The organism is Caballeronia sordidicola (assembly GCF_002220365.1).
Classification (GTDB): Bacteria; Pseudomonadota; Gammaproteobacteria; order Burkholderiales; family Burkholderiaceae; genus Caballeronia; species Caballeronia sordidicola_C.
Genome location: NZ_MTHB01000191.1, coordinates 1 through 57671 on the forward strand (window position 1 = coordinate 1; position 57671 = coordinate 57671).

Here is a 57671-nt window from a genome sequence, read left to right on the forward strand (position 1 = left end):
GCGCGAGGGCTTGCGCGCGGCGGTGGGGCGCCCCCAGGTCCGCGGCGCCCCCCGAGCCGATGCCGAAGAACGCGCCATGACAGAACGCGGTCAAAATGCGCGCGGCCATCAGCATCCAATAGCCCGGCGCGATGGCGCACAGCAGATTGCCGACGATGAACACGCCCATCAGGCTCATCAACGCTTTCTTGCGCGGCATTTTCGCGGTGACGATAGCAAGAATGGGGGCGCCGATAGTCACGCCCAGCGCATAACCCGACACAAGCATGCCGGCTGCGGGGATGGACACCCCGAGGTCCCGCGCGACGTTGGGCAACAGGCCCATGATGACAAATTCGGACGTGCCGATACCGAACGCGGCAATGGCGAGGGCGAGAAGGGGCAGAGGCATGGGGTAAGCGGTGACTGAGTGCTGGCCGGTCGCGCGTTATCGGGGTGAAGAACGCAGGCTTGGGCGAGCTGAAGGGTTCAAATTGTACCGAACGTTGTTACGTTTGCTTGGTGAAAACCCTGAGATTCGTGCAGTTGATTCAACGAGCTGGTTTTTCAGCCTTTTGGGAGGCGCCCGGTGTTGCTTTTTGCCCTCGGGCGGACTAGTTTGCAGGGTTCCTGCTTTTTAACCAAGGACCTTCATGACTGCACTCCGGCATTTTTTTCTGTTGATTGTTGCCGTGCTGCTGGCATTCGCGGACGTGCCGGCGGCGTTTGCTCAGGAAGCCGACGCGAGTGCGGGACCGATTCGCACCACGGGCGGCAGCGTGATGTTCGTTCAGCAAGGCGCCACGTTCGAAGCCCAAATCGATGGCAAACCGTTCGATCATCTGAACGCCCGCCGCATTGCGCATTTCGAGGAGCCGTCGGGGGCGCGGATGATTGTCGAAGCGTTCGATACCGGCTCGCCCGAACTCGTTCTCTACGATTTCACCAAGCGCCCGCCCACGGTTGAGCACATGACAAAGCGCATGAAACTCACCGGTGTGTTCTGGCAGCGCGATGAAGTGGTGTTGAAAAGTGCCGATGGATGGTACAGGTTCCAGCGCGGGATGCTAACGAAACTGACGTCATCGAAGATGACTTATCACTAGGTCCGCACCGCCATCACCCGGTCCCCAGCGACCACGAAAATTCGCTCGCCGCGCGCGCTTTCGTTCACCTCGAAGCCACCGGTAAATCCGCCGAACGCAGGCAGCACGCCAGCATCCGCACCAAAACGAAAACACGGCAATCTCGCGCTGTCGAGCCGGGTCGCGACCCGGTACACCGGATGTTCATGCCCTGCCAACGCATACGCGCCCGTCACGCGCTGCGGGTAGTGGCACAGCGCCCAAGGCCCGAACCTGTACGGTGCTTCGACCATCTCGAGCGCGAGTGCATCGGGCGGTCCGCCTGCATGGCGATCATGGTTGCCTTCCACGAGGATCAGCCGCAAGCCGGCATGCCGCTCGCGCCACTCGGCCAACGCGCCGAGCGTAGTCAACGCATGTGACTCACGTGCATGCAGCAGATCGCCGAGAAACACGATCGTCGCCGGCCGGTGTATCGAGATCAACATGTCGAGCCGCGCAAGCGTTTCACCCGTCGAGCCTTCCGGTACGGGAATGCCGCGAGCGCGAAACACAGCGTCCTTGCCAATATGCGCGTCGGCGATGAACAAGGTTTGCCGCACCGGATCGAATGCCGCCCGCGCCGCCGACAACACCAGCGCATGCCCGCCAATATCCACCGTCAAGGCCTCGAGCATCATGCGCGCGCCGCCTTTTCCAGATCGGCGAGCATACGCGCGACACGATCGGACAACTTTTCGGTGCTTACCTTCTCCCGCAATCGCGCGATGATCAGCGGAAACGCAAACGGCGTCGGCTTCTTCGGGCGCGTCAGCGCGAGCCGGCTCCCGCTCATGCTTTTGAGTGCGGCTCGTATCCTGTCAAGTTCGAGTTCCTGCAACATGACCTCTTCCTCGGCCTGCGCAAGCAGGAGGTTCCCGCTGTCGTGGCGGCGAAAAACTTCATAGAAAAGCCCGCTCGATGCCTGCAATTGCCGCGCACTTTTTTGTTGTCCAGGGTGCCCCTGGAAGATCAACCCGGACACTCGCGCGATCTCGCGAAAACGCCGGGCAGCAAGCTCGGACGAATTGAGGCTGGCGAGAATGTCGTGCTCGAGATTATCGGGCGAAAAAAGCCCGTCCTGTATGAGCGTCTCCCAGTCAAAGGGTCGTGCTGACAACAACTCGAAGCCGTAATCGTTCATCGATATGGAGAACGTACTCGGCTGATCGCGCGCCACGCGCCAGCCGATCAGGGACCCAAGACCGACATGCGCCATCCGTCCCGCAAACGGATAACAGAACAGGTGATGCCCCTCGCGCGAACGAATCAGTTCGACCAGCAACACGCCCGGCTCGGGCAGCGCCGACCACTTCGCCTGCAATTCGAGCAGCGGCCGCACGGCCTGCATCTCGGGTTCGTCGTATACGCCGTTCATGGCACGCGCCAGCATCATCAGCGTGGCATCGGCGAGTTCGGACGACAGCGGCATCTTGCTGCCGGCCCATTGGGGCATCGCGCCGCGTGAGGACGTCGCACGTTTCACGTACGCGGTCATCTCGCGCACACGCACGAGTTCAAGTGCGCGGCCGCCGAATGTGAATACGTCTCCGGGCTTCAGACGCGAGACGAACGACTCTTCCATCGCGCCGATCCGGCCACCCGTCATATACGCGATGTTGATGGTCGCGTTAGCGACGATCGTCCCGACGTTGTTGCGGTGACGCCTGACCAGATCCTCACGCGGCACACGATACACACCTTCAGCATCGAGTATCACGCGATGATAGTCAGGATACGCCGCGAGTGAACTGCCGCCGCGTTCGACAAAGGCCAGCGCCCAGTCGAACTCCTGCTGCGTCAGGTCGCGATACGCGTAGGTCGTGCGCACTTCGTCGAAGAGTTGGCGCGCCTTGAAGCCGCCGCCTATCGCAATGGTCACCAGATGTTGAACCAGTACATCGAGCGGCTTGTTGGGCATCTCGCGGCCTTCTATGCGCCGCTCCTCAACGGCCCAGCGCGCGGCCGCTGCTTCCACGAGTTCGAGCGCGTGCGTTGGCACGATGGTCACCCGCGATGCCCGTCCAGGCGCATGGCCCGAGCGTCCGGCACGCTGCATCAACCGCGCGACGCCTTTGGGCGAGCCGATCTGGAAGACGCGATCGACCGGCAGGAAGTCGACGCCAAGATCGAGGCTGGACGTGCAGACCACCGCTTTCAACTGGCCGCTTTTCAGGCCGAGTTCGACCCACGCGCGGACTTCCTGATCAAGCGACCCGTGATGCAACGCGATCAAACCCGCCCAGTCGGGACGCGCTTCAAGCAGCGCCTGGTACCAGACCTCGGCCTGCGAGCGTGTGTTGGTGAAGACCAGCGAACTGCGCGCGTGTTCGATCTCGGCGGCGACCGGTTTAACCTGCCGCGTGCCGAGGTGGCCGCCCCATGGAAAGCGCTCGATGGTATCCGGAATCAGCGTATCGACGATCAGCGTTTTCGGCTGCGCGCCCCGCACCACTACGCGTGGCGTTTTCACCGGCGCGAGCAACGCGTCGCGGGCGAGATCGAGATTGCCGAGCGTCGCCGATAACCCCCACACCTGCAAATCAGGCCGCCAGTGCGCAAGACGAGCGAGGGCGAGCTGCGTTTGCGTGCCGCGTTTATTGCCAAGCAACTCATGCCATTCATCGACAACGACCAGCCGTACGTGTTTCATCTCGTCTTCGGCATTTGCGCGCGTGAGCATCAGCGTGAGACTTTCAGGCGTGGTGACCAGCGCGCTCGGCATACGCTTGTTTTGCCGCGCGCGTTCGGCGGAAGGGGTATCGCCGGTACGCAAACCGATGCTCCACGGCACCGCGAGTTCCGTCACCGCGGTTTGTAACGCGCGAGCAGTATCGGCGGCGAGGGCACGCATGGGTGTGATCCACAGCACGGTAAGTGGCGCGGGCAAACTGCGGCTTGGGAGTTTGTCAGAGTATGCCGCCAGCGCGCCCAGCCACACCGCCCACGTCTTGCCGGCGCCGGTGGTCGCGTGCAGCAGGCCGCTCGCTGCGCCCAAGATCCCGGTCCACACTTCGCGTTGAAACGGAAACGGTTGCCAGCCGTGCCGTTCGAACCATGCAGCAAGACGTGCGTCGAACGGCGTGTTCGCCACGTCCTGATCAATGACTATCGGCGCGGGCCGAAACAGCTCGGCAACGGCGTCGGCTTTCGCCTGCGCCGCGCGTGTTCTCGGTATCCGACGCGCACGCGGGGCACGGCGTTTTGCATCGCTATTTGGTTGGGTATCCTGATGGTTGTCCATATCATCGTCGTCGGCTGGCGTGCTCATGGCGCCGCTCCGTCGAGGAAACCCTTGAGCATGCCGAGCGTGTCCGCGTCGTCAATATGCTTGTCCGTACGCCATCTCAACATGCGTGGAAACCGCACGGCAATGCCGGACTTATGGCGTGGACTCGCCTGGATCCCTTCGAAACCGATCTCGAACACGAGCGTCGGCGTGACGCTGCGCACCGGTCCGAATTTTTCGATGGTCGTCTTGCGCACGACCGCATCGACCTTGCGCATCTCTTCGTCCGTCAAGCCGGAATACGCCTTCGCGAAGGGCACTAGGGTGCGCACCCCATCGGCTTCGTCCCACACGGCGAAAGTGAAGTCGGTGTACAAACTTGCGCGCCGGCCGTGACCGCGTTGCGCGTAAAGCAAAACAGCATCGATGGCGTAGGGATCGATCTTCCATTTCCACCATGTCCCGGACGCCTTCGTGCGCCCGACGCCGTAAAGCGATTCACGTCCCTTCAGCATCAAGCCTTCAACACCTCGGCCGCGGCTTTCGTCGCGCAACGTGGCGAGGGTCGCCCAATCGGGCGCTTCAACCATCGGCGATACCCGCAGCAGGTCGACCGCCAGCGTTTCACCCAACGCGGTGGCCAATGCATCGAGTTGCACGCGGCGTTCGATCAGCGGCGTGACGCGCAGATCGCGCCCATTGGCTTCCAGCAGGTCGTAGGCGAGAAACGTGGCGGGAGAATCGGCGAGCACTTTCTTCGACAAGGTCTTGCGGGTGATTCGCGGTTGCAGTCGTGCGAATGGCAATGGCGCGTCGCCTCCGGGTTCCCACGCGAGAATTTCGCCGTCTATGACGGTGCCGTCCGCCAGCGCAACGCCGAGCGAGGCGAGTTCGGGAAAGCGGTCCGTGATGAGATCTTCACCGCGCGACCACAGCCACACGCGGCCGCCGCGCTTGACCAGTTGTGCGCGAATCCCGTCCCACTTCCATTCGATCACCCACTCCGACGGTGCGCCGAGCGTCGCCGGATCGGCTTGCAAGGGATGAGCGAGGAAAAATGGATATGGCAATCCGAGGTCGCTCTCATGCGGCGTGGCGGCGTGTTCGTCGTCCGTGCTTTCCGGTGCGATCAGGCGCAGATAACGCGCCGCTCCTGGCGCTTGCTGCGAATCGGTCCAGCCGACCATACGCTGCGCAATGCGTTTGTGATCCACACCCGCGACTTCGGCGAGCGCGCGCACGACGAGTTGGCGCGCGACGCCTACCCGGAACCCTCCGCCTATCAGCTTGGTCAATAAGAAACGTTCGCTCCAGTCGAGCTCGTCCCAGTAGCCGAGCAAACGGGTTCGAAGCTCGCCCGGCTCCCGGCCGCGCAAGGTCAGCACGCGTTCCTCGATCCATTGTGCGAGGCCGAGTTCGGATGTGCGCTGCGCGGGCGGCAGGATATGCGCGATGGTTTCGGCCAGATCGCCGACCGCCTGATATGACTCGTCGAAAAGCCATTCCGGCAAGCCCGCGCGCTCGCGGGCGAACTCGGTGAGGAGGCGGGTGGGCACCGATTGGCGCGGTTTGCCGCCGCTGAGAAAGTACGACGCCCACGCGGCGTCCTCGGGTTCGGCCGCTGAGAAATACGCGATCAGCGCCTCGAGTTTTTCTTTCGTCGACGTGGTGCCGTCCAGAGCGGTGTACAGCGCGGCGAAGCGTTTCATCGCGAGTCGGCCTCGGGCGCAGCAGGGGATTCGACCGCTTGCTGCGCGGACGGGCTCACTTGGACGCTTTCCGCCGCGTCGGCTTCTATTGCGTCATCGCCGTATTCGGTCGTGAATGCGCCCGCTTCCAGACCTTGTTCGCGTAGCCAGCGCACCATCGGTTCGATTTGTCCGTGCGTGACGATCACGCGTTGCGCGCCCGTTGCCCCAATCGCTGTCTGCAAACCCGGCCAGTCGGCGTGATCGGACAGCACGAAGCCGCGGTCCAGGCCGCGTCGTCGCCGCGTACCGCGAAGCCGCATCCAGCCCGACGCAAACGCATCGCTATAGTCGCCAAAGCGACGCATCCACGCGCTGCCTTGAGCGGACGGCGGCGCGATGATCAGCGCGCCTTTGAACGCGCTCTTGTCTTTCGCGGCAATGTCGCTGACTGGCCGCGTCAGCGGCAGGTTCACACCCGCTTGCGCGTACGCCCGATTCAGCGGTTCCACGGCGCCATGGCAAAAGATCGGTCCTATGGCTGGATCGACGCCAGCAAGAATCCGCTGCGCCTTGCCGAACGAATAGCAGAACAGTACGGAAGCCCGGCCTTCGGCCGCGTTATGCCGCCACCAGGAATCGATGCCGTCGAAGACCGCGCGGGACGGTTCCCATCGATAAATCGGCAGGCCGAATGTGGATTCCGTAATGAACGTGTCGCAGCGAACCGGTTCGAAGGGTGCGCAAGTGGGATCAGGCTCGACCTTGTAGTCGCCCGAGGCGACCCAGACCCGGCCCGCCTGTTCCACCCGCACTTGCGCGGAGCCGAGCACGTGGCCCGCCGGATGCAGTGAGATCGAGACGCCGTTGACGACCAGGCGCTCGCCGTAGGGGACACCTTGCAGGGAGATACCCGGCAACCGCGACAGCAACACGCCGGTACCTGCCTCAGCCGCGAGATAACGGGCGTGCCCGAAGCGGGCGTGGTCGGCATGGGCATGAGTAATGATCGCCCGATCGACGGGGCGCCACGGGTCGATATAGAAATCACCCGGCGGGCAATACAGGCCTTCCGGCCTCGCGACGATCAAGTCTTGCGATGCGTCCAACCGGTCCCCGCTCGCGGAAAAAGGATAACGTCAGGTAACGACGGCGCAGGACGGCTGGACGGAATTAGCCGCAGCGGCCGAAGTGGCATTGGCTCTGAGCAAATGGCATGCCGTCCTGAGGTAATGCAATCACAGTTTCGTTGAAGGTATTATTCGTATGAAGAATACTTCGATTATCGGAAAAACTGATTTATCGCGCGAGAAGTATAAAAACAGCCCGTCGATAAACTCCGCATTCGAGTCACGCAATTGAATTTTTCAGGGAAGTACCTGATAGCGCGGAGAGCCGTCAAACCAAGCTTTCACATTCCCGAGCGTGGTATTGGCGATCTCGCTGAGGGCTTCTCGCGTGAAAAACGCCTGATGAGAGGTGACAATAACGTTTGGAAACGACAATAGCCGCGCGAGCACGTCGTCCTGCAGCATGTGATTCGAATGGTCTTCGAAAAAGAGTCCACTCTCTTCCTCGTAGACGTCGAGGCCAAGGTGGCCTAGTTGCCCGCTTTTCAACGCACCAATGAGCGCCCGGCTGTCGATCAAACCGCCGCGGCCCGTATTGATCAGCATGGCGCCGTGTTTCATGCGGGCGAGTGCGGCGGTGTCGATGAGGTGATAGGTGGAGGGTAAAAGAGGGCAATGCAGGCTGACAATGTCCGACTCAGCCAGGAGAGTATCGAGCGGCACATAATGCGCTCCGGCTTGCAGAAGATCGGCTGCTGGCGCTCCGGGATCAAACGCCAGCAGCTTCATGCCGAAACCAGCCATGATGCGGCCGAATACCCGTCCAATGACGCCTGTGCCAATAATGCCAAGCGTCTTGCCGTGCAAGTCGAAACCCAGCAGGCCGTTGAGCGAAAAATCGCCGTCGCGAGTCCGGGCATAAGCGCGATGCAACTTGCGATTCAGCGTCAGGATCAGCCCGGCGGCGTGCTCGGCCACCGCATGTGGAGAATAAGCCGGCACACGCACCACGCCAATTCCGAGCCGGACTGCCGCTTCCAGATCGACGTGATTAAAACCTGCCGAGCGTAGCGCCACGAGTTGCGTGCCGCCCTTGTGGAGGGTTTCCAGGACAGCTTCGTCAAGGATGTCATTTACGAACGGGCATACCACCGTACACCCGTGGGCAAGAATGGCCGTTTGCGCGTCAAGTTGTGATTCCTGGAATTGCAGAGAGTAACCATATGCCGCGTTTGCCTCAGAGAAGACGTCGCGATCATATTGCCGGCTGCTGAAGACGATCACGTTAATCGCCATCGAGTGGTCTCCCTGCCAGCCAGGTAAATCAATCAGTTGGCGACGGCGTTAGCCGGCGGCACCATCGAAAGCCGCGAGAGAAGGGTTTCCGGCTGCGGCAGTCCGACTTCTCCGCCCGGACCCATATGTTCAAGCGTGTAATCAATGAAGGCGCGCGTCTTGGCCGGCAGATACTGCCGTCCCGGATAGACGATAGACACCTTCACGTCCGGATCGTCAATAGCGTAATCACCCAGTACCCGTACCAGCGAGCCGTTCTCCAGATCCGCTGCGACAATGCCTTCCGGAATGATCGAAATGCCCATGTGAGCAAGGGTTCCGAGCCGCACCATCAATGCGCTGTTGAAAGTATAGACAGGGGCGAGCGTGACCTGGTCGGCGCTGCCATTGTTGCGATGGCGGAAGTGCCAGGTGGCGCTACGCATTTCGTTGGGGAGCGCCACGAACGCGTGGTGCAGCAAATCGGCTGGCGTGCTGGGCGAGCCATGTTCTTCCAGATAAGCGGGTGTGGCGACGGGAATCAGCGTGTTGGTGGCGACAGGGCGTTCTACCAACGCCGTGCTTGTCACCATGAATGCCGTGACAATACCGACATCAAATCCGTCTTCCACAAGATCCACATGACGCTCGGATAAGGTGAGCCGCACGTTCACCTTTGGATAGACCTGCCGGAAGCCGTCGATCAGCGGCGTCAGTGCCATGAGCGAAAGCGACCCGGATGCCACCACGCGCAATGTACCGCTGGGGTCGCCTTCCGTATGCGCCACCATTGACTCGAGATGATCGAGTTCTTCGAGCAATGCGCGGCAGCCTTCGAGATAACGCGTACCGGCTTCTGTAAGTGAGAGGTTACGAGTAGTGCGATTGATTAACCGGGTGCGTAAATGCGCTTCCAGCATTGCAATTGCGCGAGTAACAAGCGCGTTTGATACGTCGAGTTGTTGTGCGGCACGCCGAAAGCTTTCGGTTTCCGACACCCGCACGAACACTCGCATGGCATGAATTTGATTCATCGTCTCTTACCTCTCAGTGTCCAAAACAGCGTGGGACCGTATTACGCATCACCGCGCATACGGCATCTCTTGATCGGCGCCAAAAAGCGTATTGACACCCATGCGGAATTGCAATATCTCGTTCAATTTCTGTCTGCATTCCGCATTAACCTCAAGACTTTCACATTTGCTAGACCATTGCAATGAAAAATTACATTTCCCCGAATTTTGGAATGGATCGTCTGATTTATGCAGATTTTCGTTTCAAGAGTTGAGTTACTTCATTCGACTTTTGATGCACTCGTAAAATGACTTGTCTTATTGCATACAAACAGGCGATCCGACTCGCTGAACCACGATAAGCTCTGCCGGGAGCTGCCGATGCGGGTGGTTTATTGAGTGCAACGATTCCAGGTACGTATAAAAATGAATGCAGGCATTAAATTCATATCGTCCCGACTTGACGGCTGGCAAACTGCCATATAAGAGATGCATTGTTCATCAATTCTAGAATCACGATCGTAATTAATCGAATCCTTAATTTGGTCATTACAAGCCGCTTGATAGTTGCGTTTAAATAATCAATGGAGGCGATAATTTCATGATCTGGAACTTGCTGGCGCGTCAACCGGAAATTGCTTTGTTTGCGAGCCTGGCACTTGGCTTTTTCATTGGCTCTTTCAAATTCGGGCCCATACAGCTCGGCGGGGTGTGCGGCACTTTGATCGTGGCGCTGATTCTCGGACAAAGCGGCGCGCGCCTTTCACCGGATCTGAAGAATATTGCATTTGCACTGTTTATCTTCGCGCTGGGTTTCACTGGCGGACCGCAATTCTTCGCGAATATCGGGCGCGGCTGGCGCTACGGGCTTCTTTCCGTCGTTGAACTGGTGGTGGTACTTGGGCTGGTGCTCGGTGCGGTTGCACTCTTCAAGCTCGATCGCGGCACTGCGGCCGGTCTGCTCGCCGGCGCCGCGACGGAATCGGCCGTGGTCGGCACGGCATCCGAAGCCATTGGCAAGCTCGCGCTGCCTGCTGCCGAGATTGCCCGGCTGCAGGCCAACATCGTTACCGCCTACAGCGTGAGTTACCTGTTCGGGCTCGTCACCATCGTGTTGTTCACCAGCCAGATCGCGCCGCTGATGCTGCGCGTGAATCTGCGCGACGAAGCTGAACGCCTATGGCGTTCGCTCGGCGGCGACAGTGCGCTGGCGGATGGGCAACGGCTGGCTGCGCCGTCGCTCGTGGCGCGCGAAGTCCGCGTGACGAGTGCGGCGGATCTGAGCATCGATACCCTCGAACGCCGCTATGGCAACGAACTCACCGTCGCACGAGTGATGCGCGGCCGCTCGCTTGTGAAAGCGCAGCCGAATCTCGTGTTGAAGAAGGGCGACCGGATCGTGGTCGGCGGGCGTCGCACGGCGCTCGTGGAGGCGCTGCCGTCCATTGGCGAGGAAGTCACCGGCCACGATGTCGCCGACCTCTACGCCGACACCGTCGACGTCATGCTCACGCGGCGCGAAGTCCATGGCCTCACGGTGGCGCAAGTGCGCGCTCGCGCGACGCCCGCCGATGGCCGCGGTGTCTATATCTCGGCCGTCACGCGGCTGGACAGCACGATCCCCGCGTTGCCGGGAACGGAGCTGCATCGTGGCGACGTACTGACCTTGATCGGCTCGGCCGATGACGTGCGGCGCGGAGCGGCGAAGCTCGGCTATGTGGTTCGCGCAACGCTGAAAACCGACTTCGTGTTTCTCGGCATCGGCGTGATTGCGGGGATTGTGGTCGGGCACTTCAGCGCGCGCATCGGCGACGTGCAGATCGCGCTGGGCACCGGCGGCGGCTGTTTGCTGTCCGGGCTGCTGTTCGGCTGGATTCGTTCGCGCTATCCGGTGATCGGTTCGCTGCCTTCAGCTGCGGCGCAAGTGCTCAAGGATTTCGGACTGTGCACTTTTATTGCCGCGGTCGGGCTGGGAGCCGGCGCCGATGCGATCCGCCTGATCCGCGAGTACGGCGTTGCGCTGCCGCTGGCAGGCGTGGTCATCACGCTCGGGCCGGCGCTGGTGTCGCTCGCGGTCGGGCGCTGGCTGTTGAAACTCGAAGTACCGATGCTGCTCGGCGCGATCGCCGGCCAGCAATGCAGCACGCCTGCGATCAGCGCGCTGGTTAGTGTGACGGGCAACGCAACGCCAGTGATCGGCTACACGATCACATACGCGTTGTCGAACGTCCTCTTGCCGCTGATGGGGCCGGTGGTCGTCGGGCTGGCGGGCAAGCTGGGGTGAACGGGCATACGTCGTAGTAACAAGAATAGGCGCGTGGCAGGGAGCGTCAGGATCAGGATCAGGATCGGTATCGGTATCGGTATCGGTTCGAGTATCAGATTCAGCAGGTCGGGCAGGGCATACAAAACTAGCGAGGGCACTATGGAATGGATACATCAGGTTTTTACGAAGTCACCGGAGATTGCGCTGTTCCTCTCTCTGGCGGTGGGGTACTTCATCGGCCAGATCAACTTCGGCAAGTTCCAGCTTGGCGGTGTGGGCGGGTCATTGCTGGCGGCGGTGGTCATCAGTCAGTTCGGCGTACAGATCGACAACGGCGTCAAGTCTGTCATGTTCGCGATCTTCATCTATGCAGTCGGTTACGACTCGGGGCCGCAGTTTTTCAACTCGCTGTCGCGCAAGACCTTGCGTGAGATCGCGATGGCGGTGTTCCTCGCGGTATCGGCGCTGGTGACAGTGCTGGTATGCGCGAAGCTGTTCGGCTTGAACAAGGGGATTGCCGCGGGATTGGCCGGCGGGGCGTTGACGCAGTCGGCGATCATCGGCACGGCTGGCGATGCCATCGCCCGGCTCGGGCTGCCGGTTGCCGAAACCAAGGCGCTCCAGGGCGACGTGGCGGTCGCTTATGCCGTGACGTACGTATTCGGATCGCTGGGCGCGATCATCGTGTGCGTGAATATCTTGCCGAAGTTCATGGGGCAGGGTTTGAAGGAGGCCGCAGCGGAAGCGGAGAAAAGTTTGCTGGGCGGCGCGCTCGCGCATGGGGCCGGTCAGACAACGGCGATGCCGGAGCTGGTCGGGCGGGCTTATCGTGTGACAGGCGGCAACGCTGCCGCGGCGCGCGCGGGTGGCGCCGATGCCGGGGGGCTGGCGATCAAGGCCACGTCAGGCGCAGGGGGCGTGAGCGGTGCTGCGGGCCGGACAGTCGCGGAGATCGAGTTGGCCGAGTCCGACATGATCACGATCGAGCGAATCCGCCGGGCCGGCAAAGCGATGGAGCCGCGGCCGGACGTGATGCTGCAAGTCGACGATATCGTGCTGGTCGTCGGCCGGCGTGAAGTGATGGTGACGGCGGCGTCGAACATTGGTGAAGAGGTGGCGGACACAGATGGCATCAGTGTCGTGATGCAGAACCGGCAGGGCGTGTTCACCCGCAAGGGCATGAATCACATGACAATTGCCGCGGTGCGTACAACGGTAGACCGCGACTTGCGGCACGGCGTATTCGTGCAGGAAATTCGCCGGGCGGACCAGCCGCTGCCGATCCTTCCCGAAACCAGGCTCGAGCATGGCGATGTCATTACCTTCTACGGTTCGCCGCAGGATACGAAGCGCGCCGTGGATGCAGCGGGTTATGAATTGCCGGTTACCAACAAGACCGATTTCATCTACATGGGTGTGGGGATTGTGCTCGGTCTGTTGATCGGATTGATCGTCGTGGACGTGGGCGGCGTGCCGTTGACCCTGGGGTCCGGCGGGGGCTGTTTGCTGGCCGGGCTGCTATTTGGCTGGATGCGGGGCAAGCATCCGATGTACGGCGTGATGCCGTCGGCGGCATCGCAACTGATGAAGGATTTTGGGCTCGCAGCCTTCGTGGCGGCGGTCGGTCTGAACTCCGGATTGGCGGCCGTGGTGACGGTGAAGAACAGTGGCCTCACGATCTTTTTGTTGGGCGCGGTCGTGACCATCGTGCCGCTCGTTCTCACGATGCTGTTCGGCAGATACGTGTTGAAATACACAAACGCGGCACTTCTTGCGGGCGCACTGACGGGATCGCGTAGCGCGAATCCTGCGTTCGGCGGCGTGCTTGATAAGGCGGAAAGCGCGGTGCCGACGGTTCCATTCGCGATCACGTACGCGCTGGCGAATGTTTTGCTGACATTGCTGGGACCGTTGGTGGTCGGATTGGTCTGACGAGGGGATGAGTGCGCGCGATCGGGCCGACTCGCGTGCACTCAAAAAGTTTGAACCGAGGGCCATGGCGCGAGCCCAACGACATTAGGCACAAAATGGGATTGTCATGACTTCGCAGCAGAAAATCGTTCATCTTCCCGCAGCAATCATGCATGGGACCGGAGTAAGCGCTAAAGCGCTAACGCCGGTCGACACGGGGGAGCAGATCCCCGCCTTGGGTCAGGGCACTTGGGGAATGGGTGATAACGCCCGAACCCGCAACGCGGAAATCGCCGCGCTGAAGGCCGGCGTGGACCTTGGCATGACGGGAATCGATACCGCGGAAATGTATGGCGAAGGCGAGAGCGAAAAACTGATCGCCGAAGCATTGAAAGACCGGCGTGACGAGCTTTTTATCGTGAGCAAGGTTTATCCGCATAACGGTAGCGAAGCCGGCGTGAAGGCCGCGTGTGAGCGAAGCCTGAAGCGGCTACAGACGGACCGCATCGATTTATACCTGCTGCATTGGCGCGGCGGTGAAGATCTGGAAGGGGTGATCGGCGGCTTTGAAGCCTTGAAAGCGCAGGGCAAGATCCGCCATTGGGGTGTAAGTAATTTCGATACCGAAGACATGGTCGAACTCTTTGCCCTGGAAAACGGCAACCGGTGTGCGGCCAACCAGATTCTTTATAACGTCGCGCGGCGCGGTCCCGAATTCGAACTCCTGCCATGGCTGCGCGAACGCAATATACCGGCGATGGCATACAGCCCTGTCGATCACGCGCGCCTGCCAAAGCAAAGCGTCCTGAACGACATCGCGAAGGCCCGCGGTTTGTCCGCGATGCAAGTCGCGCTCGCGTGGGTCTTGCAACAACCGCAGGTCATGGCGATCCCGAAAGCGGGGACGCTCGCTCATGTGATCGAGAACGCGGCAGCGAGAGACGTGAATTTGTCGACGGAAGAACTGAGTCTTATCGACACCCAGTTCAAACCGCCGAAATCAAAACGCCCATTGGAAATGCTTTAAACCGCTGGAAACCCTCAACCGGTCTACATGCAGGCGTGATGCGAATGCACGGAGCCAAGCACGGCTACCTCGGCCGGCGTTCGCTTGAGCGACGCTTCATCGACTTGCTTTGCATCGGCGAGGAATTCATCGACCAGGGTTGAGACCGGCGTATTGCTCAGGCACAGCGACACGCGCTGCGTTTCATTGGCCTTCAGTTGCGATCGCTGAGCCAGGAACAGCACGCCATATTGGTACCCTCGCACAATGCCGCGTACGGCCCCAACGCACTGGCCCTGCGCGGTGTTATCGGACTTCTGCGAACATTCCTGAGCGAGCGTATAGGCGGAGAAACTCGGATCGACTGGCGGCGGCTCAGTGCTTTGCTGCGCGTGGGCAACGGAGGCGCAGCCCAGCGCGGAGACGGTTGCAAACGCGATCGCCGCGGAGATGTTTCGCTTCATGTTGTGATCCCTCATGTCGAACGATGAACTCGATATGAGGGAACGAACGCCAATTGGTTCCTTCGACTCCAACCTTGACGCGCTGGTTTATTCAGGCTTTTGCAAGCGCTTCAGTTCTGCCACGGGAATGTGGCATCGAATCCTGTGACCATCCGCGGCATGCGCGTACGGTGGCTCCTGCTGCTCACAGATCGCGCCAATCTTGCGCGGACAACGGGTATGGAACACGCACCCCGACGGTGGGTTCGCCGCGCTCGGCAGCTCGCCTGAAAGGCGGATGCGCTCGCGCGCTTGCGGTTCATCGACTATTTCGGGAATGGACGACAACAACGCCTCGGTATAAGGATGATGCGGCCCGTCGAACACGTCGGTCGCCCGGCCAATCTCCATCAGCCGGCCGAGATACAGCACCGCAATACGATCGGACAAATAACGCACCACGTGCAGGTCGTGCGAGATAAACACGTAACTCACGCCGCGCTCCCGCTGCAGGTCGGCGAGCAGGTTCAGGATGGCGGCTTGCACGGAGACATCGAGGGCGGACGTGGGCTCGTCGCAGACCACGACGCGCGGATCGCCCGCGAACGCACGCGCTATCGCCACGCGCTGTTTCAACCCGCCCGACAATTGCCGGGTGCGCGAGCTCAGGTAACGTTCGGGCAACCGCACGGCGGCGGTCAGCGATTGCAACCGCGCTTCCTTCGCCGCCCCACGCAACGCGCCGAGTTTCGACAAAGACCGGGCGATCAGCCGACGCACCGAATGCGCCCGGTTCAACGCCGAATCCGGATTCTGGAACACGATCTGCAGCGACTTGACCTGCTCGTCGTTGCGGTTTGTCACGCGCGCGGGCAGGGCGGCACCGTCGAGTTCCATGGAGCCGCCCGCATCCGGCGAGAGCAAGCCCAGCAAGAGCTTCGCGAGCGTCGTCTTGCCGCTGCCTGACTCGCCGACCAACCCGAGCGTTTCACCCAGCTTAAGTTCAAGCGATACATCGTGCACCGCTCGCAGCGACTCCCCGCCAACATGAAACGTCTTCGATAAATTCTCCGCGCGCAAGGCAAGCGGTGCATCTGTCCGGTCGACAGCCGCGCGCAGCACTTCCGGTGTTGCGCGCGGCAAGTCGATTGCACGTTCGTGATAGTGGCAGCGCGCCATTTGATCACCATGGGCGGCCGGGACCCGATACGGCGGCGGCGCGTCACGATGACAACGGTCATCGGCGAGCTTGCAGCGCTGCGCATAGATACACCCCTGCGTCACCGACCCCGGCAGCGGTAGCGAACCCGGGATGGTGTCGAGCCGGCCCGTGTCCTTGCTGCGTCCCGTGGTCGGCAGGCAGCGCAGCAGGCCCACCGTGTAGGGATGCCGCGGCCGCGCGAAGACATCGCGTGTCGTGCCTTCTTCGACCAGTTTTCCCGCATACAACACGCCTACGCGATCACACATCCGTCCGATCACCGCCAGGTTGTGGCTGATGAAAAGCACCGCTGTGCCGAGCTCTTCGCGTAGTTGCGCGATCAGGTCGAGCACCTCGGCCTCCACCGTGGCGTCGAGCCCGGTAGTGGGTTCGTCGAGGATCAGCAACGCCGGGTTGCACGCGAGCGCCATCGCGATGACCACGCGCTGCTGCATACCACCCGACAATTGATGTGGATAAGACTCCATCACGCGCTCGGGCGAGGAGATCCGCACGCGCCGCAAGATGTCGATGGTGTGTTCCAGCGCTTCATTCACCGACGCGCCCGCGAGCTCGAACGCTTCGGACACCTGCCGCGCGATGGTCAGCGACGGATTCAGCGCGCGGCCCGGGTCCTGATAAACCATCGATACCGCGTTGGCGCGCATGTGCCGCAACGCGTCGGCGTTCATCGAAGCGATGTCGTGGCCGGCGATCGAAATCTTCCCCGACTTCACGCGGCCGTTGCGCGGCAGATAACGCAATATGGCGAGTGCGGCGGTGGACTTTCCACAGCCCGATTCGCCAACCAGCCCATACGCCTCGCCGCGTTTTATCCGCAGCGAGATGTCCTGCAGCACTTCGCGGTCCCTTCCGCGCGAACGGTACGCGACCGTCAGGCCGACAAGGGTCAGCGCGTCGGTTTCGGCGCGCTTGGATCCATCGAAGATGGGAAAGGCCGACGGCGGCGGTCCGTTCATCGGTCGAGCACTCCCTGTATGCCATCGGCGACGAGGTTCACGCCCACGACCAGCGAGGCGATTGCGGCGGCGTCGAACACGACGGTCCACCACGCGCCGCCCGCCATCAGCGTGTAGCACTCGGAGAGGGCGAGGCCCCAGTCGGCCGACGGCGGCTGAATGCCGAAGCCGAGGAACGACAGCGTGGCAACCGCGAAAATGGCGTAACCGAGTCGCACGGTGGCTTCCACGATGATCGGCTGCAGCACGTTCGGCAGGATCTCCGCGAACATGATGTAGAACGCGTTTTCGCCGCGCAATTGCGCGGCCAGCACGTAGTCCAGATTGCGCTCGGCGAACACGGCCGCGCGCACGGTGCGCGCGGTGATCGGCGTGAAGGTGATGCCGATCACCAGGATCACGGTGACGTTGCTCGCCCCAACCGCCGCGAGCGCGAGCAGCGCGACGATCACGAGCGGCAGCGCGAGCACCGCGTCGATCAGCCGGCCGATCACGTTGTCCACCCATCCGTCGAAATAACCCACGATCAAGCCGACCGCCGTCCCGGCTAGTGTTCCGAGCAGGGTTGCCAGCGGCGCGATGGTGAGAATGTCGCGAGCGCCAACGATCACGCGCGCAAACACATCGCGGCCGAGTTGATCAGTGCCGAACCAGTGCGTCGCGTCGGGCGGCGTGAGGGAGTTCAACGGATCGGACGCGTACGGGTCCTGCGGCACGACCCAATGTCCGATCAGCGCGCATGCAACCCAGAACAACAGGATCAGCACGCCGGCCACGAACGTGGGTGAACGCAGCAAGGCCTTGCTGCGTTCGAAACGCGGCGCCTTGTGCGGCGCGGGCGAGACGGTTGCAGTGCTCATTGCGCGTTCCTTACCCGCAAGCGCGGATTCAGCACCACATACAACGCATCCGCGATCAGGTTCGCCCCCGTATAAATCACGCCGATGGTCAGCACGCCGGCTTCGAGCATGGGGAAGTCCTTGCCTTTGGCGGCGTTATAAATGAGCGAGCCAATGCCCTGGTAGTGGAACAGCGTCTCCACGACCACCAGGCCGCCGATCATATAGCCGAGCTGCGTCGCGGCAACGGTGACGGTCGGCAGCAGCGCATTGCGCAGCACGTGGCGCATGATCACCACGCGGCGCGGCAGGCCCTTGAGGATCGCGGTGCGCGTGTAGTCGGCATCGAGCGCTTCAACGGTGCCGGCGCGCGCCATTCGTGCGATGTAACCGAAGAACACCAGCACCAGCGGCAACACAGGCAGGATCAGATGCTGCAACTGGATCAGTACGTTTGACCCAGGCGGAAACGTTGCTTCAATCGGCAGCCATTGCAGCCAGATGCCGAACACCAGAATCAGCACAATGGACGAGACGAACTCCGGCACGACTGTCGCCGATAACCCCGCGATGCTGATGGTCCGGTCGATCCAGCGCCCTTCGTGCAGCGCGGAGTAAACGCCGCCGGCAATGCCGAGCGGCACGACGACGATAAACGCCAGCGCGCCGAGCTTGGCCGAATTCAACAACGCGTCGCCTATGAAGGGTGCGACCGGCGCGCGATACGAATACGACTGACCCATGTCGCCGCGCAGGAAGTGGGCGATCCAGCCGGCATATTGCGTGAACAAAGGCCGGTCGACACCCAGTTGATGATTGAGCGCGGCGACCGCGCGAGCGTCGGAAAGGGGCCCGAGGATGGCACGGCCGACATCGCCGGGAAGCAACTGGCCGCCCGCGAACACGATCACCGACAACAGCCACAACGTGATGATCGCGAGCAGCAGTCGCACGCCGATAAACCGCGCAATGCGCGCGGCGCTTCCGGCGTTGCTGCGTGAGCTTACTTGCGGCGCGCCCGGCGCGGCGGGAGGAGAGACCGTGTTCATGATCGGAGCATCCTCGGGTCAGGCTTCATCAAGCTGGTTTTAATGAGCGCGAGACTCAACGAACGACCTACGCGCCGATGGTCGCGCGTTGGAAATACAACTGCGAAATCGCATTGAAGCGCACGCCTTTCACGTTCGCCCGCGTGACGATCAGCTGATCGTAGAAATAGGGGATCACGACCGGGGTTTCATCGAGCAACAGGGCCTGGATTTGCCCTGAGAGTTTTTTCTGCGATGCCACGTCGAGCGCCGCCACGAAATCCGCCACCAGCTTGTCGTATTGCGGATTCTTGAAATGCGCCGCGTTCCACGTGCCTTCGCTGGTCAGCGGTGCGTTGAGAAACACGTTCGGCACGCCGCGATGTCCGTAATCCGTGATGCCGAGCGGCGAATCGAGCCAGTCCGATTTGCCGTACGTGCCCGCGCCGTAATACAGCTCCTGGCTTTCCACCTTCAGCGTGATGCGAATGCCGACCGCCTTCGCTGCGTTCTGGATCACGACCGCGAGATCGGGAATCTCCATGTACTTCTCGGTCGTGAGCGTGACGTCGAAACCGTTCGGCACGCCTGCTGCCGCCAGCAATTGTTTTGCCTTCGCGACATCGATCTTGCGCTGCGGCACGGACAGGTCGCTGGACGGAAACACCGGCGAGAACGGACTGTCATTGCCCAACGCAGCGCGGCCCTTGAACAGCCCCTTCACGAGCACGTCGCGATTCACCGCCAGCGCCAGCGCCTGACGCACGCGCTTGTCCTTGAACGGGCCGGTGTCGGTGCGCATATGCATCTGCCGATGCGCGCTCGACTTCACGCCGAGCACCTTGAACTCGGGGTTCGTCATCATGCTGAGCCCGCCCTGCACGGTGAAATCGCCCATCACGTCGGCTTGCCGGCCTTGGAGCGCGAGCAGTTCCGATTGTTCGTCGGCGTAGAACGCGAACGTCACCCGGTCGGGCAGCGCTTTTTCGCCCCAGTAATCCGGGTTGCGTACAAACGATGCGCCCACTTTCGGCGTGTACTTTTCAAACTTGAACGGCCCCGTGCCCGGGAACGACTTCTCGTAGGTGCCGCTGAAATTCGCTGGCAGGATCACGGCGTTGTACGTATCCGAGGAGACGTAATAAGGGAAGTTGCCGTTCGGCGCGTCGAGATGGAACTCGACTGTCATGTCGTCGACAACCTTCACCGAGCCCTTCGACAACACGCCCTTGAGCACCGAGAGCGCGGCCGAACCGCTGGCCGGATCGGCGAGCCGGTTGAACGTGGCGGCGACGTCCTTGGCGGTCATCGACTGGCCGTCGTGGAACTTGACGTTCGGGCGCAGCTTGAAGGTCCATACATCGCCCTTCTCGTTCGGCTTCCACGACAGCGCGAGGGAAGGCTTAAGCTTGAGCTCCTGACCGTCATCGTCGATCAGGAATTCGCCCGTCTGATTGATCAGCGCGAGGCCCGCGGGGTCGGTGACGGTGAGCGGGTCGACCTGGCCCGACGGCGTCAGATGCGCCACGCGGATCGTGCCACCGGGTTTGCCCGCAGGCGCCTGCGCGCGCGCGTGCGGCATGCCGATCAACCCCCCGGCGGCCATCGATAAGCCCAGCAGGCTCGCGTGCCTCAGTAACTCGCGCCGCGACAGCCGGCCGGCCTTGAATTCGTCGATTGCATGGTTGCCGAGTTCTCCCGCCGATCCCCTCGACTGTTCCAGCGCTGCATTGAAGGGGGAAAGCGAGTCCAGATCGGTTACGGTCTTTTTCATCGGGCTGTCCGGTTCGGGGTTCGGTTGTTGTTTTGACTCGACGATACTGCGCCATCCAACGAGGGACCGCGGCAGCGACGCAATTGGATGCGCTTTCAGTTTAGCGGAGCAAATTGTGTTCCGATTCCCGGCGCGCGTTTCATGTGCCAATTAATTGCGCATGCTGCTCCGATAGCCGCGACGCTGCGGAAAAGCTTGCTGAAAACTTTCGGGCCATGCGTCAGAAGGGCGGTAGAAAATTCCGCGCCTCCGTGTCGTCATACCGTCATTTTCAATGCTGATGCGGATGTTTATGAATTGGGTCGACCCAGAACACTTCCTCGGGCTCCTCCACCGCATCGATATTCAGATTCACCACCACCGCCTCGTTGTCGCTGCGCACGAGTACGCATTCCAGCGGTTCGTCGGTGAGCGCATTGATTTCCTGATGCGGCACGTACGGCGGCACGAAAATGAAATCACCCGGTCCGGCTTCAGCAGTAAATTCCAGATGATTGCCCCACTTCATGCGCGCCTGTCCGCGCACGACGTAGATCACGCTTTCCAACGCGCCGTGATGATGCGCGCCGGTTTTCGCGTTCGGATGGATCGTCACCGTGCCGGCCCAGATTTTCTGCGCACCTACCCGCGCCGCGTTGATTGCCGCCGCGCGATTCATGCCGGGCGTCTGCGCGGTGTTGGTATCGAGTTGATCGCCCTTGATCACCTTGACGCCGTTCTCCCGCCAGTCGGTGTGCTCGTGCTCATGGTCGTGCTGATGTTCGTCGCTCATTCTCTTTATCTCCTCCGATCCGTGGAAAAGCCGCCGTCGATCTACGCTAGCTTCATTCCGGCTATAAGCCCAAAAAAAGTCCGTTGCCGCCGGGAGGCAACAACGGACTTCGTTACGTCGTCAGGTCGTCAGGTCATTAGGTCAGTAGGTCATTCAATCACCCAACTCGACTTGTCGAGCCTGGCAACGTCTACTTGGACTTCGAATTCACGATGGCTTCCGCGACGTTGTTCGGCGTTTCGGCATAGTGCTTGAACTCCATCGTGTACGTGGCGCGGCCCTGAGTGAGCGAGCGCAGCGTGGTCGAGTAGCCGAACATTTCAGCCAGCGGCACCTCGGCGCGCACGAGCTTGCCGCCACCGCCCGCAATGTCCTCCATGCCCTGCACGAGCCCGCGGCGTGATGACAAATCGCCCATCACGTTGCCCATGAAATCCTCAGGTGTTTCCACTTCCACGGCCATCATCGGTTCGAGCAGCACCGGCTTGGCTTTGCGCATGCCGTCCTTGAACGCCATCGATCCAGCCATGCGGAACGCGTTTTCATTCGAGTCCACGTCATGGTAGGAGCCGAAAGTTAGCGTCACCTTCACGTCCACCACCGGATACCCCGCCAGCACGCCGGCTTTCAGTGTTTCCTGAATACCCTTGTCGACCGCCGGAATGTATTCGCGCGGCACGACACCGCCCTTGATGGCATCGACGAATTCGTAACCCGTGCCCGGCTTTTGTGGTTCCAGCTTCAGCACCACGTGACCGTATTGGCCGCGACCACCCGACTGCTTGACGAACTTGCCTTCAATATCTTCGACCGGGATGCGGATCGTCTCGCGATACGCAACCTGCGGTTTGCCGACCGTCGCTTCGACGCCGAACTCACGCCGCATCCGATCCACCAGAATTTCCAGGTGCAGCTCGCCCATGCCCGAAATGATGGTCTGGCCGGATTCCTCGTCGGTCTGCACGCGGAACGACGGATCCTCCTGCGCCAGCCGGTTCAACGCGATACCCATCTTTTCCTGGTCGGGTTTCGTCTTCGGCTCGACGGCCTGGGAGATCACCGGTTCCGGGAAGATCATGCGTTCGAGAATGATCGGATGAGCCGGATCGCAGAGCGTGTCACCGGTCGTCGCTTCCTTCAAACCCACGGCCGCGGCAATATCGCCGGCGCGCACTTCCTTGATTTCCTGACGCTCGTTCGCGTGCATCTGGAGAATCCGGCCGAGCCGCTCCTTCTTCTCCTTGATCGCGTTGTAGACCGTATCGCCGGAATTCACCACGCCCGAATACACCCGGAAGAAGATCAACTGGCCCACAAACGGGTCCGTCATGATCTTGAAGGCGAGCGCGGAGAACGGATCTTCGTCGGTCGGATGGCGTTCCGCGTGTTTGTCGTACTCGTCCACGCCCATGATGGCGGGTACGTCCGCCGGTGACGGCAGATAATCGATCACCGCATCCAGCATGGCCTGCACACCCTTGTTCTTGAACGCGCTGCCGCAGAACATGGGGACGATCTCGCTCCTGAGCGTGCGCGCGCGAATGGCCGCCTTGATCTCGTCTTCGCTGATCGCCTCACCACCGATGTACTTGTCCATCAGCGCTTCATTTGCGTCCGCGGCGGCCTCGATCATCTTTTCGCGCCATTCTTCGGCAGTTGCGAGCAGGTTGGCGGGGATTTCCTGATATTCGAACAGCACGCCCTGGCTGGCTTCGTCCCAGATGATCGCTTTCATCTTGACCAGGTCGACCACGCCCTGGAAGTGGTCTTCCGCCCCTACAGGGATCTGCATAGGCACGGCGACGCCTTTCAGGCGTTCGCCGATCTGCCGTTGCACGCGGAAAAAGTCGGCGCCCACGCGGTCCATCTTGTTGACGAACGCAATGCGCGGCACCTTGTACTTGTTTGCCTGGCGCCAGACCGTTTCGGATTGCGGCTGAACGCCGCCGACCGAGTCATAGACCATGCAGGCGCCATCGAGCACGCGCATCGAGCGTTCCACTTCGATGGTGAAATCGACGTGCCCTGGCGTATCGATGATGTTGATCCGGTGTTCCGGATAATTCCCCGCCATGCCTTTCCAGAAGGCCGTGGTGGCGGCAGAGGTGATCGTGATGCCGCGCTCCTGTTCCTGCTCCATCCAGTCCATCGTGGCCGCGCCGTTGTGAACCTCACCAATTTTGTGATTCACACCGGTGTAGAAAAGAATGCGTTCGGTGGTGGTGGTCTTGCCGGCATCGATATGAGCGCTGATACCAATATTCCGATAGCGGTCGATGGGAGTCTTGCGGGGCACTTGAACCTCCTGTTGATTGGGTGGAGCTAAAAACCCGAACCTGGCTTGATGGCCCGGCCGGCGGCTCCGGAGCGAAGCTTTGCTTTGTCGTGCTTGGTGAGCGCTTCGCTGGTTTATCAGGATAGCGCGTCGACAGGGTCTTTGCAGGATTCTCGCCAGCTCGGCAAAAAAGATGAATCTTTGATGACGCGCGGGCGATGTTCCGGGCACCGACTTGAGTCGGGGCCTGCGGGGAGTTGCGCTGGGTCCTGCGTCTGGCTCTGCGTCTGGCTCTGCGTTTGGCTCTGCGTTTGGCTCTGTAAGGAGAAAAGCAGAAAGCCGGCGCACGCAACAAGCGGGCAGCCGGCTTCGGGCATAAATGACCGTACTCGCGGAAGTGACGCCGGGTGGGCGCGCGTTGACGACTATGCAAGCCGTTCAGGCACCCTCCACGGAGTATGTTATTGGACTGCTGGCAACCCCTTGATCTGCATGCCTGGCTGAAGCCCTTTCGATGCAAACCAGCCTTTGCTCATTTCCAGTGCGAACACACCATTGTTGCGCGGGCAGTGGTTGTTTTCCGTCTCGGCCTGCATTTCGTCGATATCCGTAATCGTTCCGTCCGCGCGCATGAACGCGATCGACAGCGGGATGAGGGTGTTTTTCATCCAGAAACAGTGCACGGCCGTTTCATTGAAGACGAACAGCATGCCTTCGTTGGGCTCGAGCTTCGTGCGATACATCAGGCCTTGTTCGCGATCGGCATCGTTCGCGGCCACGGCTGCGTCTATCACATACATGCCCGCAGTGAGTTTCGTGTGCGGGAAATCGGCGGGCTTTTTCGCACCCGGCGGCATTTGTCCTGCTTCTGCGGCCAGCGGTTGTGCGTGTGCTGCCAGCGGCGCGACTGCAATCAACGAAACGAGCGGAACGGAAAACGCAACAAGCGCGCGGCGCACTAGACGGCCAAGATCAAACGATGAAACCGAACGGGGCGAGAGCCATGAAAGACGCACGGCGAAACTCCTGGTGAGATGAAGCCGGTTAGCTGAAGAATCAGTGAAGACTGGCGCATGTTACTTGAGCGCGGGCACGCCGACAAAAAGCGGGTGTGGGGATACCATCGCGCAAATAACCCACCCGATCCGAAGACCCAAAGAAAAAGGCAGAAACCTTTGCAGGTGTCTGCCTTTCAATGCCGCTTTCGCGGCAGCACTGCTTGGTGTAGCGTCGCGTTACCGCGATCTATTACCAACTTACTCCGACGCGGCCGAAGCAGCTGCAGCCGAAGCTGCCTTCTTGTGCGTAGCCTTCTTATGCGTCGTCGACTTCTTGTGCGTTGCCTTGTGAGCGGTCGAAGCAGCTGCAGGAGCCGATGCTTCCGGGGCCGAAGCTTGTGCAAATGCAGCCGTTGCGAACAGGCCAGCGACGAGAGCAGCGATCAGTTTGTTCATGTTGTGAATCCTCAGCTTTAGTTTGATTTAACCTTGTGACCCGGTCGATGGAGTCATGTCGGTAAACGAGCCATCCACCTTTTGGTTGACAGGAGATTCGAACAAAACTTCGATCCCGCTGCGAGCGCTTGAAACCTTACATAAAGCCTTCGCATGCTGGCTGTGTGTTGCAGTTCTTCGCTAATGCCGGATGGCGGTTTTAAGGCATCTGCAGCGAATAACGCCGCACGCCGGAAGTCCGTTGACGTGTTTTTGCGGAATCGTACGGAGATAATTGTTTGGAAGACGAAATGAATTTGTAATGTCCGGGTTCAAGTGAAACGTAACTCTTAACCGATGCCACTCCAGGGCGCGCGCGGGGGCAGTTCGATCGATGCGCCCGGTGCCAGGCCGAGACTGAATATATCCAGCGCGCCGATACCCACGCGCACCAGCCTCAGTGTTGGATATCCGACTGCTGCGGTCATTCGACGCACCTGCCGGTTACGTCCCTCGCTGATCGACAGTTCGATCCACGTGGTCGGAATGGCGGCGCGGTATCGGATAGGCGGGTTACGTGGCCAAAGCTGGTCCACCGATTCCACGGGTTCCACCCGCTTAACGTCGCACGGCCGCGTCACGAATTCCCCCAGGTCCACACCTGCCGCCAGACGTTCGAGAGCGTGTGCGTCGGGCGCGCCGTCCACCTGTGCCCAATACCGCTTGACCAGCTTGTGACGGGGCTCGGTGATACGCGCCTGAAGCGCGCCATCGTCGGTGAGGAGCAGCAGGCCTTCGCTGTCTGTGTCCAGGCGGCCGGCCGGATAAACGCCGGGCGTCTTCACCCAAACGCCTAACGAAGGGTGCTTCTCGTGCGGCGAAAATTGACAGATCGTGCCGAACGGTTTGTTAAGAGCAAGCAGCGGCATGGTGGGAATCGATGAGGAGACGCGACAAGGAAACGAGCCGGCGCTCAAGCGCCGCGCGGGAATCCGGCTATGGCGGATGGCGCGATATTAATGCATAATTCGAAACACCAAACCCTAGGTCTTATATAAGACATAAGACATGGATCGTATAACGGTCGGTCGCAGCGACAACTGCGGCGAAAGCATCAGCGGACGGACTTCGGACCGCGCTCGCATTCCCCGATTTGTTGCAATGCGGCGAAATGGGAGCCGGGCAGGGCGTCTGCACGGTGGGCTAGAATACCTTTCTGGTCGCCTCGGGCGCCGCGCCGGCATTGGCGCCGGCGGCCCTGCCACCGTTCATTCGTCCGCTTTTTCGCCGAATTTCCGTACGCATTCTGCGCATTTCTGTAGTTAGCTAGCCCAGCCATCTTTGGAGTCGACCATGCCGTATCAGCACATCAAGGTTCCGACGGGCGGTGACAAGATCACCGTTAATGCGGATTACTCGCTCAACGTTTCCGACCAGCCGATCATCCCTTTTATAGAAGGCGATGGTACGGGTCTGGACATCACGCCGGTGATGATCAAGGTCGTGGACGCAGCGGTGGAAAAAGCCTATGCAGGCAAGAAGAAGATCCACTGGATGGAAATCTTCGCGGGCGAGAAGGCCACCAAGGTCTATGGCCCGGACGTGTGGCTGCCGGATGAAACGCTGGACGTGCTGAAGGAATATGTCGTTTCTATCAAAGGGCCGCTTACCACGCCAGTCGGCGGTGGCATCCGTTCGCTGAACGTCGCGCTGCGCCAGCAACTCGACCTATATGTCTGCCTGCGCCCGGTGCAGTATTTCAAGGGCGTGCCGTCGCCTGTGCGCGAGCCGGAAAAGGTCAACATGATCATCTTCCGCGAGAACTCGGAAGACATCTATGCGGGCATCGAGTGGGCGGCCGAGTCGGAAGAGGCGAAGAAGGTCATCAAGTTCCTGCGCGAAGAAATGGGCGTGACGAAGATCCGCTTCCCGGAAACGTCGGGTATCGGCGTCAAGCCGGTGTCGCGTGAAGGCACGGAGCGCCTGGTTCGCAAGGCGATCCAGTACGCCATCGACCACAATCGCAACACCGTCACGCTCGTGCACAAGGGCAACATCATGAAATACACGGAAGGTGCGTTCCGTGATTTCGGCTATGCATTGGCGCAGAAGGAATTCGGTGCAGAACTCATCGACGGCGGCCCGTGGATGAAGATCAAGAGCCCGAAGGGCGGCGACATTGTGCTAAAGGACGTTATCGCCGACGCGTTCCTCCAGCAGATCCTGCTGCGCCCGGCGGAGTACGACGTGATCGCCACGCTGAACCTGAACGGCGATTATGTTTCGGACGCGCTGGCGGCTCAGGTTGGCGGTATTGGCATTGCTCCGGGCGCGAACATGTCGGATTCGGTGGCCATGTTCGAAGCCACGCACGGCACAGCGCCGAAGTACGCCGGCAAGGACTACGTGAATCCGGGTTCGGAAATCCTGTCGGCGGAAATGATGCTGCGCCACCTTGGCTGGACCGAGGCAGCGGACGTCATCATCAAGTCGATGGAAAAATCGATCCTGCAAAAGCGTGTGACGTATGACTTCGCGCGTTTGATGGAAGGTGCGACGCAGGTTTCATGTTCCGGCTTCGGGCAGGTGCTGATCGAAAACATGTAAGTTCGGCCAAGCTTCAAGGAAAGCCCCGGTGCGAGTAACTCGGCCGGGGCTTTTTTCATGGGCAGAGCGGCAGCGATTAGGCCACTCTGCACAGCTCTGTCAAAACTTGTCGCAAGCGACTTTTTCACGGCAGCGGAGTGATACCCTCGATTCCCTGGACAAACCTATGTGTTTTTATACAGTTCATCTCGCTGGACATGCTTATGGCTCACCAGAATGCGCGCCTCAATACTTTGCTCAGCCGCTGGCTCGCTCACGAAACGCGCGGTTTGCTTGGCGGCCTCGCTGGCGGCGTAGTCGGGGGTGTTGTGGCGTTCACGTTGATAAACCGTTTTAGTTCAACAAGCCTCACGAGCGGCGCCGACGCAATTTCCATCGCGAACACATACATCGTCTATTCAACACTCATGATCGCGGCGGTAGCCGTTTTCCTGACCACGGCGGGGTTGATATTCACACAGCATTTCGCCATAGAGAAAGAACGCCATGTCGCGGACGCCTTTGCGGCATTGGTGGGCGAAATGGCCCGCACTAACGGGTGCGCGGTCGAAGTAGTAAAAGAAGTCATGAAGAACGCCGAAGTGGTCCAGCATTTCGACGATCAGGTAAAGGAAAAACTCAGGGAAGTGATGCGTGCGCAACTGGACGGCGCGAACCAGCGTAAGGCGCGGGCACGCAGCGAGCACGATGCGCTGTCTCGCATCGCCAGCGATTTGGAAAGTGCCTAGACCGTTTGGGAGGGGAGAATATGGCAATCGTTTCCGCAATACCTGTCTTGCGAACTACAGCAGCGTTGGCGGCATTTTTGATGGCCGAACGCCATTACGACATGGTGGAGGCCGCACCACCCATCGACGTCGACGAGATCGCGAGGCTGCTCCATATCGAGGTGACCGAACATGCGGATCCTGGCGCGGCCAATACGATCGGCAAGATAACGCTGAGTCACAAAGGGCCGGCGAAGGTCTGGATCAATCCGGCGGAAAATGCCTATGGTCCAAGGCGTCGATTCACCCTGGCTCACGAAATAGCGCACTTTTGCATGCACAGATCCACCGATCGCCACGAATTTATCGACGACAAAAGCACTATGAATCGCAGCGAATCCTATTGGAACAGTTACGAATCCGAGGCAAATCGCTTTGCTGCCGAACTGTTGATGCCACAACAACTCATTGAATCGTTGGGACGTCGAGTAATCGATGCATACAAGGCGGAGCACAACACCGAAAAAATGCCGTTGACACGCTTTATCGATGTGATGGCGGTCAAATTTCGCGTTTCCCATCCGGCCATGGAGTTCCGATTGAGGAATGTCGGAATTGGCAAGCACCAATAGAAAAGAAATCCTGGGCGCGTCCCGGGATTGTTTCGTCCATCGCGCGCAAATAAAAAAACCCGGCGTAACGCCGGGTTTCGAGGACAGCGCGCTGTCGAACGGTCAGGCAGATTCCTGGATGTTCGATGCCTGTTTGCCCTTGGGTCCCTGGACGATCTCAAAGCTGACCTTCTGGCCTTCCTTGAGGGTCTTGAAACCATTCATTTGTATCGCCGAGAAATGAGCAAACAGATCCTCGCCGCCTTCATCGGGCGTGATGAATCCGTAGCCTTTCGCGTCGTTGAACCATTTGACCGTACCAGTTGACATCACTTCCCCTCTCACTCTCGTCGCTACCACGAGCACGCTCGAAAAGCCCGGCAACCCACAATGTGGACCGCCCCCTCCTCACAAGCTCACCGCGGCCTTTCTTCACCTGAAACGCTTCGGAAAAAAGTGCCAATTTGATTGTTTAATCTCTTAAATCAAGTGTCAAGAAAATTTTGAGATGGCCGTAAAGACGTTGTAAAGACCTCATTTCAAGGGTTTTTCCCGCTTTGCGCGTATCCCGCCGCACAAGCGCGCCATCTTGAAAAGTCGCATAATCGACGCACATGTGCAGTACCGGCAGCAGGCGGCTATTGCCAGCCGCCGCAGCGGGTTGCACGAGTTGGTCGCACGAGTGATCCAGACGAGTGGATCACTTAGCCAGTCTTGGCGGTAAATGTGGCCAATTCTGTGGCCAAGGCAGTGCCCAAGGCAGGCCGCGTCCGAGTGGACAATTCGTTTTTTTGAGAGCTGTGCGATACTGGATTCAACGGTGTTTCAAGAGGGCTGGTCTGTGTCACGAAGGCTGGCGGAATTCAGCAAGCGACAGGTTACGCGAAGTGTGCGGCGACACTGTTTCGGCTCTTATAGCGAACGGAGTTTTGGCGAGATGGCGAGCCTGTCCGAGTTGTTTAGAATGGGCGTATGGCGATCAATCCCAACAAGCAGGATGGCACCGTACTGGAGCGGCAGGAACAAAAGCTGAAACAGCCGTCCATGTACAAAGTGGTGCTGCTGAATGACGACTTCACGCCGATGGAATTCGTCGTGTTCGTCGTGCAGGAACATTTCAATAAGGATCGTGAGACTGCGACGCAAATCATGCTGAAGGTTCATCGCGAGGGCAGGGGAGTTTGTGGGGTCTATACGCGGGACATCGCGTCGACCAAAGTTGAGCAAGTCGTTAGCCACGCGAGGCAAGCGGGTCATCCGCTGCAGTGTGTGATGGAGGAAGCATGATTGCCCAGGAACTGGAAGTCAGTCTGCACATGGCGTTTATGGAAGCACGTCAGGCGCGGCACGAGTTCATTACGGTCGAGCATCTTTTACTGGCCTTGTTGGACAACCCGACCGCGGCTGAAGTGTTGCGCGCATGCGCAGCAAATATTGAAGATTTGCGTCAAAACCTGCGCAATTTCATTCACGACAACACCCCGACCGTGCCCGGCACGGACGATGTCGATACCCAGCCAACGCTTGGTTTTCAGCGCGTGATTCAGCGCGCGATCATGCACGTGCAATCGACATCGAACGGAAAAAAGGAAGTGACCGGCGCGAACGTGCTTGTCGCTATCTTCGGTGAAAAGGATTCACATGCCGTCTATTACCTGCAACAGCAGGGAGTAACGCGCCTCGACGTCGTCAATTTCATCTCGCATGGCATTGCGAAGACGAATACGGGTGACGCCGCGAAGGCCAGCAGCGACGCGAATCCCGAAGCGGAAGACGCGGCTGCGCAAAAGGAAACGCCGCTTGCGCAGTTCACGCAGAACCTGAACCAGCTCGCGAAAGACGGCAAGATCGATCCTCTGATTGGCCGTGAACTGGAAGTCGAGCGTGTGGTGCAGGTGCTGTGCCGTCGCAGGAAGAACAATCCGCTCCTGGTCGGTGAGGCTGGCGTGGGTAAGACCGCCATTGCCGAAGGGCTTGCCTGGCGCATCACGCGCGGCGAAGTGCCGGACATTCTCGCGGACGCCCAAGTGTATTCGCTCGATATGGGCGCATTGCTGGCCGGTACTAAATACCGTGGCGATTTCGAGCAACGCCTCAAGACGGTGCTGAAAGAGTTGAAGGAACGCCCGCATGCGGTGCTGTTCATCGACGAAATTCACACGCTGATTGGCGCGGGTGCGGCTTCGGGCGGTACGCTGGATGCATCGAATCTGCTGAAGCCGGCGTTGTCGTCGGGGCAGTTGAAGTGCATCGGCGCGACCACGTTCACGGAATATCGCGGGATCTTCGAAAAAGACGCAGCGTTGTCGCGTCGTTTCCAGAAGGTCGACGTTGCTGAGCCGACAGTCGAGCAGACCATCGCCATCCTGCGCGGTCTCAAGTCGCGTTTTGAAGAACATCACGGCGTGAAGTATTCGTCAGGTGCGCTGTCCGCGGCGGCTGAATTGTCGGCACGCTTTATCACGGACCGTCACTTGCCGGACAAGGCTATTGACGTAATCGATGAAGCGGGCGCGGCGCAACGCATCCTGCCGAAGTCGAAGCAGAAGAAGACCATTGGCAAGAACGAGATCGAGGAAATCATCTCGAAGATTGCGCGTGTTCCGCCGCAAAGCGTGTCGCAGGACGATCGCAGCAAGTTGCAGACGCTGGATCGTGACCTGAAGAGCGTGGTGTTTGGGCAGGATCAGTCTATTGACGCACTCGCCGCCGCCATCAAGATGGCGCGAGCGGGTCTCGGCAAGACGGACAAGCCAATTGGCGCGTTCCTGTTCTCAGGCCCGACAGGTGTCGGCAAGACGGAAGTGGCGAAGCAACTGGCGTTCACGCTGGGTATCGAATTGCTGCGCTTCGACATGTCCGAGTATATGGAACGTCATGCGGTCAGCCGGCTGATTGGCGCGCCGCCGGGCTATGTCGGATTCGATCAGGGCGGTTTGCTGACTGAAGCCGTCACGAAGAAGCCGCATTGCGTGCTGTTGCTCGACGAAATCGAAAAGGCGCATCCGGATATCTACAACGTGCTGCTGCAGGTGATGGACCACGGCACGCTGACCGACAACAACGGTCGCAAGGCAGATTTCCGCAACGTCATCATCATCATGACGACGAATGCGGGTGCCGAAGCGATGCAAAAGTCGGCGATTGGCTTCACGAACCGTCGGGAAACCGGCGACGAAATGGCCGATATCAAGCGGATGTTCACGCCTGAGTTCCGCAATCGTCTGGACCAGATCATCAGCTTCCGCTCGCTGGATGAAGAAATCATCATGCGTGTGGTCGACAAGTTCCTGATGCAACTCGAAGACCAGTTGCATGAGAAGAAGGTCGACGCGGTCTTTACCGACGGCTTGCGCGCACATCTGGCGAAGCACGGTTTTGACCCGCTGATGGGCGCACGTCCCATGCAGCGCCTGATCCAGGACACGATTCGTCGTGCATTGGCGGACGAGTTGCTGTTCGGCAAGCTGATGTCGGGTGGGCGTGTGACGGTGGATGTGGACGAGAACGACAAGGTCGCGCTCACGTTCGACGAAAGCCCGGTGCCGCGCAATCCGAATCCGGAAGCGGTCGAGGTCGAGTAAGCATTCCCAGCAGGCTTTCGTAAAAAAAAGCGGCGCGGACTTTGGTCCGCGCCGTTTTCTTTGGTGCACCCAGCATGGGCGCAATCCTGGAGGGGTAACCTCCCGTGAGTTGATCACAGCGAACGAAGTGAAGCGCAACTGCTTGAGGGTGACCGAGCGTGCAACGAAACCGTGAGCCCATGTACAAGAACCGGATAGAAGGCAGTGCCGGTCATACACGGTGGCCTGTGCCGAACTCGCTAAAGGGGGCGAACACCGCACGCAGCGTACTGACAACTGCTGCGTCAGGATGCAGCGGCATTTCGCTTTCAGCTTCGCCCCAGACAATTCCGGTTGGCAGGCCGCGTCGCAGCTTGCCGCGTACCGCCTTGTTTCGAATGCCGCCATCCAGACGCGCGTCCGCATGGGGTACGGCCTTATGGCCGTACCCCATGCCGATTGCCTGGCCTTATTTATCAAACGGGATCGGGCTGTCCATATAAGCGTTCAGCTTTCCCCGTGCCCACGATTCCGGATTGCCGATTGCCGATACCATGCCGGTTGTCGCCCCCCCGCCCAGCAACACGCTGAAGATGCCGCGCAACGGAAAATCGCCATACAAAGGATTCGATATGTCGAATGGCTCGGACCGGATGAACATGTCCTCAGCCGTGGCGCCCATGTTTTGCTGGAACGCTTCCGGGAACTGCAGCGCGAGAATCTTCGGATTAACGTGGTGATAGTCCGAGCCGATTGCCGGATCGCCTAGCAGACAACTGCCACCGGTTCCCCAGTGCTGCGAATCGAAATCGGTGGCAACGAGATCGGTCGTTGTCGGAATGCGACTGGCGGGCATCTGCCATGGCATCACTGGCAATTTGAGCGCACGGCTTACCGACTTGCAGAAGTCGAAGTAGCGATTCCACTCGCGTGGACCATAGCAGTAGCCATTCGCAGCCGCGCGTTGCGTGAAGTCGTCGGCTTCGTAGCGATCGATAGCCAGGAAGTCGGGTGCATAGGGTCCGCTGTACACCCCGAGGCTGGCGACATAGTCCGCTGTCTGCCGCGCCATTTGCGCCGGATCGACGTCGTCCTGGTAAATCCACTCCGAGTAGCCGACGCCCCATAGGTTTATCTGCCAGCCGAAAGTCACGCTTGGCGCGACCATGCGGGTCAGCCAGTTCACGGCGAGCACGTAGCCGGCGATATTTTCGGTAATGGCGGCGGGGATGACAGCGGTAATCGACCAATGTTCGAGCGCTTGCTGTAGGGGGACCCGCACCGGCATGGCGTAGGCGGGGCCGAAGTCGGCCTGCTCGCAGGCACCGAGAAAGTCGGGGTTCACAATGAAGCCCGCCGGGACTGGATGAGTGTTGTCGATGGCGTCCGTGGCGATGTTGAGCGCCAGGATGTAGTTCGCAAAACTATGTGCGTGCGCGTCGGCGTTGGCGAGAATCCCCGGCGTGTCGCCGAGCGACAGGTTGCAGGTGTACGAAATCATGACGGGCAGGACAGGCTGGACGTTGCCCAGTTGCGTTTCGACATTGCGCGCGAGTTCGATCGTAGTTCGGGTTTGCACGTCGTCCGTCAGATACACGCTCGAGTCGCCGGCGCCGTCGGTTCCCGCGTAGTCGAATACTGACGTTGTACGCGCGGCCACGAAATCCGCCAGATTGCTTGGCGTCAGATCGGCGCAGCCGCCGAAGCACAGATAAGCGGGAAAGCCACGCACGTTGAGGTTAGCCGAAGCGGTGATCGTCACGTCGAGTTCGGCGCTCGCTCCTCTGGCCACGGTCAATCGAGGTGGCGCCTCGACGACATAAACGATGCCTGCCGACAGGAGATCGCTCGTTGCCACCGTATATTCACCCGGCTGGACCTTGGCAGAAAATGCGCTCTGCTGCGATGTCGCCGAGACAGTCTGTACATAGCTCATGGTGCCGCCAATCAGGCGCAAGTCGGTCGTGCGATCGACGCTCTGCGCGGCGGTAACGTTGATCGCCACTGTGACATACCCCGAGGTATCGACATTCTTGGCGCTCACCATGGAATTGTCGACGACCACCGTCTGCAATGCGTTCTTCAGCGCGAAGCGGGGCACGTTGAACGAATAGTCCACATCGTTGAGTGCGATGTTTTGTATCGACACCAGCGCGTAGCCCGACAGCGGCAACTTGCGCAGGGACGTTACGCTGTTCGTCGTGCAGTTGAACATGGCGAGTGTGGCGCCCGTCGCACTGTCCGTCAATGTGACGTTGAGCGTTTCGGTCGAAAGTCCCGTCAGCGCCCCAATCGAGATATCGAGCGCGGAGTAATACTCGACAGGGCCGAAGGTCACGCCGATCCCCGTGGTTTCGCCCGCCTCGATGCCGATTGCCGTAGGCTTGATGACAAGCGGCGCAATGACGGTCTCATCACTTGTGCTGACACTTTCGCCCGTCACCGTGTAGCTGCCTTGCTCGATGGCCATGCTGCAGGTCGTGCCGTAACAAACGGACATCGTGTCGATCACGTCGCCTTGCGCGAAGGTGAGGACGGGCGCGACGCCGGCAAGCGCCGGATCTGGAGCAGGCGCGCAAGTGACGGACACTGTCCCGGAGATTGCCGGCGTCTCGTCGGCCGCGAAAGTGAATGAATCAAGCCAGGTGTTGGGGTCAGTCAGCAGGTCGCCGTTCACGCCAATGGTGATCGTGTCTGAGCGCTGCATCGTATAACTTTGCGTGACGGCGATCGACGCGTTGACGTCAAAGACGCCGCCGCCGATTTCTGACGTTTGCGCGCTGATATCGCCCGTGACCCACGAGCTGAACGCCGGCTCGATGGCGGTGCCATCGACGGAAGCCGGTGAGTGGAAGTGGAAGGCGAGGAACTGGTTGACGGTGATTGCGCTGCCGTCTTCATAGTACAGATTGGAGACGATGATCGTGCCATAATATTCGTTAGCGTTGGGGCCGACGATTGCGTCATATTCGATCTTCATGCGAACTCCATCAGGTTTGTTCGGTGAACTTCGTTGCCCGGATGGGCAAAAGGATAGTTCTGTCCGGGTAGGCAATGAATTCGTAACCGCGTTTTATTTTTTAAGATAACGAATTAAACGCTGGCACGAATGTGTTCTTTTCTGTGCGCGAGACTCCTGTGGTGATAGTAAAAAAATCGAGAAACTGGTGAAAGCGTCGCCTTTAAGGAATTTTTTAAGTGCTTAATTTCGTACTACTTATGACAAATTTATAGGCGAGGGTAAACGGACGTCAAATAGGAAAAATCCTAAACTTATTCGTGCAATGAAGGACGTATAGGGCAATCGCATGGAGCCCGGAAGCCAGGCAGACATGGCGCCATGTTGATCGCCGGCGCAAGCGTTGACGCGGCGTATCTTCAGTCCCGCCTTGGTGTATTCACACGGTAGTGATCCTCGTCAAACAGAACCCGAATCCGAATCCAGAATCGATTTAACTTGGGTAAGGTCGACTAACAGGTCGACGAATAGCCGAGCGGCATAGCGAGGCGAGGAATGAAGTCAGAAAACACAAGCTTGAGGTGTGTCATCATCGGCGAGGCGGTGCGGAGAAGTCTTCCGCACCGCCTCGTTTTTTTTGCGTCCGCGTTTGTTGCGGATAATGACTTCAAGAGGTTGATTTGAGCTTTAAACGAGGATCGTTCGAGACCATCGTCGAACGGGAGAAGGGGCTGAACCGAAGTTTGACCGCCGGACAGATGTCGATGATTGCTATCGGCGGGGCGATTGGAACGGGGCTTTTTTTAGGTAGTGGTTTTGCGATCGGTTTCGCCGGGCCGAGCGTGTTGGTGAGTTACGCGATCGGTGCGCTGACCGCGTTGTTGCTGATGGGCGCGCTGGCCGAGATGACGGTTGCGCACCCGACCTCCGGATCGTTTGGCGCGTACGCGGAGTTTTATATCGGGCCGCTCGCGGGATTTCTCGTGCGCTACGCCTACTGGTCGGCCGTCGTATTTGCGGTCGGCACCGAGGTTAGCGCGGTCGCCGTGTTCATGAAGTACTGGTTCGCGAATGTGCCGGGCTGGTACTGGATCGTTGGTTTTTCCGCCGCGTTGATTGGCGTGAACGCCGCGAGCGTCAAGGTGTACGGCGTAATTGAATACGCGTTTTCGATGCTGAAAATCGTGGCGATCGTCGCGTTTATCTTGCTCGGCGCGGTGTTCGTGTATGGCGCGCCGGTGTCGTCTGGCGTCGGGCTGAACAACTTTACGGCGCACGGCGGCTTCTTCCCGCATGGCGTGAAGGGCATGTGGTTCGCGGTCATTGTTTCCATCTTCAGCTACCTGAACATCGAGACGATCGCGGTCGCGGCCGGCGAAGCGCGCGATCCGCAACGCGCCGTGGCCCGGGCTTTTCGCTCGACCGTGTTCCGGCTGGTGCTCTTCTATCTGCTCACGCTGGCGTTGATGCTCGCAATCGTCCCGTGGACGCAGGCGAGCACCGACGAAAGTCCGTTCGTCAAAGTGATGGCCGCCACGCACGTTCCGTTCGCCGCGGGCGTGATCAATTTCGTGGTGCTGATCGCGGCGCTTTCCGCGATGAACAGCCAACTCTACATCACCACGCGCATGATGTTCAGCCTGTCGCGGGCCGGTTACGCACCCGCGCGCTTCGGGCGTCTGAGCGCGAACGGCGTGCCCACCGCCGCGTTGTCTTTGTCGACCAGCGGCATAGCCTTGGCTACGATCCTGACCGCATTCTGGCCGGCGATGGCGTTCGGTTTGATGATGTCGCTGGCAATCTTCGGCGCGATGTTCGCGTGGCTGATGATCTTCGTCACGCACCTCTTTTTCCGCGCCCGGTACGACGGGCCGGCACTGTCTTTCCGGATGGTGCTGCACCCCTTCGGAAGCTTGTTGGGCGCGGGATTGATGGCGGCGATCATGATCACCACGGCTTTCACGAGCGAATTCCGCATGACGCTCGTCTACGGCCTGGCGTTCATGGTCGTTCTCGTCGCGACCTACCTGCTCTGGTATAGAAAGCGCGGGTAAACACTGACCAAAACCCCTTTGCGTGTCTTTCGTTTCGAAACTAAAATTTTTCGAAACGAAAGTGCAAAGGTGGTACTGCCTGTGTTGGCCAACAAGAATTCGCTTCATCGGCGTCTGCGTATCGTCGAACTTGTCCGCAAGCGCGGGGAAGTGTCGGTCGACGAACTCGCTACGGCATTTGACGTATCCAGCGTCACGATCCGCTCGGACCTGAACTATCTGGAGCAGCAGCGCTACCTGATCCGGGCGTTTGGCAAGGCTCGGTACGTCACGCAACGGCCCGGCGAGAACCTGCTGGCGGCGGTGCCTTCGAGCGCGACGCGCCAGGCTGCGGATATGGCCATTGCGCGAATGGCCGCGGACTTCATTGATGACCACGCGTCGGCGTTCATTGGCGCGGGTCTGATCACGCACAAGCTGCTGCCGTTACTCGCCGATCGCGCGAACCTTGCGCTGACGCTCAACGACATAGCGATGGTGCCCACCGTCCAACGATTCATGCGCTGCGAATTGCGTCTTACGGGCGGTTCGCTGGATGACGACTCCACCGTCCTGCTTGGGCCGGACGCCGAGCGTTCACTCTCCGCGCTGTCGCTGGATCTGGTGGTGCTGGAGGCGAGCGGTATTGATCGTGAGGGCAATTTGCTGTGCACCGATCCGCGTCTTGCAGGCGTATTCAAAGCCGCCCTAAAAAACGCCAAACGCGGCGTGGTCGTGGCTTTCCAGCCGACGCTGCAAGGTGAGGGCGAGGCCTTCTGCCACGTCAGCCGCCTGGGTGGACTCGTGCTGGATGACGCGATCGACCCGCCGACACTCGACCTGATTCTCAAAGCTGGACTAGACGTCCATCGGCGGGAAGAAGGGATTCTTGAATTTTGTAGTAAGTAAACCTAAACAATAACTGGAGACAATCGCATGTTTCGTCGTCGTTCACTTCTTGCTGCTCTCGTCGCCTCGTTGGCCGCAACTGCAACCGTCGCTCACGCCGCCGACGTGAAGATTGGTGCGTCGCTGCTCACGCAACAACACCCGTTTTACGTCGAACTCGCCAACGCAATGAAGGCGGAAGCCGCGAAGGATCACGCGCAGATCGATATTGCGATTGCGAATCAAGACTTGAGCAAGCAGATTGCCGACGTCCAGGATTTCGTCACGAAGAAGGTCGACGTGATCGTGATCTCGCCGGTGGATTCAAAAGGCGTGAAAGCCGCTGTGTTGACAGCGCAGCGGGCCGGAATTCCGGTGATCACGGTCGATATCAGCGCGCAAGGCGTGGAAGTCGCGTCTCACATCGCCACCGATAACTATGCGGGCGGCCTGCAGGCCGGCGCGTTGATGTGCAAGGTGCTGGGCGGGAAGGGCAAGGTCGGTGTGATCGACTATCCGACGATTCAATCGGTGATCGACCGCGTGACGGGCTTCAAGAAGGCGCTGGAAGCGTGTCCCGATGTGAAGATTGTCGCAATACAGCCGGGCATCACACGCGCCGATGCGTTGAGCGCCGCACAGAACATGCTGCAGGCGAATCCTGATCTCGCGGGCATCTTCGGCTTCGGCGACGACGCTGCCATGGCCGCAGCGGTGGCAGGCAAGTCGGCGGGGAATCACGTGAAGGTGATTGGCTTCGACGGCATGCCGGAAGCGCGTGCAGCGGTGGACAAGAACCCGAACTTCGTCGGCGTGATCCGCCAGTACCCGGACAAGATGGGCGCGCTCGCCGTGGATACCGCCGTGAAGGTTGCAGAGAAGCAGGCCGTGCCAAAGCTGCAACCGGTGACGCCGGGTCAGTACCTGAACGCGTCGGTGAAATGAATACGGTTTTAAAACCTCGCCCGACCGTGCCGCTGCTCGAGTTGCGCGGTATTGCGAAATCGTTCGGTCCGGTCGAGGCGATTAAAGACGTCTCGTTCTCGATCCTGCCGGGCCGCGTGCATACGCTGCTCGGTGAGAACGGCGCGGGCAAGTCCACGCTGATGAAGATTCTCGCGGGCGTTCATGCGCCCACGCGTGGCGAGATCCTCCTGAATGGATCGCCGGCTACGTTCGCAAATCCCGGTGAGTCGCAGAAGGCGGGCATCGCGATCATCTATCAGGAATTGAGTCTCGCGAAAAACCTGAGCGTGGCCGAGAACATGTTCGCGGGGCACGAGCCGCGGCGCCTTGGTGTCGTCGATTTCAAGCGCTTGTATGCGCAATCCCAGGCGCTGCTGGATGACCTGGGCATCGATATTGATGCCACCGCGCCCGTCTCGCGACTCTCCATGGCGCAGCGCCAGCTCGCTGAAATTGCCAAGGCGCTGAGCCGCGATGCATCACTCGTGATCATGGACGAACCCACGTCCTCGTTGAGCGATCGTGAAGCCGGGATTCTTTTTCATATCGTCACGAAGCTGACGGCGAAGGGCGCGGCGGTCGTGTATATCTCTCATCGGATGGACGAGATCATGCGCATCTCCGACGACATCTCGGTCATGCGCGACGGCCGTTACATCGCGACATTGCAGAAGGACCAGACGACCATCGGCGCATTGATCGCGATGATGGTCGGCCGTGAAATGAGCGATGTGTATCCGCGTCGGGAGACACCTTATGCATGTCCCGCGGTGCCGTTGCTGAAGGTCTGCCACCTCACGCTGCCCGGTCAATTCGAAGACATCAGTTTCCAGATTCACGCGGGAGAGATCCTCGGCTTCTTCGGGCTGATCGGCGCGGGACGCTCGGAGGTGATGAAGGCGTTGTTCGGGATCGGCCGGCCAAGCGGCGAGATCATCATGAGCGGCAAGCGCCTGAAGTTGCGCAATCCCGCTCATGCCATCCGGGAGGGCATCGCGTTCGTCACGGAAGACCGCAAGCACGAAGGCCTCGTGCTGATGCATTCGATCGCTAACAACGTGACGATGGCGAGTTTCGAAGAACACGGTTCGTGCTTCGGCATCCTGAACCGCCGCTTCGAACGCGATGAAACCGCGAACGCCATCACACGCATGAACATCCGTGCGTCGGGGCCGTTTCAGGCGGTTGGGAACCTGAGCGGCGGCAATCAGCAGAAAGTGGTGTTCTCGAAATGGCTGGCGTTGAAACCCAAAGTCCTGATCCTCGATGAACCCACGCGCGGCGTCGACGTCGGCGCGAAGTTCGAGATCTATCGCGTGATCCGGGAGCTGGCGTCGACGGGGACCGCGATCATTCTTGTCTCGTCGGAATTGCCGGAAGCGCTCGCCATGAGCGATCGCCTTGTCGTGATGCGCGAGAAGCGCGTCGTCCATGAATTCAGTGCGCACGGTCCTACGCAGGAAGAAGTGATGTCGTACGCAACGGGAGCCAAGACAGCATGAACCCGACTCAACTCAGTGGCGCCGCATCCACGCGCCGCTCGCACGCAAGCGGCGCGCTACAACGGGCGCTCAGGCATTACGGCGGGATCGTCGTGGGGCTGATCGTGTTGTGCGGGTTTTTCTGGGCGTTGTCGCCCAACTTCATGTCGGTGAACAACCTCGTGAACGTGGTGATGCAGGTTTCCATCATCGCGATACTGGGTTTCGGCATGACATACGTGCTTCTGCTCGGCGATATCGATCTGTCGGTCGGCGCGACCATGGCACTGGTCGGCACCGTTTGTGCGTTCGCGTTGGAGCATGGCGCGTCGCCACTCGCGGCCGTGCTCGCCGCCATGGTCACCGGGCTTGTTCTTGGGGCCGTGAACGGCTCGCTGTCCGCGTTGCTGACAATTCCATCGTTTATTGTCACGGTCGCCACCATGGGCGTTTTCCGGGGCTTGGCCTACCTGACGTCGAACGGCGTGCCCATTTCCATCGACGACGACCGCTTCGCTTTCCTTGGCAACGGCCTCGTGTTGGGCATTCCACTGCCGATCTGGATTCTCGCGGTCCTGCTGCTGTTGAATCACTTCGTACTCTCGCGTACCGTATTCGGACGAAAGGCGTATCTCGCGGGCGGAAATCGCGAGGCGGCGCTGTATTCGGGTATCGATGTAAACAGGCTGCGAATCATGATCTTCATGATCTCGGGCTTGCTCGCAAGTATTGGCGGCGTGCTGATGACGTCGCGGCTTTATTCGGCGCAACCGAATGCCGGGATCGGCTATGAACTGGACGCCATCGCTGCCGCCGTGCTCGGCGGAACAAGTCTCTCGGGCGGTTACGGAACGGTCCTTGGGACGCTGATCGGCGCGCTGATTATCGGCGTCATCAACAACGGGATGAACCTGCTCAGCGTTCCGTATTTCTATCAACTCATCGTGAAAGGCATCGTGATCCTGGTCGCGGTGTGTATCGATGTTCAAACGAAGAAACGTCATGCCTAATTCAAACGGTGTTCCCTCCAAGAAGCCCGGCACCATTGTTGCGATGGGCGAGATCCTGGTCGAAATCATGGCGACGCGCGTAGGCCAGAGCTTTCGTGAGCCGGGCACGCTCATTGGCCCGTTCGCGAGCGGCGCGCCGGCCATTTTCATCGATCAGGTCGCGAAGCTCGGTAGCCCGTGCGCAATGATCGGCTGCGTGGGTGATGACGATTTCGGCGTGCTCAATGTCGAACGCTTGCGCGGCGACGGCGTGGATGTGTCGGGCATCGCGGTGCTTAAAGATGCGACAACCGGCAGTGCGTTCGTGACGTATCGCGAGGATGGCGATCGTGATTTTATCTACAACATTACGAACAGCGCGTCGGCGCAGTTGTCGGTGGCGAATTTGCGTGATGACTTGCTGGCGAAGTGCGGCAATTTCCACGTGATGGGATCCTCGCTGTTCTCGTTCAGGATCATCGAGGCGATGAAACAGGCTATCGAAACGGTGAAGACGAACGGCGGGACGGTGAGTTTCGATCCGAACATCCGCAAGGAAATGCTGCGAATTCCAGAGATGCGCGACGCACTGGACTTCATCCTCGACTACACCGATGTCTTCCTGCCGAGCGGTCACGAGGTGACGTTGCTGGCGAGTGCGACGTCGGAGCGCGGCGCGGTCGATGAATTGCTCAAGCGCGGCGTGAAAGAAGTGATCGTGAAGCGTGGCGCTGAGGGTTGCAGTTACTTCGATGCCAACGGCGAGACGCATCGGCCGGCATTCAAGGTGCAAGAACTCGATCCGACCGGTGCCGGGGATTGCTTCGGTGCGGCCTACATTAGCTGCCGCGCGCAAGGTATGGACGTAGACGCCGCGTTGAAATACGCGTGCGCAAGCGGCGCGCGCGCAGTCGGTGTCAAAGGTCCGATGGAAGGCACGGCGACGTTCGCCGAACTCGATACCTTCCTGCAATCAGCCACGGAGTGAAGCCATGAACTCGATCGTCTCCCGTTTGAGCAATGCACATCCGGCGTCGGCGTGGCTTGCCGGTATCTATTCGATTTGTTCCGCACACCCGTGGGTGCTCGAAGCGGCCATGCGGCAGGCGCTGGAAGACGAGACGCCGTTGCTGATCGAATCGACATCGAATCAGGTCGATCAGTACGGCGGTTATACCGGCATGAAGCCGGCTGATTTTGTGGACTTCGTTCGTTCGATTGCCGAGCATGTCGGCTTCCCGCATGAACACTTGATTCTCGGCGGTGATCACCTTGGGCCGAACGCGTGGCGCCATCTTCCCGCTGAAGACGCCATGCAACGCGCCGATGCGTTGATTGACGCGTATGCATCGGCGGGATTCACGAAGATTCACCTCGATACCAGCATGTCGTGCGCTGATGATCCTGAGCGTTTATCGGATGCGGTGGTTGCTGCAAGGGCCGCGCGCTTATGCGCAGTCGCTGAAGCGGCTGTAAAGCGGGCAGGTCTGAGCGTGAGTCCTGTGTACGTGATCGGCACCGAAGTACCCGTGCCCGGCGGCGCTGCGGAAGAGCTGGATATCGTTGAGCCGACATCACGTGAAGCGGCGATTGAAACGGCTCTGGTCCACAGACAAGCGTGGCAAGAGCATGGCGTACAGGACACATGGCCGCGTGTGATTGCGCTCGTTGTGCAACCCGGTGTGGAGTTCGATCACACGAAGGTGATCGACTATGTGCCGGCGCGCGCCGAATCGTTAAAGAGTGCACTGGATGATCTGCCGGGGATGGTCTTTGAAGCACATTCCACCGACTACCAAACGCCCGAAGCGCTAAGCGCTTTAGTGCGCGACGGCTTTCGCATTCTCAAGGTGGGCCCGGGTGTGACGTTCGCATTGCGCGAGGCTTTATATGCATTGGCGGATATCGAAACGCAGTTGGTCGACGAGAACAAACGATCTAATCTGCGCGCGGTAGTCGAGCGTGTGATGCTGGACAGACCTGGCTACTGGGAGAAGTATTATCACGGCGATGCCGGGCAGCAACGGATTTTGCGGACCTACAGTTACAGCGATCGCGTGCGTTACTACTGGGCAGATCCGGAGATCAACGCGGCGGCGCAAAAGCTGCTCGGTAACCTGAGCACGCTGAAGATTCCAGAAAATTTGCTCAGCCAGTTCTTGCCCGAGCAGTATTGGGCGGTGCGCCGCGGTCAACTGAAGAACGAGCCGCTCGCGCTAGCGCAAGATCGCGTGCGGCAGGTAATTCGAACGTACACAGCGGCGTGCCGCGCCTAACGCTTATATCTGGCCCAAAAGCTCAATGCTTGCCCGTGCTGCCGAAACCGCCGGCACCGCGCTCGCTCTGGTCGAAGTCATCGACAATATTGAACGTTGCCTGCACCACCGGCACGATCACCATTTGCGCGAGGCGTTCAAGCGGATTCAGCGTGAACGCAGTCGCGCCACGATTCCACGTCGAGATCATCAACTGGCCTTGATAATCCGAGTCGATCAGCCCGACCAGATTCCCCAGCACCACGCCATGCTTATGGCCCAGACCCGAACGCGGAAGAATCACCGCCGCGTAACCCGGATCTTCGATATGAATCGCGAGACCTGTGGGCACCAGCACCGTCTGGCCGGGTTCGAGCGTAATGGCTTCGTCCAGGCACGCGCGCAGGTCGAGTCCCGCGCTGCCGGGCGTGGCGTAGGCAGGCAGATAGTCGCGCATGCGCGCATCGAGGATCTTGATGTCGAGTTTCATGGGGTCTGTTTGTTGAGTTCGAACGCTTCGGCCAGCAGTTCATACGAGCGCATGCGCGCCGGGTAACTTCCAGCAACGGTCAGCACGATCAGCTCGTCGGCGTCAAAACGTTGTTGGAGTTCGTGCAATTGTTCGGTCACGCGTTCCGGCGTGCCAATAATGCTGCGATTTTTTTCTCGCGCGATCACGTTGAGCTCGCGTTCACCGAATGCTTGCCCAGCACCTTGCGCAATCGATGGGATCGGCATATTCAGCCCGTACGCCATCTGGACGCGGCGTAGATCAACCGCGCGTTCCAGTGCGGCGGCTTGCGTTTCGGTATCGGCGCAAATCACGAACACGGCCGCGGCCAGATAAGGTTTAGAGCCATTCCGCGATACAAACCGCTCGCGATACGCCTGCGCCACCTTGTGACCATACTGCGCGTTAATAAAATGCGCGAACGCGAAACGAATGCCGAGCTGCGCCGCGAGCAGGCCGCCGAAGTCGCTGGAACCTAGCATCCACAACTCGGGACGCGTAGCAATTTCCGGCTGCAACAACACGCCATGTGCGAGGTGATCCTCTGGCAGCGTGCCGTCAAACAGGCCAACAAGCTCGCCTACTTGCTGCGGAAAAATGTCGCCGCGATTGTAGTCGCCTGCAGCCACTGCTTGGGCGGTACGCATGTCGCCGCCGGGTGCACGGCCAACGCCCAGATCGACGCGATTCGGGAACAGCGCTTCGAGCATCAGGAACTGCTCGGCGACCTTGAACGAGCTGTAGTAGGGCAGCATGACGCCGCCCGAGCCGATCCGGATTTGCTGAGTGATGCTGCCAATCCGCGCGAGCATTACCTCAGGACATGGATTCGATACCCCGCGCAAACCGTGATGTTCGGCGCACCAGTACCGTGTATAGCCGAGGTCATCGGCCAGGCGCGCAAGATCCAGCGTGGCCGCGATTGCGTCGGCGGTGCTATGGCCGTGAATGACCGGCGTTTGATCGAGTACGGAGAGTTTCGTCGTCATGGTTCGGACAATGGCCTAAGACAGCAGCGAACCGCCGCGCGGCGCCCGATTCGCAATCTCGCCAATCAGCAACTTCGCGAGCAGTTTTTTATCGGCACGCGGCAAGCGCGTGATCCCCGATGCCTCGAACAGTACGACTTCGTTGTCGTCGAGGCCGAAGGTCAGCGGCCCGAGATTGCCGATCAACAGCGGCACGTTCTTGCGCGCGCGTTTCTCCTCGCCATGCACTTCGAGGTCCCCGCTTTCCGCCGCGAAACCAACGCAATACGGCGGGTTAGGCAACCGCGCGACCGTCGCGAGGATGTCCGGGTTTTCGACGAACGTGAAGGTGGGCATTGGCTGATTGGCGGTCTTCTTGATCTTGTGCTCGCTCAAGTGGTCAACGCGCCAATCCGCGACCGCCGCTACTGCAATAAAGATGTCCGCGTCCGGCGTGGCGTGCAACACCGCGTCGTACATTTGCTGCGCGCTCTGAACATCTTCGCGAACCACACCCCAAGGCGTTTCGAGCGAAACTGGCCCAGCCACGAGATGCACGTCGGCGCCAGCCTGCGCCGCCGCGCGTGCGAGCGCGAAACCCATTTTGCCGGAGGAGCGGTTGGTGATGCCGCGAACGGGATCGAGTGGCTCGAAGGTCGGACCGGCCGTAATCAACACGCGATGCCCTTGCAGGATCTTCGGCTGGAAGAACGCGCAGATGGCTTCGAATGTTGCCGATGGTTCCAGCATCCGGCCATCGCCCACTTCGCCGCACGCTTGCGCGCCGGAGTCGGGGCCGAGCACTTGGACGCCATCGGTACGCAGTTGCGAGACGTTGCGTTGCGTCGCCGGGTTCTGCCACATCTGGCGGTTCATCGCGGGCACGACAAGCAGCGGACAATCGCGCGCCACGCAGAGCGTGGAGAGCAGGTCGTCGCAATTGCCATGCGCGAGCTTGGCGATGAAGTCGGTGGAGGCGGGCGCAATCACGATCGCATCGGCTTCACGCGACAAATCGATATGCGCCATGTTGTTCGCAATCCGCGCGTCCCATTGCGACGTGTACACGGGACGGCCGGACAGCGCCTGCATGGTGACGGGCGTGATGAATTGCGTGGCGGCGTCGGTCATCACGATCTGCACGGTCGCGCCGGCTTTCACCAGCAGACGCGTGAGTTCGGCGATCTTGTAGCACGCGATACCGCCTGACAGCCCAAGTACGAGATGCTTTCCTGCGAGTTCTGCGTTGTCCAAACTTGGCCTCCGTACTCATCACGGCTTACATGCCGAATAACGCTGTCTACTTTGCCCCGCGCACGCGTCGCAATTCATCGAACACCAGCAGCACGGCGCCAATGGTGATCGCGCTGTCGGCGAGGTTAAACGCCGGCCAGTGCCACGTGTTGACGTGGAAGTCCAAAAAGTCGATCACGTGACCATAGGCAATCCGGTCGATCACATTGCCGATCGCGCCGCCCATGATTAGCGCCAGCGCCGTGCAGAACAACCGTTGCGTGCCATGGCGTTTCAGCAAGTAGCAAATCACGATAGCCGCGACCACGCCAAGCGCCGTGAAACCCCAACGCTGCCAGCCGCCGGCGGTGGCGAGAAAGCTGAACGCCGCGCCGCGGTTGTAGATCAGGAACAGGTTGAAAAACGGCGTGAGCGCGTGCGGTTCGCCATAGGTGAACACGCGAGCGACGGCGATCTTCGACAACTGGTCGAACAGAATCACAATCAACGCCACGCCCAGCCACGGTGCGAGTGAACCACTGCTTTGTTTCGACATCGTTCTTGCCATTATGCTGCGCTCCGCGTTTCGCCGTTGCCGAAGAGATTGGTGATGCAGCGGCCGCACAATCCAGGATGTTCCGCCGATGCTCCCACGTCGTCGCAATAGTGCCAGCAGCGTTCGCATTTCAGATACGTCGATGCGATCACGTCGACGCCTTCTTCCGCTTCGCTCGCTACCTTCACCACCCGCGCCGCCGATGTGATCAGCACGAAGCTGAGGTCATCGCCGAGACTGGTCAACGCGTTATACCGCGCGCCGCTTGCCCGGACATCCACTTCAGCCTGCAGCGACGAACCGATCAGATTAGCCGTGCGCGCTTCTTCCAGCGCTTTGGTGACGTCGCTGCGTGCCGAGCGGATCAGCGTCCACTTGTCAAGCAGTTCGCCGGCGTCAGGCACTTGCGGATAGCTGTGATACACCTCGGTGAAAATGGTGTCACGCCCGGGTTGCAGCACCTTGTAAGCCTCTTCCGCCGTGAACGACAGATACGGCGCCACCAGTCGCAGCAAACCATGCGCGATGTGATGCAGCACCGTCTGCGCCGCGCGGCGTTCGCGCGAATCGGGCTTCATGGTGTAGAGCCGATCCTTCAGCACGTCCAGATAGAAACCGCCGAGGTCTTCCGAGCAGAACGTCGCGAGCTTCGATACAACCGGATGGAACTCGAACTTCTCGTAATGCGCGAGCGCGTCGTCCTGCAGGTTCTGCGCAAGGGCTACGGCATATTTATCCATCTCGAGCCAGTCTTCCACCGGGCGCGCGTGCTGCTCGAAGTCGAAATCGGAGAGATTGGACAGCAGGAAACGCAACGTATTGCGAATCCGCCGATACGTCTCGGTCACGCGCTTCAGGATCTCTTCGGAGATCGCGAGTTCGCCCGAATAATCCGTCGATGCAATCCACAAGCGGATGATTTCCGCGCCCAACCGGTTCGACACTTCGTGCGGATCGATGCCATTGCCCAGCGACTTCGACATCTTGCGGCCTTCGCCATCGACGGTGAAGCCGTGCGTAAGCAGCGCGTTGTACGGCGGGCGGCCATCGAGCATGGACGCGGTGAGCAGCGACGAATGGAACCATCCGCGATGCTGGTCCGAGCCTTCCAGATACAAGTCCGCCGGGAACTGCAGCGAATCCTTGTGCGAGCCGCGCAGCACGTGCCAATGCGTCGTGCCGGAATCGAACCACACGTCGAGCGTGTCGCGATTCTTCTCGTACATATTGGCTTCATTGCCGAGCAGTTCTGCGGGATCGAGCGTTTGCCACGCTTCGATGCCGCTCACTTCCACGCGCTTGGCCACTTCCTCGAGCAGTTCGAGCGTATGCGGATGCAGTTCGCCGGTTTCCTTGTGGACGAAAAACGCCATCGGCACGCCCCACTGGCGTTGCCGCGACAGCGTCCAGTCCGGCCGGTTCGCGATCATGCTGTACAGACGTTGTTTGCCCCATGCCGGGAAGAATGCGGTGTTCTCGATCCCTTCCAGCGCCGTCTCACGTAGCGTGCGCGACGCATCGTTGGGCTTCACGTCCATGCCGGCGAACCATTGCGATGTCGCGCGATAGATGATCGGCGTCTTGTGACGCCAGCAGTGCATGTAGCTGTGCTTGTACTTCTCGGTTTTCAGCAAGGACTTTGCGCTACGCAGCGCGTCCACGATCTGGTCGTTCGCTTCCCAGATCGAGAGCCCACCGAACAGCGGCAACGATTCGATATACCGACCATCGCCCATGACCGGGTTGATGATGTCGGAGTCGGTCATGCCATGCGCCTTGCATGACACGAAGTCTTCCACGCCATACGCCGGCGATGAATGCACGATTCCCGTGCCGCTTTCGGTCGTCACATAGTCGCCGAGATACACGGGCGCCGTGCGTTTATAGCCAGGGTGTGCCGCGCTCAGCGGATGATGAAAGCGCAGGCCGCTCAACTTCTCGCCCGTCGTGGTCGCAATGGTCGAACCCGTCAGGCTGTACTGCTTCAGGCATTCTTCCACGCGATCTTCGGCGAGGATCAGCAGGCCCTTCTCGGTATCGACGAGGCTATAGACGATCTCCGGATGCACATTGAGCGCCTGGTTCGCGGGGATGGTCCACGGAGTCGTCGTCCAGATAACGACGCCGCCTTCCTGCTTGGGCAAGGCATTCAGACCAAACGCCCGCGCGGTCTTTTCCGGCTCGGCAAACGCGAACAACACGTCGATGGTCGGATCGACCTTGTCCTGATACTCGACTTCTGCTTCGGCCAGGGCCGACCCGCAGTCGAAGCACCAGTTCACCGGCTTCAGCCCGCGATACACATAACCTTTCTCGAGGATCTTCCCGAGCGCGCGGATTTCGCCCGCTTCGTTCGTGAAATTCATCGTCTTGTACGGATTGTCCCAGTCGCCGAGCACACCAAGCCGCCGGAAGCCGAGCTTCTGCTTTTCGATCTGCGCGCTCGCGTAGGTGCGTGCTTTTTCCATCACTTCGCGCGCCGGCAGCGACTTGCCGAACTGCTTCTCGATCTGGATTTCGATCGGCATGCCGTGGCAATCCCAGCCGGGGACATAGACCGCGTCGAAGCCCGCCAGATTGCGCGCCTTCACGATCATGTCCTTCAGGATCTTGTTCACCGCGTGGCCGAGGTGGATATCGCCGTTCGCATACGGCGGCCCGTCGTGCAGGATGAACTTCTTGCGGCCCTTGCTGGCCGCGCGGATTTTTTCGTAGATCTTGTTGTCTTGCCATTCCTTTACCCACTGGGGCTCGCGCTTGGGCAAGTCACCCCGCATGGGGAACGGCGTATCCAGCAGATTGACCGGATATTTCGACTGGGGCTTGGCTTCTTTCTTGTTGCTCATGGATGACTCGATATCTATTCGGTGAAGCGGCGGTGAGGCGGCGGTTCCAAGCGGGCAAGCTCGGGAACGGGCTCGAAGATGCGTGTTTAGCGAGGCAGCGGGCAGCGCGTCGGGGGCTTTATCGGAAATTTCAAGCACCCGGCGCTACGCGCTTACCTAATTCGATCGGTGGCCGAGGTGGCGAAACCGCTGTCGCGGCCACTCGAGTTCACGTCTGCAGCGAAATAGGCGCGCGCATTGGTGACGTCGCGCGCGATGGCGGCCGTCAGGGTTTCGAGGTCCACGTACTTTTCCTCGTCGCGCAGCTTTTTCAGGAATTCGATACGCACAAGCTTGCCGTACGCGTCGCCATGCCAGTCGAGCACGAAGGTTTCGAGCAGCACGCGGCCGGAGTCGTCCACGGTTGGACGCAGTCCGAGGCTCGCCACGGCCGGCAGCGGCGCGGGTCCGAGTCCATGCACGCGCACGACGAAGATGCCTGCGAGCGCCGGCCGCTTGTGGGCGATCGGCATGTTGAGGGTGGGAAAGCCGAGATCGCGGCCGAGTTTTTGCCCGTGGACCACGTGGCCGCTAATTACATAGGGGCGGCCGAGTGCGAGGCGCGCGGCGTCAAGATCACCGGCTACCAGCGACGCCCGCACGCCTGAACTCGAAATGCGCGCGCCGTTCAGGTCGGCGACCGTTGCCATTTGTTCGACTTCGAATCCGTGTTTGCGTCCGGCTTCCTGCAGCGATTCGAAATCGCCGGCGCGCTTGGCGCCGTAGCGGAAGTCGTCGCCAATCATGACCCAGCGCGCGTGCAGGCCGTTCACGATCACGTTTTCGACGAACGTATCCGGCGGCTGGCTGGCGAAGGTGTGATTGAAATGTTCGACCACGACGCGATCCACGCCGTTTGTGCGCAGTGCTTCGAGTTTGTCGCGCAGCATGGCGATGCGGGGTGGCGCGCCGGCGGGATTGAAGAATTCGCGGGGATGCGGCTCGAAGGTCATCACGCACACGGGCAGGCCGCGGGCGTCCGCGGCGGCGCGCACATGGGCGAGCAGCGCCTGATGGCCGCGGTGGACACCGTCGAAATTGCCGATGGTCAGCGCACAGGGCGCGCGGCTTTCGGCATTGGGTAGGCCGCGAAAGACTCTCACGATATCGGTTGGGTCGGCGGTTGGCGGTTAAATGGGCTAAAAGCAGTAACGCAGGGCTGATGCAGCGCGGGGCTGGCAAAGCCGCAAAGCGTTCGATTATAAACGCTCACGGCACAGGACGGAGGCCGGGCCCGCTACCGGCCGGGCGGATTCGACGGGTTTTGACGGCATCGAATGATAAAATCCGCGGATGAAAAAAATCGTCATCCTGATTTCCGGGCGGGGAACCAATATGGAAACCGTCGTGCGGGCTTGCGCGCGCGACGGCTGGCAGGCAGTGGTGGCTGCTGTCATATCGAATCGCCCAGACGCCGCCGGGCTTGCGTTCGCGGCGGAAAACGGCATTCCGGCAACGGTTGTCGATCACCGTGGTTTCACCACGCGCGAAGCCTTTGATCAGGCGCTTGCACGCGCAATCGACGACTTCGAGCCGGATCTCGTCATGCTCGCGGGCTTCATGCGCGTACTAACCGACGCTTTCGTAGAACGCTACGCGGGCCGGATGATCAATATTCACCCGTCGTTGCTGCCGTGCTTTCCAGGGCTCAAAACCCACCAGCAAGCGCTCGATGCCGGCGTTCGCGTGCACGGCGCAAGCGTCCATTTCGTCACGCCGACGCTGGATCACGGCCCCATCGTCGCGCAAGCTGCGGTGCCGGTCGTGGCCGGCGACGACGCCGCCACGCTCGCTTCGCGGGTCCTGGCTGTCGAACACATTATTTACCCACGCGCGGTGCGCTGGTTCGTCGAAGGGCGTCTTGCCATCGACGGCGAGCGTGTCGTGCTCACGCCACCAGAGCCGCAATGGCTCTTTGCCGACATTGCCGGGGAGGGCGTATGAGGCTTCATGGATTTTTGATAGGACAAACAGAGACGTTGCTGGCGGACGTCTTACGCTTCAGCGGCCCGGCGGACGCGGCTACCAGCCGCTTTTTCCGCGCGCATCCGAAGCTCGGTCATAACGAACGCGGTGTTATCGCCGAAGCGGTGTTCGCCGTCCTGCGTCGCAAGATGGAGTTTTCGCATCTTGCCGAAAGCGGCAGCGGCAACTTGGCGCGGCGTCTCGCCTTGCTGGGCCTGATGCAGACGGCGGGGCTATCCGCGGTAAAGCCCTTCATTTCCGCCGATGAATACCAGTGGCTCAACCAGGTGTCGAAGATCGATCCGGGTAGCTTGCCGGTTCGGGTGCGGACCAATTTGCCGCAGTGGATCTACGACGCCATGACGAAGCGCTTCGATACCGAAGAGCTCGCGTTGCTCGCCGCGGCGCTGAACTACCCGGCGCCGCTCGATCTGCGCGCGAACCCGATCAAGGCCACGCGCGAACTGGTCATCAAGACGCTGACCGAAGCCGGTATCGATGCAGGCGAAATGCCGTTTGCACCGTTTGGCGTGCGGGTGGACGGCAAGCCGGCGCTCACACGTCTGCAACCGTTCCAGGATGGCTGGATCGAGGTGCAAGACGAAGGCAGCCAGCTTTTGTGCTCGCTGGTTGCGCCCCGTCGCGGCGAGATGATCGTCGATTTCTGCGCGGGCGCAGGCGGCAAGACGCTGGCGCTCGGTGCAATGATGCGTTCCACGGGGCGTCTCTACGCCTTCGACGTGTCGGACCGCCGACTCGCCAAGCTCAAGCCACGCCTGGCTCGCAGCGGTTTGTCGAATGTGAATCCGGTGCTGATCGACAGCGAACACGACGCCAAGATCAAGCGCCTGGCCGGCAAGATCGACCGGGTTCTCGTCGACGCTCCGTGTTCCGGCCTCGGCACATTGCGCCGTAATCCGGACCTGAAATGGCGCCAGTCGCCGGAATCGGTGGCGGAACTGACGCCGAAGCAGTTGTCCATCCTGACCAGCGCGGCACGCCTCGTGAAAGTGGGCGGCCGTCTCGTCTACGCAACATGCAGCATGCTGGAAGCGGAAAACGAAGGCGTGGTGAATCAGTTCCTGGCAACGCATCCGGGCTTCAAGCTGGTTCCGGCGCGCGAGGTGCTGGCTGAACAACGCATTGACCTCGACACGGGCGATTACCTGCAACTTTGGCCACACAAGCACGGCACGGACGGTTTCTTCGCCGCCGTACTTGAACGGTTGCCGGTTGCCGCGAAGGAAGCCGTGGTCGAGGAAACAGCAAAGGAATAAGCAATATTTGCTGGCTTTGGCCGGTGGAATCGGTAGCGATCTCCAGCCAAAGCTTTCAAAAACGGGAAATTCGTGTTTACCGCACTAAACAGCAACGCGATTTAGCGGTCAAATTTTCTGCTGAGCCTGCGCGAAATCAAAATTTTCCCTAATCGACACAAAGACTTGGAACGCATGACGTAAAATGCCGTCGAACCACGTGCATAATCCTTTCATGCACCCAACAGCCGTCGATTCGGTTTTCGTTCGGCTATTTTTTCCGCCTTTCAGGTAAATTGCCTTGCTGAATTCATCGCTTCAATTTCTCGCCAACGGATTGCTCGACCTTTCGTGGTGGCAGATCTTGCTGTTCACTCTCGTGATGACGCACATCACGATCATCGGCGTGACCGTGTATCTGCATCGTTGCCAGGCGCACCGCGCGCTGGAGCTGCATCCGGCTGTCAGCCACTTTTTCCGCTTCTGGCTCTGGGCCACGACCGGCATGCTGACCGGACAATGGGCGGCAATCCATCGCAAGCATCACGCTAAATGCGAGACCGAGGAAGATCCGCATAGCCCGCAAACGCGCGGCATCTGGAAAGTCTTGCTCGAAGGCGCTGAACTTTATCGTTCGGAAGCCAAGAACGAAGAAACCATGCGCAAGTTCGGTCACGGCACGCCGAATGACTGGATGGAACGCAACGTCTACACGCGCTACCCCATTCTCGGCATCAGCATCATGATGGTCATCGACATTGCGCTGTTCGGCTTTGTCGGCCTGACGGTCTGGGCTGTGCAGATGATCTGGATTCCTTTCTGGGCAGCGGGCGTAGTCAACGGACTCGCGCACTGGTGGGGTTACCGGAACTTCAATTCCGCCGACGCCAGCACGAACATCTTCCCGCTCGGCATTCTGATCGGCGGCGAAGAACTGCATAACAATCACCACACGTATGCAACGTCGGCCAAACTGTCGAACAAGTGGTACGAATTCGATATCGGCTGGATGTATATCCGCATCATGTCGGCGTTCAAGCTGGCCAAGGTCAAGAAGATTGCACCCACGCCGCGTCTGTCGGCATCGAAACCGGTGCTCGATCACGACACGCTGCAAGCCGTGCTATCCAACCGCTATGAAGTGATGGCGCGTTACGGCAAGACGCTCAAGCGTGCGTATCGGCAGGAATTGTCGAAGTTGAAAGAAGGCGGTTCGGCCGACAAGTACCAACTGATGCGCGGCGCGCGTAAGTGGGCGCACAAGGAAGAGGCGGGTCTGGACGAGCCGCAACGCCAACAGTTGCCGGCGCTTTTCTCCGACAACCACAAGCTGCGCACTTATATTGAATTGCGGCAGGATCTGGCCGCCATGTGGGACCGCTCCAATGCGTCGCGCGAACAACTGCTCGCGCAACTGCAGGACTGGTGTCACCGGGCGGAGCAAAGCGGTATCAAGGCGCTGCAGGACTTCGCGTCACGCCTGCGACGCTACGCCTGACGACAGCAACCCCGCCGACCTTCGTCATCGATATCCGTTAAAATTTCATGACGTCACAAGACCCCGCTCTGGCGGGGTTTTTGCGTTTTTGGGCGCAGTAATCACAACGTAGTTCACGACGTATTCACGGGACATGGAGACGAGGAAGCGATGGAGCACGCGATTAAAAGCGTCGAGTACGACCGGCCACAGGGGCTGACATGCGGTATCGGCCAGGCGTGGGCGAAAGTGCCGGACGCCCCGTCCCGCGAGGAAAAGCATGAGTTGAAGGAGCGCATTCGAGCGTTGCTCATACGCGAGAAAGCGGTGTTGGTCGCGCATTATTATGTCGATGCCGAGTTGCAGGAACTCGCCGATGAAACCGGCGGTTGCGTGGCGGATTCGCTGGAGATGGCGCGTTTCGGGCGCGATCACTCGGCGCAGACGCTGATTGTGGCCGGCGTTCGTTTCATGGGCGAGACGGCGAAAATCCTCAGCCCGGAAAAGCGCGTGCTCATGCCGGATCTCGACGCCACGTGTTCCCTCGACCTGGGCTGCCCCGCCGACGAGTTTTCTGCTTTCTGCGACGCCCATCCCGACCGCACGGTCGTGGTGTACGCCAACACCAGCGCTGCTGTAAAAGCGCGCGCGGACTGGATGGTGACATCGTCGATCGGGCTGGAGATCGTGGCTGAGCTGCATGCGCGCGGTGAAAAGATCCTCTGGGCGCCCGACCGGCATCTGGGCGGTTATATCCAGAAGAAAACCGGTGCCGACATGCTGTCGTGGCAAGGCTCGTGTCTTGTCCACGATGAGTTCAAAGGCGTTGAACTCGACCTGCTGCGCGCTGAGTACCCCGACGCAAAAATCCTCGTTCATCCGGAATCGCCGGAAGCGGTGGTCGCGCTGGCTGACGTGGTGGGTTCCACCACGCAATTGATCGACGCGGCAGTCAGGCTTGATGCGAAGCGGTTTATCGTCGCGACGGATCTCGGGATCCTTCACAAGATGCGGCTTGCTGCGCCGGGCAAGGAGTTCATCGAAGCACCGACAGCCGGGAACAGCGCGACCTGCAAGAGTTGCGCGCATTGCCCGTGGATGGCGATGAACGGGCTGGCGAACCTCGTGGCCGTATTGGAGCGCGGCCACAACGAAATTTTCGTCGACCCGGCTATTGCCGCGCGTGCGCGCTTGCCGATCGACCGCATGCTCGATTTCGCAGCCCGTCACAAGAAGCGCGTCCAGGCGAGCGGTGATCTCGGAAAGGATGTTTCGTTGTTTTCAAACGTAGGAGCGGCGTAATGGTGGCGACGGTGGCAAGTCAGTTGGTTTCTCCCTTGCTTGAAGAAATCCGGGCGTTGTACGGCGAGGCATTCGATCAGGCGCTTCAGCGCAACGTCACCGACGCGCTGGTGGAAGACATAGGCGACGGCGACCGCACCGGGCTGCTCGTGCCTGCCAACGTGCAGCGCACGGCACGCATCACGGTTCGCGATGAGGCTGTGTTGTGCGGCGTGCCTTGGTTTGAAGCGGTGATGCGCCGGGTGGATGAATCGATTCGCGTGGAATGGCTGTACTGCGAAGGGGCGCGGATGACCGCCAATACGCCCGTGGTTTTGCTGCATGGGCCGGCGCGCGCGCTGTTGACCGCGGAGCGTAATGGGCTGAATTTTCTTCAGATGTTGTCGGGAGTGGCGACCGCGACGCGCCGTTATGTGGATGCGATCGAAGGGACGCGCGCGCGGATTCTCGATACGCGCAAGACCTTGCCGGGCTTGCGCCTGGCGCAGAAGTACGCAGTGCGGGTGGGCGGCGGCGCGAACCAGCGGCTGGCGCTTTACGACGGCATTCTGATCAAGGAAAACCATATTGCCGCGGCGGGCGGCGTGGGTGCGGCAATGGATGCGGCGCTTGCGTTGAATGTCGGGGTGCCGATTCAGATTGAAGTGGAGACGCTCGAACAGCTTGAAACGGCGCTGGCGCATCGGGCGGAATCGATCCTGCTCGACAACTTCGCCTTCGGCGCCATGCGCGATGCCGTGCGGCTGACTGGCGGCCGGGCGGTGTTGGAAGTATCAGGCGGGGGGAACTTTGACACCGTAAGGACCATTGCCGAGACAGGCGTGGACCGAATTTCCATCGGCGCGTTGACCAAGGATGTGCGGGCCACGGATTATTCGATGCGGCTTGAGTAGGGCAGGGCGTTGAGGTGGTTTTGGACGTGACGCCCGGTTGCTGCTTTCAGGCTTGGTAGTCTGACTGAAAGCAGCAACTCCGCATCGACCCCGACCACTAAGCCCAGAAAACCAACCCACGACTTGGCGTCGCCACAGGCCGCCCCCGACTGAGCAGCAATCGTCCCATATCTCTCCTCCCTTTCTTCGTGTCTAGACAACTTTAATAAATTATAAAAAAAGTTGATCGATTGCTCCTCGAATTTCCCGCATCAAACGTA

At 60.1% G+C, this 57671-nt stretch carries 47 protein-coding genes; 21 read left to right on the forward strand and 26 right to left on the reverse strand.

The features are described from left to right. A partial coding sequence (locus tag BSU04_RS26845) for an MFS transporter (protein ID WP_144021367.1) occupies positions 1 to 391 on the reverse strand: 391 nt, incomplete at its 3' end. Positions 392 to 632: 241 nt separating this feature from the next. Here BSU04_RS26845 and BSU04_RS26850 point away from each other — a divergent pair. Further along, positions 633 to 1085, forward strand: a complete 453-nt coding sequence (locus BSU04_RS26850; RefSeq protein WP_089163413.1) for a hypothetical protein — start codon at positions 633 to 635, stop codon at positions 1083 to 1085. Here BSU04_RS26850 and pdeM read toward each other — a convergent pair. The 6 genes from pdeM to BSU04_RS26880 all read right to left on the reverse strand — a co-directional run bounded on the left by pdeM (position 1082) and on the right by BSU04_RS26880 (position 9399). Next, positions 1082 to 1744, reverse strand: coding sequence for a ligase-associated DNA damage response endonuclease PdeM (gene pdeM, locus BSU04_RS26855; RefSeq protein ID WP_089163414.1), 663 nt, complete (start codon positions 1742 to 1744; stop codon positions 1082 to 1084). The genes BSU04_RS26850 and pdeM overlap by 4 nt on opposite strands. Next, positions 1741 to 4374 carry a ligase-associated DNA damage response DEXH box helicase gene (locus tag BSU04_RS26860; RefSeq protein WP_089163415.1) on the reverse strand — a complete coding sequence of 878 codons (2634 nt, stop codon included), beginning with the start codon at positions 4372 to 4374 and terminating at the stop codon, positions 1741 to 1743. Before BSU04_RS26860 ends, pdeM begins: the two co-directional genes overlap by 4 nt. Beyond that, complete coding sequence (locus tag BSU04_RS26865; protein ID WP_089163416.1) at positions 4371 to 6041, reverse strand: ATP-dependent DNA ligase; 1671 nt, start codon at positions 6039 to 6041, stop codon at positions 4371 to 4373. Before BSU04_RS26865 ends, BSU04_RS26860 begins: the two co-directional genes overlap by 4 nt. Continuing rightward, complete coding sequence (locus BSU04_RS26870; protein ID WP_089163417.1) at positions 6038 to 7129, reverse strand: ligase-associated DNA damage response exonuclease; 1092 nt, start codon at positions 7127 to 7129, stop codon at positions 6038 to 6040. Before BSU04_RS26870 ends, BSU04_RS26865 begins: the two co-directional genes overlap by 4 nt. A gap of 258 nt (positions 7130 to 7387) precedes the next feature. Next, positions 7388 to 8380 carry a 2-hydroxyacid dehydrogenase gene (locus BSU04_RS26875; protein WP_089163531.1) on the reverse strand — a complete coding sequence of 331 codons (993 nt, stop codon included), beginning with the start codon at positions 8378 to 8380 and terminating at the stop codon, positions 7388 to 7390. 38 nt (positions 8381 to 8418) lie between these two features. Next, the gene (locus BSU04_RS26880) at positions 8419 to 9399 is read right to left on the reverse strand and encodes a LysR family transcriptional regulator (protein ID WP_089163418.1); all 981 of its coding nucleotides are present in this window, start codon (positions 9397 to 9399) and stop codon (positions 8419 to 8421) included. A 580-nt stretch (positions 9400 to 9979) separates the two neighbouring features. Between BSU04_RS26880 and aspT the strand changes: the two genes are divergently transcribed. The 3 genes from aspT (at position 9980) to BSU04_RS26895 (ending at position 14582) form a co-directional block, all read left to right on the forward strand. Next, positions 9980 to 11662, forward strand: coding sequence for an aspartate-alanine antiporter (gene aspT / locus BSU04_RS26885; RefSeq protein WP_089163419.1), 1683 nt, complete (start codon positions 9980 to 9982; stop codon positions 11660 to 11662). Positions 11663 to 11803: 141 nt separating this feature from the next. Then, complete coding sequence (locus BSU04_RS26890) at positions 11804 to 13576, forward strand: aspartate-alanine antiporter family protein (protein WP_089163420.1); 1773 nt, start codon at positions 11804 to 11806, stop codon at positions 13574 to 13576. A 148-nt stretch (positions 13577 to 13724) separates the two neighbouring features. Continuing rightward, a complete protein-coding gene (locus tag BSU04_RS26895; RefSeq protein WP_089163532.1) occupies positions 13725 to 14582 on the forward strand; it encodes an aldo/keto reductase in 858 nt (285 codons plus the stop codon). A 23-nt stretch (positions 14583 to 14605) separates the two neighbouring features. Here the strand turns inward: BSU04_RS26895 and BSU04_RS26900 are convergent, their stop codons facing one another. The 10 genes from BSU04_RS26900 to BSU04_RS26945 all read right to left on the reverse strand — a co-directional run bounded on the left by BSU04_RS26900 (position 14606) and on the right by BSU04_RS26945 (position 26235). Beyond that, on the reverse strand, positions 14606 to 15025 hold the full coding sequence (locus BSU04_RS26900; RefSeq protein WP_089163421.1) for a hypothetical protein: 420 nt from the start codon (positions 15023 to 15025) through the stop codon (positions 14606 to 14608). 87 nt (positions 15026 to 15112) lie between these two features. Next, complete coding sequence (locus BSU04_RS26905) at positions 15113 to 17185, reverse strand: ABC transporter ATP-binding protein (RefSeq protein ID WP_089163422.1); 2073 nt, start codon at positions 17183 to 17185, stop codon at positions 15113 to 15115. Beyond that, complete coding sequence (locus BSU04_RS26910) at positions 17182 to 18045, reverse strand: ABC transporter permease (protein ID WP_089163423.1); 864 nt, start codon at positions 18043 to 18045, stop codon at positions 17182 to 17184. Before BSU04_RS26910 ends, BSU04_RS26905 begins: the two co-directional genes overlap by 4 nt. Further along, entirely contained in the window at positions 18042 to 19073 is a 1032-nt protein-coding gene (locus tag BSU04_RS26915) for an ABC transporter permease (RefSeq protein WP_089163424.1), read from the reverse strand. Before BSU04_RS26915 ends, BSU04_RS26910 begins: the two co-directional genes overlap by 4 nt. Positions 19074 to 19140: 67 nt before the next feature. Further along, positions 19141 to 20826, reverse strand: a complete 1686-nt coding sequence (locus tag BSU04_RS26920; RefSeq protein WP_089163533.1) for an ABC transporter substrate-binding protein — start codon at positions 20824 to 20826, stop codon at positions 19141 to 19143. A gap of 271 nt (positions 20827 to 21097) precedes the next feature. After that, on the reverse strand, positions 21098 to 21598 hold the full coding sequence (locus BSU04_RS26925; protein ID WP_089163425.1) for a cupin domain-containing protein: 501 nt from the start codon (positions 21596 to 21598) through the stop codon (positions 21098 to 21100). 190 nt (positions 21599 to 21788) lie between these two features. Next, the gene (gene fusA, locus BSU04_RS26930; protein WP_089163426.1) at positions 21789 to 23894 is read right to left on the reverse strand and encodes an elongation factor G; all 2106 of its coding nucleotides are present in this window, start codon (positions 23892 to 23894) and stop codon (positions 21789 to 21791) included. A 440-nt stretch (positions 23895 to 24334) separates the two neighbouring features. Then, positions 24335 to 24790 (reverse strand): DUF192 domain-containing protein, encoded by a 456-nt coding sequence (locus BSU04_RS26935; protein WP_256983332.1) that lies wholly within the window; start codon positions 24788 to 24790, stop codon positions 24335 to 24337. A gap of 339 nt (positions 24791 to 25129) precedes the next feature. Then, on the reverse strand, positions 25130 to 25327 hold the full coding sequence (locus tag BSU04_RS26940; RefSeq protein WP_089163428.1) for a hypothetical protein: 198 nt from the start codon (positions 25325 to 25327) through the stop codon (positions 25130 to 25132). 329 nt (positions 25328 to 25656) lie between these two features. Then, complete coding sequence (locus tag BSU04_RS26945) at positions 25657 to 26235, reverse strand: pseudouridine synthase (RefSeq protein ID WP_089163429.1); 579 nt, start codon at positions 26233 to 26235, stop codon at positions 25657 to 25659. A 424-nt stretch (positions 26236 to 26659) separates the two neighbouring features. Here BSU04_RS26945 and icd point away from each other — a divergent pair, with 424 nt between their 5' ends. The 3 genes from icd to BSU04_RS26960 all read left to right on the forward strand — a co-directional run bounded on the left by icd (position 26660) and on the right by BSU04_RS26960 (position 29252). Then, positions 26660 to 27913 (forward strand): NADP-dependent isocitrate dehydrogenase, encoded by a 1254-nt coding sequence (gene icd / locus BSU04_RS26950; RefSeq protein ID WP_089163430.1) that lies wholly within the window; start codon positions 26660 to 26662, stop codon positions 27911 to 27913. Between the two features lie 203 nt (positions 27914 to 28116). After that, positions 28117 to 28641, forward strand: a complete 525-nt coding sequence (locus tag BSU04_RS26955) for a hypothetical protein (protein ID WP_089163431.1) — start codon at positions 28117 to 28119, stop codon at positions 28639 to 28641. A gap of 20 nt (positions 28642 to 28661) precedes the next feature. Further along, the gene (locus BSU04_RS26960) at positions 28662 to 29252 is read left to right on the forward strand and encodes an ImmA/IrrE family metallo-endopeptidase (protein WP_089163432.1); all 591 of its coding nucleotides are present in this window, start codon (positions 28662 to 28664) and stop codon (positions 29250 to 29252) included. A gap of 102 nt (positions 29253 to 29354) precedes the next feature. On the opposite strand, the gene BSU04_RS26965 is transcribed toward BSU04_RS26960, so the two are convergent. Beyond that, positions 29355 to 29561 carry a cold-shock protein gene (locus BSU04_RS26965; protein WP_035497884.1) on the reverse strand — a complete coding sequence of 69 codons (207 nt, stop codon included), beginning with the start codon at positions 29559 to 29561 and terminating at the stop codon, positions 29355 to 29357. 642 nt (positions 29562 to 30203) lie between these two features. Here BSU04_RS26965 and clpS point away from each other — a divergent pair. Both clpS and clpA read left to right on the forward strand, forming a co-directional pair. Further along, the gene (gene clpS / locus BSU04_RS26970) at positions 30204 to 30518 is read left to right on the forward strand and encodes an ATP-dependent Clp protease adapter ClpS (RefSeq protein ID WP_031359828.1); all 315 of its coding nucleotides are present in this window, start codon (positions 30204 to 30206) and stop codon (positions 30516 to 30518) included. Then, positions 30515 to 32815 carry an ATP-dependent Clp protease ATP-binding subunit ClpA gene (clpA, locus tag BSU04_RS26975; protein ID WP_089163433.1) on the forward strand — a complete coding sequence of 767 codons (2301 nt, stop codon included), beginning with the start codon at positions 30515 to 30517 and terminating at the stop codon, positions 32813 to 32815. The genes clpS and clpA overlap by 4 nt, the downstream gene beginning before the upstream one ends. 211 nt (positions 32816 to 33026) lie before the next feature. On the opposite strand, the gene BSU04_RS26980 is transcribed toward clpA, so the two are convergent. Together BSU04_RS26980 and BSU04_RS26985 are read right to left on the reverse strand one after the other, a co-directional pair. Beyond that, positions 33027 to 33248, reverse strand: a complete 222-nt coding sequence (locus tag BSU04_RS26980; RefSeq protein WP_179258459.1) for a hypothetical protein — start codon at positions 33246 to 33248, stop codon at positions 33027 to 33029. A 15-nt stretch (positions 33249 to 33263) separates the two neighbouring features. Beyond that, a complete protein-coding gene (locus tag BSU04_RS26985; protein ID WP_089163434.1) occupies positions 33264 to 35774 on the reverse strand; it encodes a hypothetical protein in 2511 nt (836 codons plus the stop codon). A gap of 659 nt (positions 35775 to 36433) precedes the next feature. On the opposite strand from BSU04_RS26985, the gene BSU04_RS26990 reads away from it, so the two are divergent. The 7 genes from BSU04_RS26990 to BSU04_RS27020 all read left to right on the forward strand — a co-directional run bounded on the left by BSU04_RS26990 (position 36434) and on the right by BSU04_RS27020 (position 44386). Then, positions 36434 to 37807 carry an amino acid permease gene (locus tag BSU04_RS26990; protein ID WP_089163435.1) on the forward strand — a complete coding sequence of 458 codons (1374 nt, stop codon included), beginning with the start codon at positions 36434 to 36436 and terminating at the stop codon, positions 37805 to 37807. A gap of 81 nt (positions 37808 to 37888) precedes the next feature. Further along, a complete protein-coding gene (locus tag BSU04_RS26995; protein ID WP_089163534.1) occupies positions 37889 to 38695 on the forward strand; it encodes a DeoR/GlpR family DNA-binding transcription regulator in 807 nt (268 codons plus the stop codon). Positions 38696 to 38722: 27 nt separating this feature from the next. Beyond that, on the forward strand, positions 38723 to 39619 hold the full coding sequence (locus tag BSU04_RS27000) for a substrate-binding domain-containing protein (protein WP_089163436.1): 897 nt from the start codon (positions 38723 to 38725) through the stop codon (positions 39617 to 39619). Continuing rightward, complete coding sequence (locus BSU04_RS27005; RefSeq protein ID WP_089163437.1) at positions 39616 to 41142, forward strand: sugar ABC transporter ATP-binding protein; 1527 nt, start codon at positions 39616 to 39618, stop codon at positions 41140 to 41142. Before BSU04_RS27000 ends, BSU04_RS27005 begins: the two co-directional genes overlap by 4 nt. Then, positions 41139 to 42131 (forward strand): ABC transporter permease, encoded by a 993-nt coding sequence (locus BSU04_RS27010; protein ID WP_089163438.1) that lies wholly within the window; start codon positions 41139 to 41141, stop codon positions 42129 to 42131. The genes BSU04_RS27005 and BSU04_RS27010 overlap by 4 nt, the downstream gene beginning before the upstream one ends. After that, positions 42124 to 43098: a tagatose kinase gene (locus tag BSU04_RS27015; RefSeq protein ID WP_089163439.1), complete on the forward strand. Its 975-nt coding sequence runs from the start codon at positions 42124 to 42126 to the stop codon at positions 43096 to 43098. The genes BSU04_RS27010 and BSU04_RS27015 overlap by 8 nt, the downstream gene beginning before the upstream one ends. A 4-nt stretch (positions 43099 to 43102) precedes the next feature. Next, a complete protein-coding gene (locus BSU04_RS27020) occupies positions 43103 to 44386 on the forward strand; it encodes a D-tagatose-bisphosphate aldolase, class II, non-catalytic subunit (RefSeq protein WP_089163440.1) in 1284 nt (427 codons plus the stop codon). A 22-nt stretch (positions 44387 to 44408) separates the two neighbouring features. Here BSU04_RS27020 and dut read toward each other — a convergent pair whose 3' ends face one another. The 6 genes from dut to BSU04_RS27050 form a co-directional block, all read right to left on the reverse strand. Further along, positions 44409 to 44855, reverse strand: coding sequence for a dUTP diphosphatase (gene dut, locus BSU04_RS27025; protein ID WP_089163441.1), 447 nt, complete (start codon positions 44853 to 44855; stop codon positions 44409 to 44411). Further along, positions 44852 to 45865 carry an LLM class flavin-dependent oxidoreductase gene (locus BSU04_RS27030; RefSeq protein ID WP_089163442.1) on the reverse strand — a complete coding sequence of 338 codons (1014 nt, stop codon included), beginning with the start codon at positions 45863 to 45865 and terminating at the stop codon, positions 44852 to 44854. The genes dut and BSU04_RS27030 overlap by 4 nt, the downstream gene beginning before the upstream one ends. A 15-nt stretch (positions 45866 to 45880) precedes the next feature. Then, positions 45881 to 47098 (reverse strand): bifunctional phosphopantothenoylcysteine decarboxylase/phosphopantothenate--cysteine ligase CoaBC, encoded by a 1218-nt coding sequence (coaBC, locus tag BSU04_RS27035; protein ID WP_089163443.1) that lies wholly within the window; start codon positions 47096 to 47098, stop codon positions 45881 to 45883. A gap of 46 nt (positions 47099 to 47144) precedes the next feature. Further along, on the reverse strand, positions 47145 to 47645 hold the full coding sequence (lspA, locus tag BSU04_RS27040) for a signal peptidase II (RefSeq protein ID WP_089163444.1): 501 nt from the start codon (positions 47643 to 47645) through the stop codon (positions 47145 to 47147). After that, positions 47645 to 50479 carry an isoleucine--tRNA ligase gene (ileS, locus tag BSU04_RS27045; RefSeq protein ID WP_089163445.1) on the reverse strand — a complete coding sequence of 945 codons (2835 nt, stop codon included), beginning with the start codon at positions 50477 to 50479 and terminating at the stop codon, positions 47645 to 47647. The genes lspA and ileS overlap by 1 nt, the downstream gene beginning before the upstream one ends. Positions 50480 to 50631: 152 nt before the next feature. Continuing rightward, positions 50632 to 51621 carry a bifunctional riboflavin kinase/FAD synthetase gene (locus BSU04_RS27050; RefSeq protein ID WP_089163446.1) on the reverse strand — a complete coding sequence of 330 codons (990 nt, stop codon included), beginning with the start codon at positions 51619 to 51621 and terminating at the stop codon, positions 50632 to 50634. Between the two features lie 190 nt (positions 51622 to 51811). Between BSU04_RS27050 and purN the strand changes: the two genes are divergently transcribed. From purN to nadC, 5 genes are all read left to right on the forward strand, one after another. After that, entirely contained in the window at positions 51812 to 52462 is a 651-nt protein-coding gene (gene purN, locus BSU04_RS27055; protein WP_089163447.1) for a phosphoribosylglycinamide formyltransferase, read from the forward strand. Beyond that, positions 52459 to 53760 (forward strand): RsmB/NOP family class I SAM-dependent RNA methyltransferase, encoded by a 1302-nt coding sequence (locus BSU04_RS27060; RefSeq protein WP_089163448.1) that lies wholly within the window; start codon positions 52459 to 52461, stop codon positions 53758 to 53760. Before purN ends, BSU04_RS27060 begins: the two co-directional genes overlap by 4 nt. 280 nt (positions 53761 to 54040) lie before the next feature. Then, positions 54041 to 55237 (forward strand): DesA family fatty acid desaturase, encoded by a 1197-nt coding sequence (locus BSU04_RS27065; RefSeq protein WP_089163449.1) that lies wholly within the window; start codon positions 54041 to 54043, stop codon positions 55235 to 55237. 150 nt (positions 55238 to 55387) lie between these two features. Then, complete coding sequence (nadA, locus tag BSU04_RS27070) at positions 55388 to 56518, forward strand: quinolinate synthase NadA (RefSeq protein ID WP_089163450.1); 1131 nt, start codon at positions 55388 to 55390, stop codon at positions 56516 to 56518. Next, entirely contained in the window at positions 56518 to 57411 is an 894-nt protein-coding gene (nadC, locus tag BSU04_RS27075) for a carboxylating nicotinate-nucleotide diphosphorylase (RefSeq protein WP_089163451.1), read from the forward strand. The genes nadA and nadC overlap by 1 nt, the downstream gene beginning before the upstream one ends. Positions 57412 to 57671: the final 260 nt, after the last annotated feature.

Excerpts from the sequence above, each read along its gene's own strand:
- BSU04_RS27030 (WP_089163442.1), bottom strand. The coding sequence starts at position 45,865 with ATGACGACGAAACTCTCCGTACTCGATCAAACGCCGGTCATTCACGGC.
- BSU04_RS26900 (WP_089163421.1), bottom strand. The coding sequence starts at position 15,025 with ATGAAGCGAAACATCTCCGCGGCGATCGCGTTTGCAACCGTCTCCGCG.
- BSU04_RS26945 (WP_089163429.1), bottom strand. The coding sequence starts at position 26,235 with ATGCCGCTGCTTGCTCTTAACAAACCGTTCGGCACGATCTGTCAATTT.
- BSU04_RS26865 (WP_089163416.1), bottom strand. The coding sequence starts at position 6,041 with ATGAAACGCTTCGCCGCGCTGTACACCGCTCTGGACGGCACCACGTCG.
- BSU04_RS26890 (WP_089163420.1), top strand. The coding sequence starts at position 11,804 with ATGGAATGGATACATCAGGTTTTTACGAAGTCACCGGAGATTGCGCTG.
- BSU04_RS27020 (WP_089163440.1), top strand. The coding sequence starts at position 43,103 with ATGAACTCGATCGTCTCCCGTTTGAGCAATGCACATCCGGCGTCGGCG.
- nadC (WP_089163451.1), top strand. The coding sequence starts at position 56,518 with ATGGTGGCGACGGTGGCAAGTCAGTTGGTTTCTCCCTTGCTTGAAGAA.
- BSU04_RS26920 (WP_089163533.1), bottom strand. The coding sequence starts at position 20,826 with ATGAAAAAGACCGTAACCGATCTGGACTCGCTTTCCCCCTTCAATGCA.
- BSU04_RS26955 (WP_089163431.1), top strand. The coding sequence starts at position 28,117 with ATGGCTCACCAGAATGCGCGCCTCAATACTTTGCTCAGCCGCTGGCTC.
- BSU04_RS26905 (WP_089163422.1), bottom strand. The coding sequence starts at position 17,185 with ATGAACGGACCGCCGCCGTCGGCCTTTCCCATCTTCGATGGATCCAAG.
- BSU04_RS26925 (WP_089163425.1), bottom strand. The coding sequence starts at position 21,598 with ATGAGCGACGAACATCAGCACGACCATGAGCACGAGCACACCGACTGG.
- BSU04_RS27015 (WP_089163439.1), top strand. The coding sequence starts at position 42,124 with ATGCCTAATTCAAACGGTGTTCCCTCCAAGAAGCCCGGCACCATTGTT.
- pdeM (WP_089163414.1), bottom strand. The coding sequence starts at position 1,744 with ATGATGCTCGAGGCCTTGACGGTGGATATTGGCGGGCATGCGCTGGTG.
- BSU04_RS26895 (WP_089163532.1), top strand. The coding sequence starts at position 13,725 with ATGCATGGGACCGGAGTAAGCGCTAAAGCGCTAACGCCGGTCGACACG.
- BSU04_RS26940 (WP_089163428.1), bottom strand. The coding sequence starts at position 25,327 with ATGAACAAACTGATCGCTGCTCTCGTCGCTGGCCTGTTCGCAACGGCT.
- BSU04_RS26960 (WP_089163432.1), top strand. The coding sequence starts at position 28,662 with ATGGCAATCGTTTCCGCAATACCTGTCTTGCGAACTACAGCAGCGTTG.
- BSU04_RS27010 (WP_089163438.1), top strand. The coding sequence starts at position 41,139 with ATGAACCCGACTCAACTCAGTGGCGCCGCATCCACGCGCCGCTCGCAC.
- nadA (WP_089163450.1), top strand. The coding sequence starts at position 55,388 with ATGGAGCACGCGATTAAAAGCGTCGAGTACGACCGGCCACAGGGGCTG.
- purN (WP_089163447.1), top strand. The coding sequence starts at position 51,812 with ATGAAAAAAATCGTCATCCTGATTTCCGGGCGGGGAACCAATATGGAA.
- BSU04_RS27060 (WP_089163448.1), top strand. The coding sequence starts at position 52,459 with ATGAGGCTTCATGGATTTTTGATAGGACAAACAGAGACGTTGCTGGCG.
- clpS (WP_031359828.1), top strand. The coding sequence starts at position 30,204 with ATGGCGATCAATCCCAACAAGCAGGATGGCACCGTACTGGAGCGGCAG.
- BSU04_RS26980 (WP_179258459.1), bottom strand. The coding sequence starts at position 33,248 with ATGGGGTACGGCCATAAGGCCGTACCCCATGCGGACGCGCGTCTGGAT.
- BSU04_RS27005 (WP_089163437.1), top strand. The coding sequence starts at position 39,616 with ATGAATACGGTTTTAAAACCTCGCCCGACCGTGCCGCTGCTCGAGTTG.
- aspT (WP_089163419.1), top strand. The coding sequence starts at position 9,980 with ATGATCTGGAACTTGCTGGCGCGTCAACCGGAAATTGCTTTGTTTGCG.
- ileS (WP_089163445.1), bottom strand. The coding sequence starts at position 50,479 with ATGAGCAACAAGAAAGAAGCCAAGCCCCAGTCGAAATATCCGGTCAAT.
- BSU04_RS26910 (WP_089163423.1), bottom strand. The coding sequence starts at position 18,045 with ATGAGCACTGCAACCGTCTCGCCCGCGCCGCACAAGGCGCCGCGTTTC.
- BSU04_RS26880 (WP_089163418.1), bottom strand. The coding sequence starts at position 9,399 with ATGAATCAAATTCATGCCATGCGAGTGTTCGTGCGGGTGTCGGAAACC.
- clpA (WP_089163433.1), top strand. The coding sequence starts at position 30,515 with ATGATTGCCCAGGAACTGGAAGTCAGTCTGCACATGGCGTTTATGGAA.
- dut (WP_089163441.1), bottom strand. The coding sequence starts at position 44,855 with ATGAAACTCGACATCAAGATCCTCGATGCGCGCATGCGCGACTATCTG.
- BSU04_RS27000 (WP_089163436.1), top strand. The coding sequence starts at position 38,723 with ATGTTTCGTCGTCGTTCACTTCTTGCTGCTCTCGTCGCCTCGTTGGCC.
- lspA (WP_089163444.1), bottom strand. The coding sequence starts at position 47,645 with ATGGCAAGAACGATGTCGAAACAAAGCAGTGGTTCACTCGCACCGTGG.
- BSU04_RS26850 (WP_089163413.1), top strand. The coding sequence starts at position 633 with ATGACTGCACTCCGGCATTTTTTTCTGTTGATTGTTGCCGTGCTGCTG.
- icd (WP_089163430.1), top strand. The coding sequence starts at position 26,660 with ATGCCGTATCAGCACATCAAGGTTCCGACGGGCGGTGACAAGATCACC.
- BSU04_RS26915 (WP_089163424.1), bottom strand. The coding sequence starts at position 19,073 with ATGAACACGGTCTCTCCTCCCGCCGCGCCGGGCGCGCCGCAAGTAAGC.
- BSU04_RS26860 (WP_089163415.1), bottom strand. The coding sequence starts at position 4,374 with ATGAGCACGCCAGCCGACGACGATGATATGGACAACCATCAGGATACC.
- BSU04_RS26965 (WP_035497884.1), bottom strand. The coding sequence starts at position 29,561 with ATGTCAACTGGTACGGTCAAATGGTTCAACGACGCGAAAGGCTACGGA.
- BSU04_RS26985 (WP_089163434.1), bottom strand. The coding sequence starts at position 35,774 with ATGAAGATCGAATATGACGCAATCGTCGGCCCCAACGCTAACGAATAT.